Below are 51,234 nucleotides of genomic sequence, written 5' to 3'. Positions count from 1 at the left end.
GCCTGCGTCAGGTGATGTGCAGCGGCGAGGCCTTGCCGGGCAGCGTGGTGCGGCGCTTCAAACAGCAATTGCCGGGCAGCGCACTGCACAACCTCTACGGCCCGACCGAAGCGGCGGTGGACGTCACCGCCTGGAATTGCGCCGGCCCGCTTGCACAAACCCCGGACAACACGCCTATCGGCAAACCGATCGCCAACACCCGCCTGTACATCCTCGATGCGCAGCAGCAACCGGTGCCGCACGGCGTAGTCGGCGAGTTGTACATCGGCGGCGTGCAAGTGGCCCGTGGTTATCTGAACCGTCCGGAGCTGAACGCCGAACGCTTCCTTGACGATCCGTTCAGCGAACAACCGAACGCACGGATGTACCGCACCGGCGATGTCGCCCGCTATCTGCCGGACGGCAATATCGAATACCTCGGCCGCAACGACGATCAGGTGAAAATCCGTGGCCTGCGCATCGAACTCGGTGAAATCCAGGCGCGCCTGACCCAGATCGACGGGGTGCAGGAGGCCGCCGTGCTGGCCCGCGAAGACGTGCCGGGGGACAAGCGTCTGGTGGCGTACTACACCGGTGTGCGACTCGAAGTCGACGTTCTGCGCAGTCATCTGCTGGAGCATCTGCCGGACTACATGGTGCCCGCCGTGTTTATGCACCTCGATACGTTGCCGCTGAGCCCCAACGGCAAACTCGACCGCAAGGCGCTGCCGGCACCGGATCAGGCAACGCTGACCACGCGCGAGTACGAAGCCCCGGTCGGCGACGTCGAGATCCTCCTCGCACGGCTGTGGGCAGAGCTGCTGAATGTCGAGCGGGTAGGGCGCCACGATCATTTCTTTGAACTGGGTGGTCACTCATTGCTGGCGGTCAGTCTGATCGGCCGCTTGCGTCAGGAAGGCATGGAAGCCGATGTCAGGTCGTTGTTCGAACATCCGACCCTGGCCGGCTACGCCGCAATTACCGAACGAATGGAGATCGTCCTGTGAACGTGATCGAACTGTTGGCCACATTGAAGGCTAAAGATATCCAGCTGGCGGTCGCGGACGACCAATTGCGCGTCAACGGCAACAAGCAGGCGTTGAACGACCCGGCCTTGCTGGCGCTGTTGCGCGAACACAAACCGGCGCTGATCGAACTGATCAAGGCCGGGCAATACTCGGCCACCCGGCACGGGCAGGTCGAGGTGCCGGCCAACGGCATCGTCCCCGGGACGACGCGCATCACCCCGGCGATGCTGACCCTGGTCGAACTCGACCAGGCAACCATTGACCATCTCGTCGAGCAAGTGCCCGGCGGCGCGGCCAATGTGCAGGACATTTACCCGTTGGCGCCGCTGCAGGAAGGCATCCTCTATCACCACGCCAGTGGCGGTGAGGGCGATCCGTATGTCATGCAGTCGCACTTCGCTTTTGCCAGCCGCGAGCGATTTCAGGCGTTCGCCCAAGCGCTGCAAACCGTGATCGATCGGCATGACATCCTGCGCACCGCGGTGTTCTGGCAAGGGCTGGACGCACCGGTGCAGGTGGTCTGGCGTCGGGCCGAACTGCCGGTGGAAGAGGTGACGCTGCCAGACGCCGCCAGCGATGTTCTGGCGTATATGCACGAGCGCTTCGACGCCCGGCACTTCCGCCTCGACGTCACCCGCGCGCCGCTGATGCGCCTGGCTCACGCCTGGGATGAAGCCGGGCAACGGGTGGTCGCCACGCTGTTGTTCCATCACATGGCCCTCGACCACTCGGCCCTCGACGTGGTGCGCCATGAAATGCGTGCCTGCCTGACCGGGCAGAGTGAATTACTCGGGCGCCCGGTGCCGTTTCGCAACTACGTGGCCCAGGCGCGTCTGGGTGTCAGCGAAGCCGAGCACGAAGCGTTTTTCCGCGACATGCTCGGCGCCATCGACGAGCCGACGCTGCCCTACGGTCTGCAGGACGTGCAGGGTGACGGCAGCCACATCGTCGAGCTGAGCGTGCCGGTCGAAGCGCTGCTGGGCCAGCGTTTGCGGGCGCAGGCGCGGACGCTCGGCGTCAGTGTCGCGAGCCTGTTTCACCTCGGCTGGGCGCAGGTGCTGGCAGCCCTCACCGGCAAACAGCAGGTGGTGTTCGGCACCGTACTGATGGGGCGCATGCAGGGCGCCGAGGCGATCGATCGGGCGCTGGGGATTTTCATCAACACCTTGCCGCTGCGGGTGGATATCGACAACCAGCACGTGCGCGCGGCGGTCAACGCCACCCACGCACGGCTGACCACCCTGATGCGCCACGAACACGCGCCGCTGGCCCTGGCCCAGCGTTGCAGTCACGTGGTGGCGCCGACGCCGTTGTTCAGCACGCTGCTCAATTATCGCCACAGCCACAGCGTCGCCACGGCCAGCGCGCAAACCCTCGCGGCGTGGGACGGTATCGCCACGCTGCACTCCGAAGAACGCAGCAACTATCCGCTGACCCTGAGCGTCGATGACCTCGGTGACGCGTTCAGCCTGACCTTGCTGGCGAGCACGCAAACCGATCCGCAGCGCATCTGTGATTACATGCACTGCGCCCTGCAGAATCTTCTCCTCGCCCTGGAGCAGGCGCCGCAGACGCCGGTCAATCAACTGCCGATCCTGCCGCCGGCAGAGCTTGAGCAGGTGCTGGTCGGCTTCAATGCGACGCAGGTTGAATTCGCCAACACCCTGACCATTCACCAGCGTTTTGAAGCGCAGGTGGCCGAGCGGCCTGAGGCCGTGGCGGCGGTGTTTGCCGACACGCCGTTGACCTACGCCGAACTCAACCGTCAGGCCAACGCCCTCGCGCATCACCTGATCGAACGGGGAGTGAAACCTGACGACCGCGTCGCCATCCTCGCCCGCCGTGGGCTGGATACGCTGGTGGGACTGGTGGCGATCCTCAAGGCCGGCGCCGGTTATGTGCCGATTGACCCGGCGCACCCGGCCGAGCGTTTGCACTACCTGCTCGGTGACAGCGCACCGGTGGCGGTCCTGACCCAAAGCTCTCTGCGCGAGCGCTTGCCGGACCTCGCGGTACCGATTATCGAACTCGACCGCTGCACCTGGCCGCCGGGCGTTACCCATGACCCGCAAGTACAGGGTCTGAGCAGCGCACACCTGGCCTACGTGATCTACACCTCCGGTTCCACCGGCCTGCCCAAGGGCGTGATGGTCGAGCATCACACCTTGAGCAACCTGGTGGATTGGCACTGCACGGCGTTCGACCTGTGCGCCGGTCGGCACACCTCAAGCCTGGCCGGGTTCGGTTTCGATGCCATGGCCTGGGAGGTCTGGCCGGCGTTGTGCGCCGGCGCGACCCTGCATCTGGCACCGACCCACGAGGGCGGTGAAGACATCGATGCGCTGCTCGAATGGTGGCGCGCGCAGCCGCTGGACGTGAGTTTCCTGCCGACCCCGGTTGCCGAATACGCCTTCAGCCAGAACCTCGAACACCCGACCCTGCGCACGCTGCTGATCGGCGGCGACCGCTTGCGCCAGTTCAACCGCAACCAGCATTTTGACGTGATCAACAACTACGGCCCGACCGAAGCGACGGTGGTCGCCACCTCTGGGTTGGTGGAAAGCGGTGATGCGCTGCACATCGGTCAGCCGGTGAGCAACGCCATGGTGTACCTGCTCGACGAACAGCAACGCCCGGTGCCGATTGGCGTGGCCGGCGAGTTGTACGTCGGTGGTGCCGGGGTCGCCCGTGGCTACCTCAATCGCCCGGAGATGACCGCCGAACGCTTCCTGCGTGACCCGTTCAGCAGCGCACCCGACGCACGGATGTATCGCACCGGCGACCTCGCGCGCTGGCGTGAGGACGGCAACATCGAGTACCTGGGGCGCAATGACGATCAGGTGAAAATCCGTGGCGTGCGCATCGAGCTGGGGGAAATCGAAACCTGCCTCAACCAGTTGCCGGGGATTCAGGAGGCGGTGCTGCTGGCCCGCGAAGACCAACCCGGGCAGGTGCGACTGGTGGCCTATTTCACCGAACAGGCGCAGGTCGAGGCGCTGCCGGTGGGCGAGTTGCGCGCGCAATTGCTCAGCCGCTTGCCGGAATACATGGTGCCGACAGCGTTCGTCAAACTCGCCGCGCTGCCGCTGACCGCCAATGGCAAGGTCGACCGCAAGGCTCTGCCGGCGCCGGATCTGGCGGCGCTGTTCACCCGCGAATACATGGCGCCCGAAGGCGAGGTGGAAACCGCGCTGGCGCAGATCTGGGCCGATGTGCTGCAGGTTGAGCGGGTGGGGCGTCAGGATCACTTTTTCGAACTCGGCGGTCACTCGCTGCTGGCGATGCGCATGGTCTCGCAGGTGCGGCAACGGCTGGGCGTCGAGCTGGCGCTGGGGGATCTGTTTGCCAACGCCGAACTGGCGGCGGTCGCTTTAGTCCTGAGCGAAGCCGGACGCTGTGCGCAACCGCAGATCGTGCCGGTGCCACGTGAGGGTGCCTTGCCGCTGTCATTCGCCCAGCAACGGCTGTGGTTCCTCGCGCAGATGGAGGGTGCCAACACCGCCTATAACATTCCCGTGGCCCTGCGCCTGCGCGGCCGTCTCGATGATCAGGCGCTGCAACAGGCACTGGCGCGCATCGTCGCCCGCCACGAAACCCTGCGCAGCCGCTTCGCCCAATTCAACGACGCAGCCCAGGTGCTGATTGCCCCGGTGGACACCGGCCTGCTGCTGCGCGTCGAAGACCTGCGCCAGCACCCGCAACCCGAAGAAACCCTGCAAGCACTGATTCAGGGCGAAGCCTCGGCGCCGTTCGACTTGCAGGACGATCCATTGATTCGCGGACGCCTGGTGCGTCTGGCCGACGATCACCACGTGCTGTTGCTGACCCTGCACCACATCATCTCCGACGGCTGGTCGATGGGCGTGCTGACCCGCGAACTGATGGCGCTGTATCAGGCGTTCAGCCATGGCCAGCCCGATCCGCTGCCGCCACTGGCGCTGCAATACACCGACTACGCGGTGTGGCAGCGGCGCTGGCTCAGCGGCGAAGTGCTGCAACGCCAGAGCGAATACTGGCAGCAGACACTCGCGGGGGCGCCGGCGCTGTTGATGTTGCCCACCGACCGCCCGCGTCCGGCGCAGCAGGACTATGCCGGCAGCAGCGTTGCTGTGGTGCTCGACGAACGCCTGAGTGCCGGGCTCAAAGCCTTGGGCCAGCGGCACGGCGTGACCCTGTACATGACGCTGATGAGTGCCTGGGCGATGCTCCTCAGTCGCTTGTCCGGGCAGGCGGAAGTGGTGATCGGTTCGCCGGTGGCCAATCGCACTCGCGCCGAGATCGAAGGCCTGATCGGCATGTTCGTCAACACCCTGGCCTTGCGCATCGATACGGCGGGCGCGCTCAGCGTCGAAGCGCTGCTCGCCCGGGTCAAGGCGCAGACCCTGCAAGCGCAGGCGCATCAGGACCTGCCGTTCGAGCAGGTGGTGGAAGTCACCCGACCGGTACGCAGCCTGGCGCACAGCCCGTTGTTCCAGACCCTGCTGAGCTGGGACGGTCTCGAAAGCCCGACGCTGGTCCTCGGCGAGCTGACGCTGGAAGGCCTGGCCGAGCCGAGCCACTTTGCCAAGTTCGACCTGTCGCTGAACCTGAGCGAGTCCAACGGCGTGATCCGCGGCTCGCTGGAATACGCCACGGCGCTGTTCGACGAGACCACGGTCGAGCGCTTTGTCGGCTACTTCCAGCGCCTGTTGCAGGCGATGGTCGCCAACGATCAGGCAGTGCTGGAACATGCGCCGCTATTGGCGCAGGAAGAGCAGCAGCGGTTGCTGGTCGAATTCAATGCCACCGCCGTCGATTACGATCTTCAGCAGACGATTCATGGGCTGTTCGAGGCGCAGGTGCAGCGCTCGCCGCAGGCACCGGCGGTGGTCGCCGGTGAGCGGGCGCTGACCTATGCCGAGCTCAATGCCCGGGCCAATCAACTGGCGCATCACTTGCGTGGATTGGGTGTGCAGCCGGATTCGCGGGTCGGGATCTGCGTCGAGCGTGGTCTGGACATGGTGGTCGGGCTGCTGGCGATCCTCAAGGCCGGCGGCGGTTATGTGCCGCTGGACCCGGCGTATCCGCTGGAGCGTCTGGCCTACATGCTGCAAGACAGCGCGCCGCTGGCGGTGCTGGTGCAGGGTTCGACTCGCGCCTTGCTCGGTGAAGTGGCGGTGCCGTTGATCGATCTGGATCAGCCGCACTGGCAGTCGCTGCCGACGGATAATCTTGCGGTCGCTGAACTGACCCCGCAACACACCGCTTACGTGATCTACACCTCCGGATCGACCGGGCAACCGAAAGGCGTGATCAACGAACACAGCGGGGTGGTCAACCGCCTGCTGTGGATGCAGGACGCGTATCAGCTGACGGCAGCCGACACGGTGTTGCAGAAAACCCCGTTCAGCTTCGACGTCTCGGTGTGGGAATTCTTCTGGCCACTGATGACCGGCGCCCGATTGGTCATGGCCCGGCCCGAGGGGCACAAGGATCCGCTGTATCTCAGCGAAATCATCGAGCGCGAGCACATCACCACGCTGCACTTTGTGCCGTCGATGCTCGACGTATTCCTTGCCCACGCCGACACCGCACGCTGCGGCGGCCTGCGTCAGGTGATGTGCAGCGGCGAGGCCTTGCCGGGCAGCGTGGTGCGGCGCTTCAAACAGCAATTGCCGGGCAGCGCACTGCACAACCTCTACGGCCCGACCGAAGCGGCGGTGGACGTCACCGCCTGGAATTGCGCCGGGCCTCTGGAGTTGACCCCGGACAACACGCCTATCGGCAAACCGATCGCCAACACCCGCCTGTACATCCTCGATGCGCAGCAGCAACCGGTGCCGCACGGCGTGGTCGGCGAGTTGTACATCGGCGGCGTGCAAGTGGCCCGTGGTTATCTGAACCGTCCGGAGCTGAACGCCGAACGCTTCCTTGACGATCCGTTCAGCGAACAACCGAACGCGCGGATGTACCGCACTGGCGACGTCGCCCGCTATCTGCCGGACGGCAATATCGAATACCTCGGCCGCAACGACGATCAAGTGAAGATCCGTGGCCTGCGCATCGAACTCGGTGAAATCCAGGCGCGCCTGACCCAGATCGACGGGGTGCAGGAAGCCGCCGTACTGGCCCGCGAAGATGTGCCGGGGGACAAGCGTCTGGTGGCGTATTACACCGGAGAATCGCTGGAAACCGATGCGCTGCGCAGTCATCTGCTGGAGCATCTGCCGGACTACATGGTGCCCGCCGTGTTCATGCACCTCGACACGTTGCCGCTGAGCCCCAACGGCAAACTCGACCGCAAGGCCTTGCCGGCACCGGATCTGGCAGCGCTGACCACCCGTGAATACGAAGCGCCGCTCGGTGAAGTGGAAATTGCCCTGGCGAAACTCTGGGCCGACCTGCTCAACGTCGAACGGGTAGGGCGCCACGATCATTTCTTCGAACTGGGTGGGCACTCGCTGCTGGCGGTGAACCTGGTGGCGCGGATGCGCCGTGTCGGCCTCAGCGCCGACATTCGTGTGCTGTTCAACCAGCCGACGCTGGCCGCCCTGGCTGCTGCCGTCGGCGGTGAGCCCGAGGCCGAAGTCGCGGCCAACCTCATCCCGGCGGATTGCACACGCATCACCCCCGAGTTGCTGCCATTGGTGGCGCTCGACCAGCCGAGCATCGACCGCATCGTCGCGAGCATTCCCGGCGGCGTCGCCAATGTGCAGGACATCTACCCGCTGGCGCCGCTGCAGACCGGCATCCTCTTTCATCACCTGTCTGCCGTGCAGGGCGATCCGTACGTGTTGCAGGCGCAGTTTGCGTTTGCTGATGAACAGCGTCTGAACAGCTTCACCCAAGCCCTGCAAAGCGTGATCCAGCGCCATGACATCCTGCGCACCTCGCTGTTCTGGGACGGGCTGCAAGACCCGGTGCAAGTGGTCTGGCGCGAGGCGCCGCTGGCCTGCGAAAGCCTTGCGCTGGACCCGGCGCACGGCGATGTACTGGAGCAATTGCGCGCTCGGTTCGACGCCGGTCAGTACCGCATGGCGGTCAATCAGGCGCCGCTGATGCGTGTGGTGCACGCGTGGGACGCTGACTATCAGCGCGTGGTGGCATTGCTGCTGTTCCATCACCTGGTGATGGACCACGTGGCGCTGGAGGTGCTGCAACATGAAATGCAGGCCTTCCTGATCGGCCAGCCGCAACGTCTGGCCGCGCCGGTGCCGTATCGCAACTACGTGGCGCACACCCTGTCGGGGCTGACTGAGCAGCAGCACGAAAGCTTCTTCCGCGACATGCTCAGTGATGTCGGCGAGCCGAGTGTGCCGTATGGCCAGCACGGCATTGCTGAGGGCCACGCCGAAGAAGCACGGTGTTTGCTCGACCTTGATCTGAGTCAGCGCGTCCGGGCCAAGGCCCGGCGTCTGGGGATCAGCGCCGCGAGCCTGATGCATTTGGCCTGGGCGCAGGTGCTGGGGAAACTCTGCGGCCAGGACGCCGTCGTGTTCGGCACCGTGTTGCTGGGGCGGTTGCAGGCGGGCGAGGGCGCCGAGCGGGCGCTGGGGGTGTTCATCAACACCTTGCCGCTGCGCGTCGATCTGGGACAACGCTCGGTGAAGGATGCTGCCCTCGCCACTCACCAACAATTGAACGGGTTGCTGCAACACGAGCATGCGCAATTGGCGCTGGCCCAGCGTTGCAGTGCCATGCCCGCCGGTACGCCATTGTTCAGCACGCTGTTCAACTATCGCCACAGCGCCACTGCCGGCGCGTCCTCCAGGGAGGCCGCGAGCGCATGGCAAGGCATGCAGTTGCTCAATACCCAGGAGCACACCAACTACCTGCTGAGCGTGAGTGTCGATGATCTGGGCGAGGGGTTTGGTTTCACCGCACTGGCGGCCTCCGGTATGGATGCCGGACGCATCTGCGAGTATCTGCAACTGGCCGTGAGCAACCTGCTGCAGGCGCTGGAGCAGACACCGCAGCTGAGCATTGATCAGGTGTCGATCCTGGCGCAGGACGAACGCCAGCAATTGCTGGTCGAGTTCAATGCCACCGAGCGTGAATACCCGCGTGCGTTGACCGTGCAGGCGTTGTTCGAAAGGCAAGCGTCGGCAGATCCGCAGGCCATCGCTGTGGCACATGGCGAGCACACGGCGAGTTATGGCGAATTGAATGATCGGGCCAACCGGTTGGCCCACTACCTGATCGCTCAAGGCGTGCAGCCGGCCGACCACGTAGCGATCCTGTTGCCGCGCTCGCTGGAACTGCTGGTCGCGCAACTGGCGATTGCCAAGTGCGCGGCGGCCTATGTGCCGCTGGACATCAACGCGCCAAGCGAGCGCCAGGCGTTCATGGTCGAGGACTGCCGCGCCGTGGCGTTACTGACCCTGCGTGGAGAAAACATCGACTATCCGGTGCGACGCATCGATCTGGATGCCCTGGCGCTGAACGGCCAGCCGACGCACAACCCGAACCTGGCACAGTCCGCGGAAGCGCTGGCGTACATCATGTACACCTCCGGCTCTACCGGCACGCCGAAGGGCGTGATGATCCCGCACCGTGGCATCGGCCGGCTGGTGCTGAACAACGGTTACGCCGATTTCAATGCGCAAGACCGCGTGGTGTTCGCCTCCAACCCGGCGTTCGACGCCAGCACCATGGACATCTGGGGCCCGCTGCTCAACGGCGGGCGGGTGGTGGTGATCGATCACCAGACCTTGCTCGATCCACACGCGTTCGGCCGCGAATTGAGCGCCAGTGGGGCGACAATCCTGTTTGTCACCACGGCACTGTTCAACCAGTACGTGCAACTGATTCCGCAGGCGCTCAAGGGCTTGCGCATCCTGCTGTGTGGCGGTGAACGCGGCGATCCGGCGGCGTTCCGCACGTTGCTGGCAGTCGCCCCGCAATTGCGCATCGTGCATTGCTACGGCCCGACCGAAACCACCACGTACGCCACGACGTTTGAAGTGCACGAAGTGGCGGATAACGCCGAAAGCGTGCCGATTGGCGGACCGATCTCCAACACCCAGGTGTATGTGCTCGATGCGCATCAACAACCGGTGCCGATGGGCGTGACCGGCGAGTTGTACATCGGCGGGCAGGGTGTGGCCCTCGGTTACCTGAACCGGCCGGAGCTGACGGCCGAGAAGTTCCTGCGCGATCCATTCAGCGACCGGCCTGGCGCGTTGCTCTACCGTACCGGTGACCTTGTGCGCTGGCTGGCGCCGGGGCAACTCGACTGCATCGGGCGCAATGACGATCAGGTGAAGATCCGGGGGTTCCGCATCGAACTCGGCGAGATCGAAAATCGCCTGCTGGGCTACCCGGGGATCAAGGAAGCCGTGGTACTCGCCCGTCGCGATGGTCAGGAGCCGCTGCGGCTGGCGGCCTACTACACCGCGCACGACGGCGTGGTCGAACTCGCCGATCTGCGTGAACATGTGCAGACGCAGTTGCCGGAATACATGGTGCCGAGTGCCTGGGTGCAACTCGATGCCTTGCCGCTGAACAACAACGGCAAGGTTGATCGCAAAGCCTTGCCCGAACCGGATGCTGCGGCGTTGTTCAGCCGCGAATACGTTGCGCCACAGGGCGAACTGGAAATCGCGCTGGCGCAGATCTGGGCCGAGACCCTGCAGGTCGAGCAGATCGGACGCCATGACAACTTCTTCGAACTCGGCGGTCATTCGTTGCTGGCGATGCGCATGCTGTCGCAGGTGCGCCAGCGTCTGGGCGTCGAACTGCCCCTGAGCGAGCTGTTTGCCGATCCGCATCTCGGCGCGGTGGCCGCAGTGCTGAACCGTGCGGGGCGCAGCACCTTGCCGGAAATCGTACCGGCGGCGCGTGATCAAGCGCTGCCGCTGTCCTTTGCCCAGCAACGTCTGTGGTTCCTCGCGCAAATGGCCGGCGGCAACTCGGCGTACAACATTCCGATGGGGCTGCGCCTGCGCGGGCGCCTCGATAGCGAAGCGCTGCAACGCGCATTGGCTCATATCGTCGCGCGGCACGAAACCCTGCGCAGCCGTTTTCTCAGCATCGACGATCAGGCGCAGGTCACGATTGCCCCCGTCGATAGCGGTCTGCTGTTGCAGGTGGAAGACCTGTGCCAGGATCCACAGGCCGAAGCCAGCGTGCAGGCGCTGCTGGCGCAGGAAGCCACGACTGTCTTCGATCTGCAGCACGATCCGCTGATTCGCGGGCGACTGCTGCGTCTGGCCGACACGCACCATGTGCTGTTGCTGACCGTGCATCACATCGTCGCCGACGGCTGGTCGATGGGGGTACTGACCCGTGAACTGATGGCGCTGTATCAGGCCTTCAGCCACGGCCAGCCCGATCCGTTGCCGCCGCTGGCGCTGCAATATGGCGACTACGCCGTGTGGCAGCGGCGCTGGCTCAGCGGCGAGGTGCTGCAGCGCCAGAGCGAGTACTGGCAGCAGACCCTCGACGGCGCGCCCGCCTTGCTGACCCTGCCCACCGACCGTCCGCGTCCGGCGCAGCAGGATTTTGCCGGCAGCACAGTCGAGGTGCGCCTGGACGAGCGCCTGAGTGCCGGGCTCAAAGCCTTGAGTCAGCGTCACGGCGTGACCCTGTTCATGACCGTGATGAGTGCCTGGTCGCTGCTGCTCAGTCGGCTGTCCGGACAGACCGATGTGGTCATCGGCTCACCGGTGGCCAACCGCACCCGCGCTGAAATCGAAGGCCTGATCGGCATGTTCGTCAATACGCTGGCCTTGCGCATCGACACCTCGGGCGCGCCGAACGCGGCCGCGCTGCTGGCGCGGGTCAAGGCGCGCACGCTGGAGGCTCAGACGCATCAGGATCTGCCGTTCGAGCAGGTGGTGGAAATCGCCCGGCCGGTGCGCAGTCTGGCGCACAGTCCGTTGTTCCAGACCACCCTGAGCTGGGACAGCAACGTCGGGCCGAACCTCGCACTCGACGATTTGACCCTCGAAGGCGTGGCCGCGCCGGCACAGGTTGCCAAGTTCGATCTGACCCTGACCCTGGGCGAGGTCAACGGCGTGATTCGCGGTTCGCTGGAGTACGCCACGGCGTTGTTCGATCAGTCGACCGTCCAGCGTTATGTCGGCTACTTGCAGCGCCTGCTGGCGGCGATGGTCAGCGATGATCAAGCGGTGTTGGAGCAGGTGCCTTTGCTCGCCGAGGATGAGCGTCAGCGCTTGCTCTGCGGCTTTAATGCCACTGCGCGCGACTACCCGCAGGCGCTGACCGTGCACGGAATTTTTCAGCAGCAGGCAGCGGCGCATCCAAAGGCTGTGGCGGCAGTGCACGGCGAACATTCGCTGAGCTACTTTGAGCTGAATGCCCAGGCCAACCGCCTCGCGCATCACTTGATCGGCCAAGGCGTGCAGCCCGGCGACCACGTGGCGATCCTGTTGCCGCGCTCGCTGGAACTGCTGGTCGCGCAACTGGCGATTGCCAAGTGCGCGGCGGCCTATGTGCCGCTGGACATCCATGCCCCGAGCGAGCGTCAGGCATTCATGGTCGAGGACTGTCACGCCGCTGCATTGCTGACCCTCAGCGGCGAAGTGCTCGACTACGCCGGGCCGCGCATCGACCTGGACCGGCTCAACCTCAGCGCCCAGCCGACGCACAACCCGAACCTGCTGCAGTCCTCGGAAGCGCTGGCGTACATCATGTACACCTCCGGCTCCACCGGTACCCCGAAAGGCGTGATGGTTCCGCACCGGGCCATCGGCCGGCTGGTGCTGAACAACGGGTACGCCGATTTCAATGCGCAAGACCGTGTGGTGTTCGCCTCCAACCCGGCGTTCGACGCCAGCACCATGGACATCTGGGGCCCGCTGCTCAACGGCGGGCGGGTGGTGGTGATCGATCACCAGACCCTGCTTGATCCGCACGCGTTCGGCCGTGAATTGAGCGCCAGTGGGGCGACAATCCTGTTTGTCACCACGGCACTGTTCAACCAATACGTGCAACTGATTCCGCAGGCCCTCAAAGGCTTGCGCATCCTGCTGTGTGGCGGTGAACGCGGCGATCCGGCGGCGTTCCGCACGCTGCTGGCGGCTGCGCCGCAATTGCGCATCGTGCATTGCTACGGCCCGACCGAAACCACCACCTACGCCACGACCTTCGAAGTGCACCAAGTGGCGGATAACGCCGAAAGCGTGCCGATTGGCGGACCGATCTCCAACACCCAGGTGTATGTGCTCGATGCGCATCAACAACCGGTGCCGATGGGCGTGACCGGCGAGTTGTACATCGGCGGGCAGGGTGTTGCCCTCGGTTACCTGAACCGGCCGGAGCTGACAGCCGAGAAGTTCCTGCGCGATCCGTTCAGCGACCGGCCTGGCGCGTTGCTCTACCGTACCGGTGACCTTGTGCGCTGGCTGGCGCCGGGGCAACTCGATTGCATCGGGCGCAATGACGATCAGGTGAAGATCCGTGGTTTCCGCATCGAACTGGGGGAAATCGAGAGTCGCTTGCTCAACTGTGCCGGGGTCAAGGAAGCCGTGGTGCTGGCGCGCCGCGACGGTCAGGAAAGCACGCGTCTGGTGGCCTATTACACGGTCCACGAGCAGCCTCTGGACAGCGCCGACCTGCACGCGCAATTGCAGGCGCGGCTGCCGGAGTACATGGTGCCGAGTGCGTGGGTGCAACTCGATGCCTTGCCGCTGAACAACAACGGCAAGATCGACCGCAAGGCGTTGCCGGCACCGACTCAGGAGGCGCTGCTCAGCCGCGCTTACGAGGCACCGGCCAATGCGCTGGAAGCCAGTCTGGCGCAGATCTGGAGCGAGTTGTTGCAGGTTTCCCAGGTCGGGCGTCACGACAACTTCTTTGAACTGGGTGGGCATTCGCTGCTGGCCATGCGCATGCTGTCCCAGGTGCGCCAGCAACTGGGGATCGAGCTGGCGCTGGGTGAACTGTTCGCCAACCCGGAACTGGCCGCTGTGGCCGAGGTGCTCGGCCGCGCCGGGCGCAGCACGCTGCCGGACATCCTGCCGGCGCCGCGTGATCAAGTGCTGCCGCTGTCGTTCGCCCAGCAACGCCTGTGGTTCCTGGCGCAAATGGGCGGTGGCAACAGCGCTTACAACATCCCGGTCGGCCTGCGCTTGCGCGGTCGCCTCGATGAAGACGCACTGCAACGGGCGTTGGGGCGAATCGTTGCGCGCCACGAAAGCCTGCGCAGCCGGTTCCACCCGCTGGACGATGCGGCTCAGGTGCTGATCCTGCCTGCAGACACCGGCCTGCTGCTGCGGGTCGAAGACTTGCGGGGCTTGCCGCAGGCTGACGAAGCCCTGCGTCGGTTGGCCGAGGCCGAGGCCAGCGCGCCGTTCAACTTGCAGGACGATCCGCTGATTCGCGGTCGTCTGGTACGGCTGGCCGACGATCACCATGTGCTGTTGTTGACGATGCACCACATCGTCTCCGACGGTTGGTCGATGGGCGTGCTGACCCGTGAGCTGGCGGCGTTGTATCAGGCGTTCAGCCATGGCCAGCCCGACCCGTTGCCGCCGCTGGCGTTGCAATACACCGACTACGCGGTGTGGCAACGCCGTTGGCTGAGCGGCGAGGTGCTGCAACGCCAGAGCGATTTCTGGCAGCAGGCGCTGGCCGGCGCGCCGGCCTTGCTGACCCTGCCCACCGACCGTCCGCGCCCGACGCAACAGGACCACCGTGGCGCCGGCGTTGACATCCAGCTGGACGAGCAGATGAGTGCCGGGCTCAAGGCACTGTGTCAGCGTCGCGCGGTGACGCCGTACATGGTGATCATGAGCGCCTGGGCGATGACCCTCAGTCGCCTGTCCGGGCAGTCCGAGGTGGTGATCGGTTCGCCGGTGGCCAACCGTACTCGGGCCGAGATCGAAGGCCTGATCGGCATGTTCGTCAATACGCTGGCCCTGCGCATCGACACCTCGGACGAGCCGAGTGGTGAAGCGTTGCTGGCGCGAGTCAAGGCGCAAACCCTGCAAGCGCAGGCGCATCAGGACTTGCCGTTCGAACAGGTGGTGGAAATCTGCAAGCCGCTGCGCAGCCTGTCCCACAGCGCGCTGTTCCAGACCCTGCTCAGTTGGGACAACAACGACGGGCCGGCGCTGACCTTGGGCGATCTGACCCTCGAAGGCGTGGCCGGGCCGAGCCGTTTCGTCAAATTCGACCTGTCGCTGACCCTCGGTGAGCACCCGAGCGGCATTCGCGGGGCGCTGAATTACGCCACGGCGCTGTTCGACGAGGCGACTATTCGGCGCTTCGTCGGCTACTTCCAGCAGTTGCTGGCGGCGCTGGTCAACGATGATCAGGTGGTGCTGGCGCAGGTACCGTTGCTGGCGGCGGATGAGCGTCAGCGTTTGCTGGTGGACTGCAACGCGACGCAAGTCGATTGCCCTCTGGAGCAGCCGCTGCACGCCCTGTTCGAAGCCCAGTCACGGCGCAAACCGGACGCCGTCGCGCTACAGGCCGGTGAGCGCAGCCTGACTTATCGCGAACTCAACGAGCGCGCCAACCGCTTGGCCCATCATCTGCGCGAACTCGGTGTGCAGCCGGATGCGCGCGTAGCGATCTGCGTCGAGCGCGGTCTGGATCTGGTGATCGGTTTGCTCGGCATCCTCAAGGCGGGCGGCGCCTATGTGCCGCTGGACCCGAGCTATCCGGCAGAACGTCTGGCCTACATGCTCAAGGACAGCGCGCCAACGGCGGTGCTGGTGCAAACGGCCACTCGCGGGTTGTTCGATGCCTCTGCAGCGACATTGATCGACGTTGATCACAACACCTGGCAGCACTTGCCGGAGCATGACGTGCAGGTGCCGGGCCTCAGCGCCTCGAACCTCGCTTACATGATCTACACCTCGGGTTCTACCGGGTTGCCCAAAGGCGTGATGATCGAACACCGCAGCGCCTGCAACATGGTGCACTGGGGTTCGGAGATTTCCCCACCCACCGAGCACGGTGCGCTGCTGCAAAAAGCGCCGTTCAGCTTCGACAGTTCGGTGTGGGAGATCTTCTGGCCGCTGTGTTCCGGGATGCGGCTGGTGCTGGCGCGGCCGGATGGCAACCGTGATTCGGCGTACGTGGTGCAGACCATTCGCGAGCAGCAGGTGACGGTGGTCAAGTTCGTGCCGGCGCTGCTGCAGCAGTTCATCGAACAGGACGGTGTCGAGCAGTGCACCAGCCTGACTGATGTGCTCAACGGTGGCGGCGAACTCAGCGCCGCGCTGGCGCGGCAGGTGCGTGCGCGGCTGCCGTGGGTGCGTTTACACAACGTCTACGGCCCGACCGAAACCACGGTCGACAGCACCGGCTGGACGCTGGAACCGAACAGGCCGGTACCGGACAACGTGGTGCCGATCGGCAAGGCGTTGAGCAACACCCGTTTGTACGTGCTCGATGCCTACGATCAACCGGTGCCACAAGGTGTCAGCGGTCAGTTGCACATCGGCGGGGTCGGCGTGGCGCGGGGTTATTACGGCTTGCCCGAGATGCAGGCCGAGCGCTTCATCGACAGCCCGTTTGTGCCCGGTGATCGGCTGTACCGCACCGGCGATCTGGTGCGCTACAACAATGCCGGCGAACTGGAGTTCCTTGGCCGCAATGACTTCCAGATCAAGCTGCGCGGCTTGCGTCTGGAGCCGGGGGAAATCGAGGCGTGCCTGATCGAGCGTCCGGCGATTCGCGAAGCGGTGGTGATGGTTCGTGATGAGCGTCTGGTGGCCTGGTACACCGTGCGCTCCGGCGTCGACGCGCCAAGTCTGGAGACCTTGCGCGCGCATGTGCTGGAGCGTTTGCCGGAGTACATGGTGCCCGGGGCGTTTGTGCAACTCGACGCGTTGCCGCTGACGCCGAACGACAAGATCGACCGCAAGGCCCTGCCGGAACCGGGGGCGGACGCGGTGATCAACCGGCCTTATGTGGCGCCGCAAGGTGAAATCGAAACCACGCTGGCGCGGATCTGGGGTGAGGTGCTGGGCGTCGAGCAGGTCGGGCGTCACGACAACTTCTTCGAGCTCGGGGGCCATTCGTTGCTGGCGGTGCGGCTGGTCAATCTGATGCAACGGGCCGGGCTGACACTGTCGTTGGCCGAACTGTTCCAGCATCCGAGCGTCGAGTCTGCCGCCGCGCTGCTCAGTCAGGGCGCGGTGGGCGGGCAGCCGGACGGGCTGGTCGTGGTGCGTGCCGGGCGCCACGGTACGCCGTTGTTCCTGATGCACGAGTTCAGCGGCCGCGATGTGTATTTCCCGACGCTGGCCCGGCACATCGGCGGCGAATTCCCGATCTACGGCTTGCCCGGCGTGCCCCTTGGGCAAGCGCAACTGCGCACGCTCGAGTGCATGGCGCAGCGCATGGTCGGGATCATCCGTGCGGTGCAGCCGCACGGGCCGTATCGCCTGGCGGGCTGGTCGTTCGGCGGGGTGCTGGCACACGAGGTCGCGCAGCAATTGCTCGGCCTCGACGAGCCGGTGGAGTTCATCGGCATGCTCGACAGCTACGCGCCGAACCCGCTGGCCCAGGACAAGGTGATGTGGAGCGGCGAGGGCCTGGACAAGCGCCAGTTGCTCGGCCATTGCCGTGGGCGTTCGCTGATGCTCGGTGCCGAAGGCGAGGCGGCGCTGGTGGCGGTGCAGGCGCTGGAAGCTCAAGTCGAGCAGCTGGCTTTCCCTGAGCTGTTCCAGCGTTGCCAGGCACAACAACTGACCGACCCGGAACTGGCGACGGTCAGCGCGGCGGATGCCTGGCATTACTTCGATCGCGAAGCGGCGCATCGCCTGGCGCTGGCGCATTACCGGGTCAGCCCGGCGAGCCAGACGATCCACCTGTTCCGTGCCCAGGAATTGATGGACGGGCAGTCCATGCCGAGCCCGACCCGTGGCTGGGAAGAGCGCTTCGACAGCGGTTTGCTGTGCTGCATCGACATCCCCGGCGATCACCGGACCATGATGAAAGCGCCGCACATCCAGGCTCTCGGCCAGGCGCTGACGCAGGCACTGGACGCGGTGGTGGCGCCGACAGCGGCGCCGTATCAACCGCTGCTGACGATCCAGACCGGGCACGCCGGGCATGCGCCGATTTTCTGCGTGCCGGGGGCGGGTGACAGCGTCACTGGGTTCATTCACCTGACCGAGGCCATCGGTCCGGAATGGCCGATCATCGGCCTGCAACCCCGAGGGCTGGATGGCGTCAGTGTGCCGCACAGCGCGGTGGAGGCGGCGGCGACGTGCTACCTGCAGGCCATCGAGCAAATCTACCCGCAAGGGCCGGTGCACCTGATCGGCCATTCGTTCGGCGGCTGGGTGGCGCATGCGATGGCGGCGCAGTTGCAGGCGGCCGGCCGTGAAGTGGCGTCGCTGACCTTGATCGACAGCGAGGCACCGGGCGGCGATGGCACCGCGGGCAAGCCCTACACCGCCACCGCTGCGCTGCAACGGCTGATCGACACCCTGCAGTTGTCCTGTGGCAAGTCGCTGGGCATCGATCCGGAGGCCTTCGCCAACGCCGATGACCGCACGCAATTGCGTCTGCTGCACGACGGCATGGTGCGCGCCGGGGTGTTGTCGCAGCGGGCGGCGCCGGAGGCGATGCACGGTCCGGTGCGCACCTTCGCCACGGCGCTGCGCACGGTCTATCAACCGCGTCTGGCCTACACCGGGCCGGTGCGGCTGGTGCTGGTCGATGATCCGACGCTGGACGAGTGGGGCAATCAGCGCGAACAGGCGACGATGCTCGAAGGCTGGCAGCGGCAGGTCAACGATCTGGCGGTGTGGTACGGGCCGGGCAACCACTTCACGATTCTCAAGGCGCCCAACGTCTTCAGTTTCGCCGCGTGGTGGCATGACGGCCTGTCGCTGGCGGTCGACCAGGTGCTGTCCTGAGTGTGGATTTTCTATCAAGACCCGGCCGCTGGCCGGGTCCATCCCTGAACGAACTTGTGGTTATTTATGGAAAAGTCGAAGTTGCGCAAAGTCGGTATGGGGTTGGCGTTGGCGGCGGTGGCCGGGTTGGTGCTGTACACGGTGCAGGCACCCGCCGAAGCACCCAAATATCAGACGGCGCCGGTCGAACGCACGGACATCGAAAACACTGTGCTGGCTACCGGTTTGCTCGAGGGCATCAAGCAGGTGGACGTCGGCGCGCAGGTGTCGGGGCAGTTGAAGTCGCTCAAGGTCAAGGTCGGCGACAAGGTCAAGAAGGGCCAGTGGCTGGCGGAAATCGATCCGCTGGTGCTGCAGAACACCCTGCGTCAGGCCCAGGTCGACGAGGAAAACCTGCAAGCGCAAAAGCGTGCGACGCAAGCCCAGCTCAAGCAGACCAAGGCGATCTACGAGCGTTATCAGAACCTGCAGGAAGACGCGTCGATCTCGCGTCAGGATTTCGAAACCGCGCAATCGAACTACGAGGTGCAGCAGGCCAACCTGTTGTCGCTGGAGGCGCAGATCAAGAGTGCACACATCCAGATCGACACCGCCAAGGTCAACCTTGCGTATACGCGGATCATCGCGCCCATCGACGGTGACGTGGTCGGCATCGTCACCCAGGAAGGCCAGACCGTGATCGCTAACCAGTTGGCGCCGGTGCTGCTGAAATTGGCGGATCTCGACACCATGACCATCAAGGCCCAGGTCTCGGAGGCCGACGTGATCCACATCGCGCCGGGGCAGGCGGTGTATTTCACCATTCTCGGCGAGGACAAACGTTATTACGGCAAGCTGCGCGGCACTGAACCGGCGCCGCAGAATTTCCTCGAAACGCCGCCAGCCGGTACGCCGAAACAGAACACCGCGGTGTTCTACAACGCGCTGTTTGACGTGCCCAACCCCGATCATCGCTTGCGCATCTCGATGACCGCGCAGGTGCGTATCGTCCTCGACACCGCGCAATCGGTGCTGACCGTGCCGGTGGCCGCACTCGGGCCACGCAATGCCGATGGCAGTTTTCCGGTGCGGGTGCTGGATGCCAAAGGCCAGGCGCAGTCGCGCAACGTTCAGACCGGGATCAACAACAACGTCAAAGTGCAGATCAACCAGGGCCTGAGTGAAGGCGACCGGGTGGTGATCGGCGAGCCGTTGCCCGCCGTGGCGGGGGCCTGAGCATGACGCAAGCGCTGCTGCAACTGACCGGCATCACCCGCAGTTTCACCGCCGGCGACCGCGAGTTCCTGGCCCTGAACAACATCAACCTGACGATCCATGCCGGAGAAATGGTGGCGATCATCGGCGCCTCCGGTTCCGGTAAATCAACTCTGATGAACATCCTCGGCTGCCTCGATTACGCCACCGCCGGCAGCTACAAGATCAATGGCCAGGAAACCCGCGACCTCGATGATCAGGCGCTGGCCGAGCTGCGCCGCGATTACTTCGGCTTCATCTTCCAGCGTTATCACTTGCTGCCGCACCTGAATGCGATGCACAACGTCGAGATGCCGGCGATCTACGCTGGCATCCCCGCGCCGCAGCGTCACGCCCGGGCCCGCGAGTTGCTGGCGCGGCTAGGGCTGGACGGGCACCTGACCCACCGTCCAAGCCAGCTCTCCGGCGGCCAGCAACAACGGGTGAGTATCGCCCGCGCCCTGATGAATGGCGGTGAAGTGATCCTTGCCGACGAACCCACCGGCGCCCTCGACACCGCCAGCGGCAAGGAAGTGATGCGCATCCTGCTTGAGCTGCACGCCGCCGGGCACACGGTGATTCTGGTGACCCACGACCCGAAAGTCGCGGCCAACGCCGAACGCATCATTGAGGTCAGCGACGGTGAAATCCTCAGCGACCGCCTCAACGAGCGCGACAGCGGGCAACTGCCGAGTGAAGAGGACGTGGCGCCAAAACCCCCGGCAACCCGCCGACTGGTGGCCAGCCTGGGCCTGTTCAAAGAGGCGTTCAACATGGCCTGGGTGGCGCTGGTGTCACACCGCATGCGTACCTTGCTGACCATGCTCGGGATCGTCATCGGCATCACCTCGGTGGTGTCGATTTCGGCGATCGGCGAGGGCGCCAAGCGCTACGTGCTCAAGGACATCTCGGCAATCGGCAGCAACACCATCGATATCTATTCCGGCACCAGTTTCGGCGACAAGCGCGCCGCGTCCATCGAGACCCTGGTGCCGGCCGACGTCACCGCGCTGAATCAGCTCTACTACGTCGACAGCGCAACCCCGGTGGTCGGCCGCAGCATGCTCCTGCGTTACCGCAACATCGACCTCGACGCGCAGATCAACGGTGTCAGCGACCAGTATTTCCAGGTACGCGGGATCAAGCTGGAGGCGGGGATTGCCTTCAGCGAAAACGACGCCCGGCGTCAGGCGCAAGTGGTGGTGATCGACTACAACACCCGGCATCGGCTGTTTGCCGAGGGCGTTGATCCGCTGGGCCAGGTGATCCTGATCGGCAACCTGCCGTGCACGGTGATCGGCGTGGCGGCAGAGAACAAGAACCTGTTTGCCTCAGGCAAGACCCTCAACGTCTGGGTGCCCTACGAAACTGCCGCCGGCCGTCTGTTGGGCCAACGCTTCCTCGACAGCATCAGCGTGCGGATGAAGGACGGGCAGTCGAGCAAAGTGGTGGAGGAACACGTCAACCAGCTGATGCTGCAACGCCACGGAATCAAGGACTTCTACACCAACAACCTCGACAGCGTGCTGCAGACGGTGCAGAAAACCAGCCGCTCGCTGGCGCTGCTGCTGTCGCTGATCGCGGTGATTTCGCTGGTGGTCGGCGGCATCGGGGTGATGAACATCATGCTGGTGTCGGTCACCGAGCGCACGCGGGAGATCGGCATCCGCATGGCGGTCGGTGCGCGTCAGTCGGACATTCGTCAGCAGTTTCTGGTGGAGGCGGTGATGGTCTGTCTGCTCGGCGGGGCGATCGGGATTTCCCTGTCGTATGCCATCGGGCACTTGTTCTCGGTGTTCATCAAGGAATGGGAAATGGTCTTCTCGCTGGCCTCGGTGATCACCGCGGTGATCTGCTCGACGCTGATCGGCATCGTTTTCGGCTTCGTGCCGGCGCGCAACGCGTCGCGTCTGGACCCGATCGAGGCACTGGCGCGGGACTGAACAACGGCCAAAAAAAAACCGCCGTCCGGGAGGGCGGCGGTGTTTTTCGCGGGTGGTCCGGCTCAGGCCGCGCTGGTGGCGTGGCCGGTGTCGTCGGGTGAATACATCCAGCGCATCAACGAATGCCGGCCGCTGATGCCCAGTTTGATCGCGGCGCGCTTGAGGTAGCTTTCCACCGTGTTGACCTTCAACTGTAACTGCTCGGCCAGCTCCGGCGCGGTACGCCCGGCGAGCAGCCCGATGCACACCTCGGTTTCGCGATTGGACAGGCTCAGGCCCAGTTGCTGCAGCCGTTCGCCGAAACGCTGGCGCAGGTTGTCCAGTCCCGGTTGCGAGCCGTCGGCGTTGCGCGCCTGATCGTCAACGGTGGCCCTTGGCGGTTGCAGGGCGTGAATGTGTTTTTCCACCATCGGCAACAGCACCGGAGAAATATCCTGCAACAAACTTCGTTCCTGGGCCGAGAAACGTTGCGACTGATCGTTGCGATACACCGAGATCACATAGCGGTAGCCGTCCTTGCGCCGGGTCAGGTGCAGTTGTGAGGCATCAGTGCTGGCCGGGTGCGCGTCGACCGGCTCGGCACTGCGCGCGGCGCTGTGTTCGGAGAACACCGTTTCGGCCAGCAGGGCCGAGTCCTTGCCGGCGTCCGCCTGGATGCGGTGGGGGCGGCCCACCGGCTCGACGCGCATCTGGCAGATGTGCATGGCGTCCACCGCCAGTTGCGTCTGGATCAAGTCATGCAGCATCCGTGGAAAGTGCCGGCTGCCGGTGCTGGCAATGACTTTACCGATGTGGGGAAACAGGTGTGAGTTCATAAGCGTCATCCATGATTTACAGGTGAAACGATCCATTCCTGGCCGTGCGCCGAGCGTGTTCCCGGGCCAGCGCAACGCCAGCAATTGGATCCTATCCTAGTACAACGTTTGGAAGACGGCTTAATGAAGGTGTTATTAGCTCATAACCGCTTATTGTCCCTTTTGAGTTGACAGTGAAACGCTTTTCAACCGATTTATCCGCTCCGGTTGTGTCCGTAATCTGTGCCCATGTTCAACGCAACGCCAACTACCACAACCAAGAAAAGGGATTCAACCATGAGCACTGCAACCTACAACCGCCTCAACAAAGACGACGCCGTAGTTCTGCTGGTCGACCACCAGACCGGTCTGATTTCTCTGGTTCAGGACTTCTCGCCAAACGAGTTCAAGAACAACGTCCTGGCCCTGGCCGACCTGGCGAAATTCTTCAACCTGCCGACCATCCTCACCACCAGTTTCGAACAAGGCCCCAACGGCCCGCTGGTCCCGGAACTGAAAGAAATGTTCCCCGACGCGCCGTACATCGCCCGCCCAGGCCAGATCAACGCCTGGGACAACGAAGACTTCGTCAAGGCCATCAAGGCCACCGGACGCAAGCAGATCATCATTGCCGGTGTCGTGACCGACGTCTGCGTAGCGTTCCCGACCCTGTCGGCACTGGCCGAAGGCTTTGACGTGTTCGTCGTCACCGACGCCTCCGGCACCTTCAACACCACTGTCCAGCAAGCCGCCTGGAGCCGCATGACCCAGGCCGGCGCACAAATGATGAACTGGTTCTCGGTGGCCTGTGAGCTGCACCGCGACTGGCGCAACGACATCGAAGGGCTGGGTAACTTGCTGTCGCAGCGGATTCCCAACTATCGCAACTTGATGAACAGTTATTCGGCGTTGACCGCGCAGCAGAAATGACTGCAGCGTTGTAAAAGTGAAAGCCTGCCCTGAAAAGCAGGCTTTCTTCGTTTGCGCCGCTGAATTGACCCACGCTACCCGGCGCGGTGAGGTGAGCGCTGGCTTCTGTGGTTTTTTGATCAGCCTGTGCTGGGTATTCCCTGACGTTTGCGGCTAATCTGCGCATTCGCTGACGACAACAAGACAAAAACAGGAGTCACTGATGCAACCGATCCGTCTCGGTCTGGTGGGCTACGGCAAGATTGCCCAGGATCAACATGTGCCGGCGATCAACGCCAATCCCGGGTTTCACCTGGTGTCGGTCGCCACGCAAGGCAAACCCTGTGTCGGGGTGGAGAACTTTTACTCGTTGAGCGAGTTGCTGGAAAACGGCCCCCAGGTGGATGCGATTGCGTTTTGTACGCCGCCGCAAGGTCGGTTCGCACTGGTGCAGCAGGCGCTGGCTGCCGGCAAACATGTATTAGTGGAAAAACCGCCGTGCGCCACGCTGGGCGAGGCGATGGCCTTGATCAGCCAAGCGCAGCAGCAGGGTGTCAGTGCGTTGTTCGCCTGGCATTCGCGCTACGCCCCCGGGATAGAAGCCGCCCGCGACTGGCTCGCCAGCCGCACGCTGCAAAGTGTGCAGATCGACTGGAAGGAAGACGTGCGCAAGTGGCATCCCGGTCAGACGTGGATCTGGCAGCCCGGTGGTCTGGGCGTGTTCGATCCGGGCATCAATGCCTTGTCGATTGTCACCCGCTTGCTGGCGCAGCCATTGTTTGTCGAAGCCGCCGAACTGCGCGTACCGGACAACTGCCAGTCGCCGATTGCCGCGTCGATCAAGATGTCCGACGCGAACCGGCTCGACGTGCAGGCCGAGTTCGATTTCGACCACGGTCACGACGAACTCTGGAGCATCGAGATTCGCTGCGCCGAAGGGCTGCTGCGTCTGGATAACGGCGGGGCACTGCTGAGCATCGACGGCGTGCGCCAGGCGGTGTCTGAGGAGGGCGAGTACACGGCGGTGTATCGCCACTTCCGGCAACTGATTGGAGACCAGGCCAGCGACATGGATCTGCAGCCACTGCGGCTGGTGGCTGACAGTTTCTTTGTCGGCAGTCGGGTGGCGGTCGAGCCGTTTTATGACCCGGCCCGCTGATCAATTGAAGCGCTCCTTACCTCGATGACTGTCGAGACAGGTTGACGTTGCCACTAAGGTTTTTGCGCAAACAGTGAGTCAGACCGTAGGCAATATTCAAACAGGTCCGACTCCTGTTCATTACAGAGAGAGGCGAAGGTATCAACTAGCGCTTGATGTTCGGGTTTCGCGAATTGGCTGGGTGCGATGATGGTGAACGTGAGCGTCAGGCCTAAGCTAATGCAAAAAGGGTATTTGTTTGTCGTTTTTAAGATCGTTTAGTTTTGTCTCACGACGAATCAAACGCATCAAACCGATAGACCCCCGATTGCCATGACGGCACACGCTGAATCGATCAAAGGCTCTTCAGGTTTGATTCACACGGGAGTGAATCATGCCGCATACCCTGGATATCACCGCGCTGCCGACGCTGGACCTTTCGTTGTTCGAAGGTACCGCGCAACAGCGTTATGAATTTCTTGAAAACCTGCGTCACGCCGCGCGTGACGTCGGCTTTTTCTATCTCACCGGCCATGGCATCGACAGCGACCTGCTCAAGCAGGTGCAGAATCACGCCCGGCAGTTCTTCGCCTTGTCCGAGCACGAAAAGACTGCCGTCGGCATGATCAATTCGCCGCATTTTCGCGGGTACAACCGTGCCGCTTCCGAGATCACCCGTGGTCAACCCGACTGGCGTGAGCAGTTCGATCTCGGGGCCGAGCGCGAGGCGTTGCCGCTAGACGCGGACAGTCCATTCTGGGCACGGTTGCAGGGGCCCAACCAATGGCCGGCGGCGCTGCCTGAGCTCAAGCCTCTGCTGCTCGAATGGCAACAAGCGATGACGCACATGGCGTTGCGCCTGCTGCGCGCCTTCGCCCAAGCGCTGTCGCTGCGGGAGGACGCGTTCGATCAGTTGTACGGCGACAAGCCCAACGAACACATCAAATTGATGCGCTATCCAGGCCAGGCCGCCAACGCGAGCCAGCAGGGCGTCGGCGCGCACAAGGATTCCGGGTTCCTCAGCTTCCTGCTGCAGGACCAGCAGGCCGGTCTGCAGGTGGAGATCGAGGAGGGGCGCTGGATCGATGCACTGCCGCGTGAAAACACCTTGGTGGTGAACATCGGCGAACTGCTGGAACTGGCTACCAATGGTTACCTGCGCGCCACCGTGCACCGGGTGGTCTCGCCGCCGGCGGGCAGTGAACGTCTGTCGATCGCGTTTTTCCTCGGTGCGCAACTCGACGCCGTGGTGCCGCTGTATCCGCTGCCGACCGCACTGTTGCGTGAAGCCCGCGGGCCGGCCAGCGATCCGCTCAACCCACTGTTTCGCGACGTCGGCTGGAATTACCTCAAGGGGCGCCTGCGTTCGCATCCGGATGTCGCCCGCCGGTTCTATGCCGATGCACTGATTCCGCAAACCGCCTGACTCATCACTCGATCAAGGACCAAGACCATGTTGAAAAAAGCAGGTGTGACCCTGGCCGTCCTCGGCGCGCTGGTGACTTCGTTCGGCGTTCAGGCACTGGAGCCGTTGCGCGTGGCTGCCGACCCGGTGCCCCACGCGCAGATTCTCGCGTACATCCAGACCATCGATCCGCAACTCAACCTCAAGGTCATCGAGATCCCCAACGGCGTGAACTCCAACGAGTTGCTGGTGCACGGCGATGTCGATGCCAATTACTTTCAGCACCTGCCGTACCTGAAATCCCAGGAGCAAGCGCTCGGGCAGAAACTCGCAGTGGCCGCCACGGTGCATATCGAGCCGCTGGGGATTTACTCGCGCCGGCACAAAAGCTTCGCCGAGGTGCCGGAAAAAGGCACTGTCGCCGTGCCGAACAACGTCACCAACCTGAGCCGTGCGCTGTACCTGTTGCAGGACAATGGGCTGATCAGACTCAAGCCCGGTTTCAACGATCCGGCGGCTGATCAGGCCACGCCCAAGGACATTGCCGAGAACCCGAAACAGCTGAAAATCCTCGAAATCGAATCGCCGCAAATTCCCCGGGCGCTGGACGATGTCGACCTTGCGGTGATCAACGGCAACTACGCACTGGAAGCCGGGCTGGTGCCGGCCCGGGATGCACTAGGGCTGGAGAAGGCCGAGCACAATCCGTACGCCAACATTCTGGTGACCACGCCGAAACTGCAGAACGATCCACGCATCGCGCAACTGGCCAAGGACCTGACCTCGCCGCAAGTGGCGAAGTACATCACCGATAACTTCAAGGGTTCGGTGATTCCAGTGGTGGATGCCAAGCCATGATCGTCGTCGAGCAGTTGAGCAAAACGTATCCGTCGGCGGCCGCGCCGGCACTCGATCAGGTGTCGCTGAGCATTCCCGACGGCGCGGTCTACGGCATTCTCGGGCGTAGCGGTGCGGGCAAATCGACCCTGTTGCGTTGCCTCAACCTGCTCGAACGCCCGGACAGCGGGCGGATCCTGATCGACGGCGTAGACCTGCTGACGCTCTCTGCCAGCGACCTGCGCCGCCAGCGTCAGCGCATCGGCATGATTTTCCAGGGCTTCAATCTGCTGCATTCGCGCACCGTGTTCGACAACATCGCCGTGCCGCTGGAGATCGCCAACGTCGGCAAACCGTGGCGCCATGTGCGCGTGCGCGAACTGCTGGAACTGGTCGGTTTGAGTGACAAGGCGCAAGCCTTTCCCTCGCAGTTGTCCGGTGGCCAGAAACAACGGGTGGGGATTGCCCGCGCGCTGGCAGCCGAGCCGGCGTATCTGCTGTCGGACGAGGCCACCAGCGCGCTGGACCCGGAAACCACCGCGTCGATTCTCGAACTGCTGCGCGACATCAATCGGCAACTGGGCCTGACCATCGTGCTGATCACCCATGAGCTGGACGTGGTCAAGTCGATCTGTGATCACGCCGCCTCCATGGCCGGCGGGCGACTGGTCGAGGCCGGACCGGTGCCGCGCTTGCTCGCAGATCCGCAGTCGCTGCTCGGCGCCTCGCTGCGCCCGACCTGCGGCCTGCCACTGGGGCATGCGGCGCCGGGGCTGAGTTTCCTCAAGCAATACGGCGTACGGGCGGCTCAGTCATGAACCGCACGATCCACTGGGATGAAATCCTGCAACTGGTGTGCAACGCCACCGGCGAAACCCTGTACATGGTCCTGCTCGCAGGCTTGTTCACGCTGCTGATCGGTTTGCCGCTGGGGGTGTTGCTGTTCCTCAGTCGCCGTGACGGACTGTGGCCGATGCTACGGCTGAATGCCGCGCTGGGTTCGCTGGTCAATCTGGGGCGCTCGCTGCCGTTCGTGGTGATGCTGATCGCGCTGATTCCGCTGACCCGTCTGGTGGTCGGCACGACGCTCGGCAGCACGGCTGCGGTGGTGCCGATCACCATTGGCGCGTTTCCGTTTTTTGCGCGGATCGTCGAGAACGCGCTGGACGAAGTCGACAAGGGCCGGATCGAAGCGATCCTCGCCATGGGCGGCGATATCCGTCATGTGATTTTCAAAGTGCTGCTGCCCGAAGCGCTGCCGGCACTGCTCGCGGGAATCACCCTGACGCTGGTGATGCTGATCGGTTTTTCTTCCATGGCCGGGGTCATCGGCGGTGGCGGTCTGGGCGATCTGGCGATCCGTTACGGCTATCAGCGTTTCAACAATGAAGTGATGGTCGCCACCGTGGTAGTGCTGGTCATCCTCGTGCAAGGCGTGCAGAGCCTGGGTGACCGGCTGGTGCGTTCGCTGGCCCATCGTCGTTAAGGAATTTTATGAGTGTGGTCGTGGCCCGCGCGCCGCTGATTCAAGTGCGTGAACTGAGCAAAACCTTCGGCTCGAACCGCGCACTGGATGGCGTCAGCCTGCAGATTCATCCCGCCGAAGTGCTGGCCTTGCTCGGTGCCAACGGTGCCGGCAAGTCGACGCTGGTGAAAATTCTCGCCGGCAGCCAGCGCGCCGACGCCGGCGAAATTTTCGTCGATGGCGAGCCACGGCAGTTCAGTTCACCGCTGTCGGCTCGCCGGGTGGGGATTGTCGCCGTGCATCAGCAGATCAACGACGGCATCGCCCCGGGTTTGAGCGTGGCGGAGAACCTGCTGCTCGATGAACTGTGCCGGCCCGACGCGGACTTCTGGCTCAATCGCAAACGCCTGCTGGAGCGCGCTGCGAGCATCGCCGCCGGGCTCGGTCTGGTGTTGCCGCTGGAGCAACCGATTGAACACCTGGGCCAGGCCGAACGGCAACTGGTGGTGCTGGCCAGGGCCTTTGCCCTGCAACCACGGCTGCTTATTCTGGATGAGCCGACGGCCGCGTTGTCGGACGCCGAAGCGCAGCGCCTGTTCGGTTTGATCGACACCTTGCGCAGCCGTGGGGTGGCGATTGTCTACATCTCTCATCGCTTGTCCGATCTGCAACGGGTGGCGGATCGCGCCATCGTCCTGCGTGACGGGCGCCTGGCCGGGGAGTTCAGCGCGCGGCATTTGCCGGAGGCGGTGCACGCGATGCTCGGGCAGGCGCTCGACGGGCATGTCTACACGCCCGGCCTTGTCGGCCGAAACGTTCTCGGCGTGCGCGGTTTGCAGATTTTGCCGCGCTCGAAGCGTTTCGATTTCGACCTGCACCAAGGTGAAGTGGTAGTGCTGACCGGGCTGCTCGGCGCCGGCAAAAGCGAGATCGCCGAGGTGCTGTTCGGTCTCCGTCAAGCCGTGGCCGGCAGCCTGCAACTGGATGGCGAGGACTGGGTGCCGGGTTCGCCAAGGGCGGCGATTCGCAGCGGCGTGTTTCTCGCGGCGGAGGACCGCGCCAGCCAGTCGCTGGTGCCGGACTTTTCCCTGCGCCGCACCCTGACCCTGCCGTTTCTGGAGCGCTTCACCCGTGCCGGGTTCATTCGCAACCGCGCCGAAGCCGCAGCGGTGCAGGCGCAAGTCGCGGCGCTGGGGATCAAGACCGCTGGCATCGACGTGCCGATGAGCGCGTTGTCTGGCGGCAATCAGCAAAAGGTCGTGCTGGGCCGCTGGTTGCTCGGGGCCGGGCGGCTGTTGATCCTCGACGAACCGTTTCAGGGGGTCGACGTGCGTGCCCGCCGCGAGATCGGCCAGTTGCTGCGCGACAGTGCCGCTGGCCGCGCGACCCTGGTGATTTGTGCCGACGTCGACGAAGCCCTGGAAATCGCTGACCGGATCCTGTTGGTGCGCGATCACGCGGTGGTCGCGCAATACCCGCGTGCCGGTCTTGAGCGCGCGACCCTGGTCGCTGCGCTGGCGGGTAGCGACCTGATCGAACATCCCCTTCATGCCACGCCAAGGAGCAGAGCGAGTGCCTGATTCGAGTTCACTGTTGTCTTCCGCTACGGCACCCGCCGAGCGCCTGCTGCAAGCGCTGATCCGCTACGGCCTGTTGTGGCTCTTGGCGCTGATCGTGGTGTTTTTCAGCGTCGCGGAGCCGGCGTTTTTGCGCGTCGGCAATCTGTTCAGCATCTTGCAGTCGGTGTCGATCGTCGCGCTGCTGGCCCTTGGGGTGACCCTGACCATGGCCGTCGGCGGGCTCGATCTGTCGATTGGTGCGGTGGCGGCGATGAGCCTGATGATCGCCAGTTACGTGATGGTGGTGCTCGGCTGGGGCGCGGTGCCGGCGGTGCTGATCAGCCTGACCGGTGGCGCACTGGTCGGGCTGCTCAATGGCTGGCTGATCGTCAAGCTGCGGGTGCCGGACATTCTCGCGACGCTGGGCAGCATGTTTCTGGTGATTGGCGTGCAACTGATTCCCACCGGCGGCCGCTCGATTGCGGTGGGCATGACCTTGCCCAGCGGCGTGGAAACCGAAGGCGCGTTCAGTGCGGCGTTTCTTGCGCTGGGTCGCGGGCGGTTGTGGGACGTGGTGCCGGTCCCGGTGTTGATCACCGCGCTGGTGGCGCTGGCGGTGTGGCTGTTTCTCGAACGCACGCGCATCGGCCGGTTGTTTTATGCCATCGGTGGCAACGAGCAGGCGGCGCGACTGGCAGGGGCGCCGGTGCAGCGCTTCAAATTGCTCGCTTACGTGCTGTCGGCATTGCTCGCCTCACTCGGCGGTTTGCTATTGGCGGCGCGCCTGGGCCGCGGCGATGTCAGCTCCGGTAACGGTCTGGTACTGGACGCCCTCGGCGCGGCGCTGATCGGTTTTGCCGTGCTCGGGGCGAAGAAGCCCAACGCCTTCGGCACCTTGGTCGGTGCACTGCTGGTGGCTTCGCTGCTCAACGGTCTGACCATGCTCAACGCGCCGTACTACGCGCAGGATTTCGTCAAGGGACTGGTGCTGGTGCTGGCCCTGATGTTCACCTTCGGCCTCGCGCATCGGGCGCGCTGAGCCGACATCGTTCAAGGAAAGTCGTATGCAAGGTTCACTCAAACAGTTCGCGCGCCATTGCCTGGTCGGGGCGATGCTCTCGGCGCTGGCCGTGAGCGCGCAGGCCAAGGCCTTACCGGGGGCGCCAGCGCCGTTCGACAAGGGCCAGGTGCAGATCGCCTTGGTCGGCTATCTGTTTTCCGGGGACTTTCCCGAGGCGTATTTGCGCGGTGTGGAGAAACAGACCGAAGCGCTGGGCGCCAATCTGCGGGTGTTCGATGCCCGGCAGCAGGCAGCGAGTCAGGGCGAGATGATCGATCAGGCGATCGATCTGGGGGTGGACGGGATCATTGTCCAACTCGGCCTGGCGGAAACTCTTAAAGGCCCGATTGACCGGGCGATCGCCAAAGGCATCAAGGTGGTGGCGTTCGACGTTGACCTGAACAGCCCGCAGGTGACCCAGGTCGAGCAGGATCACCACGCGCTGGCGCGGCTGGCGCTGGATCAGGCGTTGAAGGACAACGGCACGCGGTTCGACGCCGGTTACGTGTACATCAGCGGCTTCACGCCGATGGAGCGTCGCGATGAGATCTGGAGTCAGGTGAAGCAGGCCAATCCGGGCATCATCGAAAAGGCGCGGTTCGGCACGCTCAACCCGCCAATTGCCAATTCGGTAGCGGATCAGGCCAGTGCGGTGCTGCGGGCCAATCCAGGGATCAGCGTGATCTTCGCGCCGTTCGACGAGTTTGCCAAAGGCGCAAAAATCGCTGTCGACGAGGCCGGGCTGGGGCGCAAGGTGAAGATCTACAGCGCCGACATTTCCACCGCCGACATCCAGATCATGAAAGAACCGGACAGCGCCTGGGCGGCCACGGCGGCGGTCAATCCGCAAGTGGCGGGGGCGATCAGCGTGCGTAGTCTGGCGATGTTGATTGCCGGCGAAAATCCGGGGCATCAGGTGCTGGTACCGCCGACCCTGATCACCCGTCAGCAGTTACTGGACCTGGACGTGAAAAACGTCCGTGACCTGGCCCAGAAACTCCCGGCCTTCGGTGATAGCGCCAACGTGGCGCGGGCGGAGTGGATACCGGTGGCTAACTGAAATCCCTGCAAGGTCGGCATTCAAGAAATGAGGTCAGTGTGAGCATGCACGACAAGGCAACGCGATTACGCAAAAGCCGTTCACCCACAGCAGATCCCGCATTCAGTGCACGGTTGCCTCCCGGCCAGGTATTGACCGAGCGCTTCCCGATCCTGCACGAAGGCAGCGTGCCGCAATACGATTTGCCGAACTGGTCGCTGCGTCTGTTTGGCACACTCGAACACCCGGTCGAACTGCGTTACGCAGACCTGCAAGCGCTGCCACAACGTCAGTTGCAATGCGACATCCACTGCGTGACACGCTGGTCGAAATTCGACACGCAGTGGAGCGGGGTGCATCTGCAGGATCTGTTGCAGGCCTTTGATATCCAGCCGCCAAGCGCCTACGTCATGGCCCACGCCGATCACGACTACCAGACCAACCTGTCACTCGACGACCTGCTGCATCCGGACAGCCTGCTGGCCACCCATTACGCCGGCCATCCCTTGACCGCCCAGCACGGCTGGCCGCTGCGGCTGGTGGTAGCGGGGCGGTATTTCTGGAAGAGCGCCAAATGGCTGCGCGGTCTCGAGTTTGTCGACCAGGAGAAACCCGGTTTCTGGGAGCGCAATGGCTTTCACCTGCACGCCGATCCGTTTGTGGAACAACGCTTCAGTGCTGACGCTTTGGACATTGCCGAAGATGCCTGGCTGGAAAAGGAGTTCGACTAATACAACCACCCTGTGGGAGCTGGCTTGCCAGCGATGGCGTCCATTCAGTCACTGTTTCTGTTGAATGACATACCGCTATCGCTGGCAAGCCAGCTCCCACAGGGATCTTTTTTGCAGTTGTAATCGTTGTTTGTTAGTTGCATGAACTGTTGGTCCAGCAACACTTGTGTTGAACTAAAAACAGTCTTTTAGAGCGATCTAACCTAAGTGTTATTGGTTCTTTTGCGAAACCTGTCCGCTCGTCTAGCATCGGTATTCAAGGGGAAACAACTAACTTTTGGGATCCTGCGCTTAATCAACTTAATACGTTCAACCAGCCTTCACTGCCTTCCTGATTTCTAAAACTACAGCAGACATTGCCGTGCATTGATTGCCGAACGCTTATTGTCGGCAACGGCCGGGTATTAGCTGCGATAAAGGAGCTGTCCCATGTATCAGCGTTCCCGTTCATTACTGGCCATCGCGGTTGTCGGTGCGATCTGGCAACTACCGGCGCAAGCCGAAGACACTTCCACGCGCGTTGACGATGACACACGGCTGGGTACCGTGCTGGTCACCGGCACCCGTGGTACCGCGCGCACGGTGCTGGACTCACCGGTGCCGGTGGACGTGTTGACCGCCGCCGACCTCAAGTCCACTGGCGCTGCCGACGGTGAACTGGGCCAGGCGCTGCAGACCTTGCTGCCATCGTTCAGCATGCCGCGCCAATCCAACTCCGGCGGTGCTGACCATGTGCGCGCCGCGCAGTTGCGCGGCATGAGTCCGGACCAGGTGCTGGTGCTGGTCAACGGCAAGCGCCGGCACACCTCGGCGGTGGTCAATGACTCCTCGAAAATCGGTCGCGGCACGGCACCGGTGGACTTCAACTCGATCCCCATCAGCGCAATCAAACGCATCGAAGTGCTGCGCGATGGCGCCGGGGCGCAGTACGGCTCCGATGCGATTGCCGGGGTGATCAACATCATCCTCGACGACGCGCCCGAGGGCGGCGAAGTGTCCACCAGCTACGGCGCGTTTCACACCCATCAGGACGCCATCGGCCGCACCACCACCGACGGCCAGAACAGCGTGACCACCGCCAAGATCGGCACGCGCCTGGGCGAAGAGGGCGGGTTCATTCGGGGCGGCACCGAGTACAAGAACCGCAATCCGACCAACCGCGCCGGTTTCGACGGATTCGCCGATACCCCCGAGCAGCGCAACTACGTGATGGGCGATGGCCTCGCGCGCGACGTCAACCTGTGGTTCAACAGCGAGCTGCCGCTGGCCGGCGGCAAGGCTTACAGCTTTGGCACCTACAACCAGCGCCACACCACCGGCGCCGAGTTCTATCGCTACCCCTACGAACAGCCGCAGTTCTATCCCAACGGCTACCTGCCACAGTCGCTGGGCGACAATAAGGACATCTCCGCCACCGCCGGTTTCAAAGGCATGATCGGCGAGGACTGGGACTTCGACAGCAGCGTCACCCACGGGCGTAACCGCTTTGACGGATCCACCCGACGCACCCTCAATGTCAGCCTGGGGGCCGATTCGCCAACCTCGTTCGACACTGGCGATTACGAGCTGCGCCAGACCACCACCAACCTCGATTTCAGCCGCGAACTGCGCCTCGGCGGACGTTCGTTTGTGCTGGCGCTGGGCGGCGAATACCGCTACGAAAACTACCTGACCTACGCCGGTGACGCGGCTTCGTACATCGGGTCTGGCGCTGACGGCGCCAATGGCTTGCGCCCCAGCGAAGAGTCGGACCTGGACCGCAACGTGTTCGCCACTTACGCCGAACTTTCGGGCGATCTCACCGACCGCTTCTTCGTCGACGCCGCCACCCGCTGGGAGCATTACGACGATGCCGGCAGCAAACTCACCGGCAAACTCAGCGGTCGCTACAAACTGACCGAGCAGTGGGCGTTGCGGGGTGCGGTGTCGAACAACTTCCGTGCGCCGTCGCTGGCCCAGAGCGGTTTTCAGAACACCACCAGCAACTTCGGCGAAGGCGGCACGCTCACCGATATCCGCGTGCTCTCGGTCAACGATCCGATCGCCCGCGCGCTGGGCGCCCAAAAGCTCGACCCGGAAACCTCGAAGAACTTCAGCCTCGGCCTGACCTTCCAGTTCAACGAACGCTTCGATGCCTCGCTCGATGTGTTCCGTATCGACGTCAAGGACCGCATCACCCTGTCGCAGCGCATCGGCAGCGACGCCATGGAGCAATACATCAACGACAACTTCGGCGTGGCCGGGGTCCATGACGTCAACTTCTTCACCAACGCCGCTGACACCAGCACCCACGGCGCCGAACTGGTGCTCAACTACCACCAGCCGCTGTATGACGGGACGTTGGGCCTGACCACCGCGTACACCTACAACCACACCAAAGTCACCAGCACCAAAGGCACGCCGTCGCAACTGACGGCGCTGGGTATCGGCAACGACGCGCTGGTCGGCGTCGAAGAAACCAACACCCTGACCGACGCCGCACCCAAGGATCGCTTCGTGTTCAGTGCCAACTGGGCCAGCGAACACTGGGGCCTGCTTGGCCGTCTGACCCGTCAGGGCGAGACCACCCGGGTGTTCGACTTCGGTGACTCGCAACCGGAGCAGACCTACGGCGCGGTGTGGCAACTGGACGCCGAGGTGACCTACAAATTCACCCCGAAATTCAGCGTGGCCCTGGGCGGCAACAACCTCACCGACAACTACCCGGAGCGCTCCGGCTCGGCGATCAACTACGGCGGCAACCTGCCGTATGACGTGCTGTCGCCGATCGGTACCAACGGCGCCTATTACTACGCCAGCGCCACCTACGGCTTCTGAGCCGAACCGCCACGGATGGCGGACCTTCTGCGGGACTCTCCATGAATCACTCGAACGGCCCCAGGCGCCATCTGCCGGTGGCGCAGGCGCTGTTGATCACGCTGGGCATGGTGATTACCACCGACATCCTCAAGACCGCGCCGACCGTGGCGCTGAACGTCGGGCCGGACTATTTCTACTGGGTCTGGGTGCTCGGCGGCCTGGCGTCGATGGCCGGGGCCTTGTGCTTCGCCGAAATGGCCACGGCGTTCCCGCATCCGGGCGGCGACTATCACTTTCTGCGCACGGCGTATGGCGAGCGCATGGGCTTCCTGTTCGCCTGGTCGCGCTTCTCGGTGATGCACACCGGCTGGATCGCCTTGTCGGCGTTCATGTTTGCCGATTACGTCAACGCCGTGGTGCCGCTCGGTCGATACGGCTCGGGGCTGTTTGCCGGCGGGGTGATCGCCGCGCTGGTGCTGCTCAATCTCAGCGGCAAGCACATCGGCTTCATCACCCAGACCTTGTTGGTGGGCCTGTTGGCCCTGGGCTTTTTGAGCATCGCCAGCGCCGGTGTGTGGCTGGCGTGGCAGGGGATCGAAGCGGCGCCGCCCAGCGTGTCGGTCACACCGCAGAACACCGGCATGACCGGATTTTCTGCGGCGATGATTTTCGTCTTTCTCGCGTTCGGCGGCTGGAGCGATGCGGCGACCTTGTCGGCGGAAGTGCGTGACGATCGACGCGGCATCTTCATCGCGATGCTCGGTGCGCTGACGCTGCTGATGGCGATCTACCTGGCGCTGAACTGGGCGTTTGTCCGTGGCCTGGGGTTCGCCGGACTGGCTGCGAGCAACGCTCCGGCCGTGGAGTTGCTGAACCGCGCGTTCGGCGCGCCGGGGGTGCTGCTGATTCTGCTGATGGTCGGCATCGCGGCCATCGCCACCATCAATTCGACCTTGCTGGTCGGCGCCCGCACCACCTACGCCGCCGCCCGCGACGTGCCGCAGTTGCGCCGCTTCGGCGAGTGGCACGAACGCGACGGCGTGCCGCGCAAGGCCTTGTTGGCGGAGGGCGCAGTGGCGTTGTTGCTGGTGCTGTTCGGCAGTTTCACCCAGAGCGGCTTCAACACCATGGTCGAATACTTGACCCCGGTGTACTGGTTGTTCCTGAGCTTCAGCAGCCTGGCGTTGATCATCCTGCGCCGACGCTTCCCCGAAGTGCCGAGACCGGTCCGGGTGCCGTTGTATCCGCTGTTGCCCCTGCTGTTTTTCGGCCTGTGCCTGTACATGCTGTATTCCAGCGTGACGGTGGTGGGGTGGGGCGCGTTTCTGGGGCTTGGGGTGTTGCTGGTGGGGGCGTTGCTGTTGGCGGGATTGAGCCGCCTGGCGTCGACGCCTCGGCAAGCTCTGGGGTCGATCACTGATTAGAAAGATACGTCGGCCGGTTGCGACAGACGCAGGACCGACAAGTCCCCGGTGATGCGCTTGTACGCCAGGCGAATTGCCTCGATGTTGCCGGCGTTCTGCGGGTTGTTCTCGTGCAGGATCACGATGACCTTGGTGCTCAACCGCTCCGGCTCCTTCGCCCCATGATCGCGCCACTGCCCATACGCATCGAGCACCGTGAAACCGTCGGGAAACCGCGACGTCACTTCCTTGTCGAGAAACTCGCGCCAGCGCGCGGGGCTGACCGCGCCTTCCTTGCCATCCACCGTGCCCACCGAGAAATACAACTCGGTGCGGATCCACTGCGCCTGCGCCGGACGCGTGGCGTCACCTTGCAGGGTCGAACTGGCGGGGTCTTTGGTGTGCACGGAAACGGCAGGAGGACTGGCGCACCCGGCTACAGCGACAAACAGTGCAGCCAGTAACAGGCGTCTTTGCATGGAACTTCCCTTTTTATGAGTGAGTGCAGACGCGTAATTATAGGGGGCGACTTTAATAGCGATAAAAGACTAAAAAATGGCTGTTTGTTCAGTTTCTGGAATAAGAAAATCAACCTTGCGCAGCTTGAAGGGTGATTTCCTCACCCATTGCGGCTGCCACAGGTCTTGTGGCACGCGAAAGTCTGATGAGCGACACGAACATTGTGCGAGCGAGCCTGCAGGATCACGGGCTCGAGGCCGGTTTTGCCAGCGCTATCCCCGCATCCCCCAGGCGCTTGAGAATCTCGAACAGCAGATCGCTCTTGGTCCCCCCAACGATCCGCGGGCTGCCGACATAACCCGTCACCGTCAGGGTGATGCCTTCCGGCGAGAGCTTGCTGAAGCGCACGTACGCGGCCGGTTTGTCGAGGATGTGCTCGTTCTCCAGGTAGGTATTGAGCAGCAGTTCCTTGACCTGTTCGGGGTCGATGTCCAGCGGGAACATCAGCTCCAGGCTTGCCACCCCCTGGGCACTGCCGCCCAGGGTGACGTTGCGCAGGTTCTGCGAGATCAGTTGCGAGTTGGGCACGATGACGATGGAGCGGTCGCTGAGCTGGATTTCCGTGGCGCGTACGTTGATCCGGCGGATGTCGCCCTCGACGCCGCTGATGCTGATCAGGTCGCCGACTTTCACCGGGCGCTCGGTGAGCAGAATCAGCCCGGAGACGAAGTTCTTGACGATCTCCTGCAGGCCGAAGCCGATCCCCACCGACAGGGCGCTGACGATCCACGCCAGGTTGGTCCAGCGCACGCCCAGTGACGACAGGGTCAGCAGGATGACCGCGGCATAACCGATGTTGGAAAACAGAGTGCTGAGCGATGCGCACATGCCCGGGTCCATGTCGGTCTTGGGCAGAAACTCGTTGTCGAGCCAGCGACGCAGGGCGCGGATCAGGTAGATGCCGATCAGCAAGGCGAGCACCGCGTTGAGCAAATGGGCGGGCACGATGTTCAGCTTGCGCAGTCCGGCGCCGCCGAGAATGCCCATGATGTTGGTGGCCAACTGGCCGAACGTGGTGCCGATGCCGCCGACGAACAGGGTGATCACCGCCAGCAACAACAGCCCGGCGCGGCTGGCGCCGGACAGCACCGTCGAGATTTGCTCCAGGCGTCGGTCGCCCATGCCCAGCGTCTGCTTGATGGTCTTGCCGGCCGGGTAGCGCGGCGAGAACAGGTGTTCGCAGGCGTCCTTGACCACCTCGATCAGCAAATAGAACCCCGACAGCACGATATACGCCCACACCAGTTCATAGGTGATGAACCGCGCCAGCGACACGTAACCGGTGAGCAGGGCCAGCGCCGAGAGACACATCGACACCGTGGCAACGCTGTAGATCACCCCGGCGAACGTACTGCCGGCCTCCGGGTCATTGGCGCTGAGCAACGCCTTGCGCACCTTGCCGGTGCGGATCAGCAACGGCACCAGAATCGCGATCACCACGATGGCGATCACCCCGCGCTGGGCGATCACGATCTGGCTGCTCATGCCGGTGGCGTTGCAGACTTGCACCAGCGTCACCAGCACCAGCAGGGTGGCCGCGAGAATCCGCGGATAGGGTTTCAGCGCCAGTGCCACGGCATCGGCAATCGCCGGCAGCCGCCACGACGGATGTTGCGTCGACAGCAGCGCGCGGCTCAGGGCGGTGATCAGGGCGCAGGCGTAGACGGCTTTTTCGAACTCCTCGGAGAATGTCGACAGCATCGGGGGCAATGGCGCGTGGCGGGTGCACGCATAGAACAGCAGGTGCAAGGCGATGGCGGTGGTGCCCAACGTCGCCAGTGCCGAGGCGAACGCCAGCGCGCTGCGACGCAGACGGCCCTCCGGCATGCGGTGGATGCACAGCCAGGTCAGTGCGCGTTCGGCGAGACGTCGTCCGAGGGTCCAGAACAGCAGCGCCAACAGCACCAGCACGCAGGTGAAGAACCGCTGCCCGGGTGCCCAGACCGTGGCCCAGGTGTTGTTGACCTGACCGATGAAAAAAGTCAGCCGCTGGCGGTCGTCGGGCGCCGGCGAAACCAGGGGCGACCAGAAATCCGGACTGAGAATGCTGTCGGTGCGCAGCGTCAGTTCGCTTTCGAGCAGCGTGCGGCGAATACCGGCAATTTGCGTGATCAGGTCGGCGGCGCTTTGCTTGAGCGCGGCCAGACTTTTCAGCGTGGCGTCGACCTTGTTCTTTTGCTCGCTGAGTGTCGCCCGTTGCGCGGCGATATCGGCTTGTTCAGCGGCAATTTGCGTATCCGGCGCCGCGCCGAGCACACCCAGTTGCACCGCCAGTTGCGCCTGCTGCGGCAACAACGACGCCGACAAGCGATCGACATCCAGGATGAACGCCTGCACCCGGTCCTGCGGGCCTTCGAGCTGGTTGTAGTTGTTGGCGGCGGAAATCTGCTGCTTCAACCCGTCGAGGCGCATCTGCAGCGCTTGCAGATCGCTTTGCGAGACCTCCAGCAGCGGCACCGTGGTGGTCGCCGACGGCGCCGGCAAGTCCGCCGCCCACAGCGCCGAACCACCCGGCGCGAGCAGAATCAGCGTCACAAACAACAATGACTTCAAGGCGTTGCGCATGGGCGGGACCGGTTCTCGTTGAGCACACAATCTATGAGGTTAGGTGATCGAACCGCACGCCGAGAAAAATTTCCGGGGAGCGGGGCGGGCAGGGGCCGTTGCCAGGCTGACCTGACATTGCGCTAGGGTGGGTAATCGGCAGTTGTAGATTCGTAGCGGACAATCGAACCTCAGGACATGCGATCAAGAGAAACAGGAGATGGCTATCGAAACAACAGTTTCGACCCGCATTCCTTGCAGGAATGCGCCTTATGAAATTAATCCATTTTTCTTCGCGCATTCCCCGGCGTAGCGTGCTCCAACGACAAGGAGAATCGCCGTGACTTCATACTCGACCCACCCCGCAGAAAAATTCGACACCGCTCGCGCCAACGAGTATGGCAAACAAAGCCGCATCGCACTGGCAGGTTACGACGCTTGTCACGATCTGGCGGCGTGCATGTTGGCCGCTACGCTCGGCCCGTCACGCCCGGCCAATGTGCTGGTGGTTGGGGTGGGGGGAACGGCGCAGGAAATTATCGCGATGGCTGCACTGGAGCCGGGCTGGCGCTTCACCGCGGTCGATCCTTCGGTGCCCATGCTCGAAGCCGCGACGCAGCAATTACAGGCCAATGGATTACTGCCTAGAACAGCGTTGCATCTGGGGCATGTCGAGGATTTGCCGGCCGAAACCGACTTCGATGCGGCGACCTTGATAGGTGTGCTCCATCACCTCAATGGCGATGAACCCAAGCGACAGATCTTGAAGTCGATCCAGCAACGGCTGAAACCGGGGGCGCCGCTGATTGTGGCGGGTAATCATTACGCCTATGCCAGCCAACCGTTATTGCTGCAGGCGTGGGGGCAGAGATGGCGGCAGCAGGGCGCAAATTCCGACGAGGTGGCGGCCAAGCTGGGGAAGATTCTGCAAGGCGCGGATCCGCCGCATTCCGAGGCGGCGGTTCACGCGTTATTACTTGAGGCGGGATTTGGCGAGGCTACGCGTTTTTTCAGCAGTCTTTTCTGGGGCGCGTGGCTGGCGTGTCGGCTGCCTGTTTCCGCCGACTGAGGCCCAGCATGCTTGAAAGGCTGGATCAGCTCTCGGTGCTTTCGACCGGTTCCGCCGCTGCCTCAGCGGCCATTTTCAGGCGGTCAGCCTTGCTGATGTACTTGGGCTTTTTCGGCGCCAGTTTGGCACTGGCCTTCTTGGCCTTTTCCTTGAACAACTGCTGCAGTTTCTTTTGACGGTTCATGTTTACTACTCAACTTGAAAGTATTTGGATGAGGGCGGCAGTCTGAGTGCTAAGCCTGAGGCGCGAGATAGGGCTTCACAGCGTCTTCGAGAATATCTACCAGTTCGGGATCCATGAAACGGTAGTCATCGGGAATATCCAGGGTGTGGATGGGCTTGTGCTCAAGCAGGCGGGCGTATTCAGCCTGCAGACGATTGAGGTGCTTGCGCTCCATGACAAAAATCACATCGGCCCAGCGGATATCCGCCGGGCCGATGGGTTTGCGCGCGTTGGGGCTGGTGCCCGCCGAGCGGGCTTCGAAGCCGGGCCGGCGGCGCCAGATCGCTTCCGCCGTCGGGCTGCGCCATTGGTTACGGCTGCAAACGAACAGGAGATTGGTCACACTTGATCCAGCAGTTGGCGGGTGGTGCGGGTGGGATAGCTCATGCCCAGTTGGCGTGCCCTGGCCAGTTTTTCGGCGCGGGTATACATCAGCTTCCAGTTCTTTTGCGGTTTGAACTTCAGCGGATCAGCCGCTTTGCCGTTGCCGCGTTTACGGGCCTGATGACGTCTCCAGGCGCGGGTTCTTTCCATGGTTCATTTCCTCGTGAGTACCGGGTTCAGCAGCCGCGGTAATACGAGTTGTGGGTATGGTAAGCGTGAATTGAGCCAGTGGCTAGGTGGCTGAGCAGGCGTTAGCGCCTATAGAAACGGGCTTTTTGGCAACCTCTCAGATTCATCACGCCCAAGGGGATAGTCTTCAGGCGCGAACCGCTCGGACGCATCCATCCGAACCCCGCGCAAATCCGCAGTTTCCTGCTGCGTCGCATACAACGCCTGCGCGCAATAGCTGATCAGCATGGAGCGCCGGACGCGCCGCGCATTTGAAATGCCCGCCGCACCCCGCTAGAGTCGCGCCCCTTGTCCGGCCAGCAGTGCCGGCGGTGGTTGGGGAAGAGGGCGGCAGTTGAACGAACACACTTTGTCCATGCGCCTGGAGCGCGTGGCGGCGCAGGTGCCGGCGGGCGCGCGGTTGGCGGATATCGGCTCGGATCACGGTTATCTGCCGGTGGCGCTGATGCGCCGTGGCGTCATAGTGGCGGCGGTGGCCGGCGAGGTGGCGTTGACGCCGTTCCACGCAGCGGTGCGCACGGTGCGCGACAACGATCTGCAAGCGCACATCACCGTGCGGCATGCCAGTGGTCTGGCGGCGATCGAGCCGGGCGACGCAATCACCGCGATCAGCCTGTGCGGCATGGGCGGGGAGACCATCCGCGACATCCTGGACAGCGGCAAGGCGCGCTTGAGCGGGCACGAGCGGCTGATCTTGCAACCCAACGGTGGCGAGCAGCCGCTGCGTCAATGGCTGATGGAAAATGGCTACTGCATCGTTGTCGAGGACGTGCTGCAGGAAAACCGGTTTTTCTACGAAATCATCGTCGCTGAGCGCTCCGGGCCGGTGGCGTACAGCGCCGCACAACTGTACTTCGGCCCGCTGCAGATGCAGGCGCGCAGCCCGGCCTTTCTCGCCAAATGGCAGCGCTTGTTGCGCAAAAAGCAGAAAACCCTGACCGGCTTCACCCAGGCGCGCCAGGCCGTGCCCGAAGAAAAGTTGCAGGAAACGGCGCAGCAGATCCAGTGGATTACCGAGTTGCTGGCGTGAGCTGAGCGCCACGGTCGACTGTGGCTTGCTGCGCCGCGATCCGAAGATTGATCCACGCTCGGCTGTGCGCCAGCACCCGCTCGGCCATCGCCGTCGGGAAGTGAATAAACCCATGGGCGCAAGCGGGCAGCAGGTGTGCTTCAACCGCTGCCGATGCGTTCCAGCGTGCGGCCAGCTCGAGGGTGTCGTCGCGCAACGGGTCCAGCTCGCCGGCGAACATCAGCGCAGGGGGCATGCCGGTAAAGTCGCCGTACAGCGGTGACAGCGGCGGTTGCTGGCGTTGCGCGTCGCTGCGGTCCGGGGTCAACAGGCGTAGCGCTTCAACCATGCCCGGGCCGTCCAGCACCAGCGTGTCGGCAGTCGCCGCGCGGACGCTGGCAGTTCCAGTCAGGTCATAGACGCCGTAATAGAGCAGCGCCCCGTGAATGCGCTTCAACAGTTCGGGCGAAGATTGCAGCCCCAATAATGTCGCGGCCGCGAGATGCCCACCCGCCGATTCCCCGACGACGATCACCGGCAGATCCGCGAATTCCTTGCAGCCGAGCAACCAGCGAGCGGCAGCCAGACAATCTGCCAGCAACCCCTCGACCGGCGTGTTGATCGCCAACCGATAATCCACCGAGACCACCGCCACGTTGCACGCATTGACCATGCCCGCGTTCAGTTCGTCGTTCATCTGCGGGTTGCCGATGACCCAGCCACCGCCATGAAAATCCAGCACCACGCCCCGTGCTTTGCCTTTGGGTCGGATAATCCGCAACGGCAGTGGGAGGCCGTTTGCATCAATCACGGTGTTTTCGGCTTCGAGGCCATGTTTGCGCAGTTTGTCCGCGCCGGCCTTTTGGCTGACGCGCAGCAAGGTCTGGATCAGACGCGGCGTGAGGCGATTGCGGACGCGAAACCGAGGCAGCCAGGCGAGGGTCTTGTTGAAACGCTGCATTTGCGCGACGTCGTTCGCGCCGAATTCGAGTTTTTCGGTGTCCATGCTGGCCCTCTATGACGTTCGCTGCGGCATGCCGACACCGCTGAGCACTTGTGCAATCCGACAGATTGCCGGCAAGCACGTTCACTCTTGGCAGATTGCGGGGTTAGCGATCAATCCATCGATAAATTCAGCTATTTGCCGCCGGCCTCGCAGGTGGACCACAGGAATGTCCGGGCCGATGGCCAGGCGCACCTTTTCAATCCCCGGTCGGTAGGCGCGGTCAAAGGTCCAGACGAACTTCAGAAATTGCACAAAAGCCCGGTCAAGCTTCTCTTCACAACCCGTTGGCTGGTCAGTTCGAGGGCGCTTCATCACGCTTCGCTGTATGACTCGCGTGAAACAGGTGAGGCGGGGGGTATCGAGCCAAATGATCAGGTCGGCGCGCGGCAGGCGCAGGTCGAAGGTTCGCCTTGCGTAGTTGCCTTCACACACCCAGGCATCGGCTGCCACCGCTGCGCTGACCCGGGCGCGAAACTGCTCGGCGTCCGGTTCGGTCCAGCCGGGCTCCCAGAACAAGGTGTCGAGGTGGATGACCGCCAGGTTCAGGCGCTGACCCAGGGCGCGGGCCAGGGTGGACTTGCCGCTACCGGCGTTGCCGAGAATCACAATCCGTTGCAAGGGGGGGACTTCCTGTCGAGAAAAAGCCGGCCATTGTGCCGATTCCGAAGGAACAATCAATGCCAGAAAACCACCCGAGGCGGACCCTCTGCCGAGGGCCCGCCAACGTCAGGCGATCAATTGGGCATCAGCACCGTGTCGACCACGTGAATCACGCCATTGGATTGCATGACGTCAGCAATGGTAATGGCCGACTTGCCTCCTTTGGCGTCCTCCAGCGACAACTTGCCATCGTGCAGCATCACGGTCAGCGATTCGCCCTGGACGGTTTTCAGCATCACTTTGCCGCCGTGCATTTTCGTCTGGTCCATCAACTGTTTGGCGGTGTGTGTACCGGCCACCACGTGGTAGGTCAGGATCTTGGTCAGGTCGGCTTTGTGTTCGGGCTTGACCAAGGTATCAACAGTGCCGGCGGGCAATTTTGCGAACGCCTCATTGGTGGGGGCGAAGACCGTGAACGGTCCCTTGCTGTTGAGCGTATCCACTAGCCCGGCGGCTTTGACCGCTGCGACGAGCGTCGTGTGATCCTTGGAGTTGACCGCGTTTTCGACGATGGTTTTGGTTGGATACATGGCCGCGCCACCGACCATCACGGTATCGGCAGCGAAGCTGGATCCAGCTCCAAGAGCAAGCAGGGTGAAACAAGCGACAGCAAGGCGTTTGATGAGCGAGTGCATGGTGCGTCTCCTTGATTCTTCGACCCTTCGAATGAGGGTGATGAATGTACGCAGCAGCGCCGGAAACGGATGCAGCGCCGGGCGAAATACTTTTTTGGGCTGGCCGGTTATTCGCGCAGGATGGCTTCACCGGTGCGCGGATGGGTGAGCGTCACACGCTCCAGCGCCCCGATGCGCCAAGCCCCGTTGTGTTGGCTCGGCACCGTGAGAATCAGCGTATCCACTGACCGGGGACGTCTTCCGGGCGGTTCATTTGAGTCACTGCTGAGCGCTCGCAGGGTTAGAATGCGGCTTTGACCATAAGTAACTCCAGCATGGACGTCCAAAGGAGAAACCCATGACCACAGGGCAGTGTCTTTGCAGCGCAGTACGCTTCAGTCTTTCGGTTAAACCACGCTTTTTCTACCGCTGCCACTGCTCATTGTGCCGCAGGCAAACCGGTGTCGGTCACAACCTCGCCACGCTGGTCGGCGTCGACGATTTCCGCTGGGAAGCAGGGCAGGATTCGATCAGCAGCTGGGTTAAGCCTAGCGGTTACAGAAACGACTTCTGTGCCGATTGTGGTTCGACCGTGCCCAACCCGCTGCGCGGATCGCCTTATGTGTGGGTTCCGCTCGGCCTGTTTGATAACGATCTGAGCCTGGAGTGCGCGGGCGATTTCTGCGTTGACGATGCCATGTCATGGGATGCGCAGCGTTCGGCCAATAATCATCACGGTAGCGTGGAGTCCTTGGCGTTTCTTGTGCGGGAACTGCGGGTCGACGCTGATTGAACGGTCAACCTCGCCTTGGGATAAAAGGGGCGGCGAGGTTCGCAGTCGCCGGGCGACCCTGGCCAATCTGATGCGGTCTTTTATCGTTGATCTGAGTCTTTCTTATGACGGCGGCACTGCCTTATAAAGAGTGCTCGGGGTGCGGTTGGACTGTGCCCGGCCGCTCACTTTTCCAGACGCTATGACGAACGGATAGTCTCGGCAGTCCTCAGGAACCACATGAATACCCCCTGCACGAGCTATCACGGCGTGGGTCTTCCCGAGTCGCAACGTGACATTCTTGGCATGATCGCGACCAATCAGCAATTGGACGAGATTCTTGCCGCCATCTGTTCAATGCTCGACGCGCAAGACCCTGACACCCTTTGTTCGATATTGCTCACCGATACGCAGGGCAAGCACCTGCTTAGTGGTGCTGCACCCGGGCTGCCGCCTGAATACAGTCAGGCCATCCATGGCATGCCCATCGGTCCGCAGGAAGGAACCTGCGGTACAGCGGCCTTTCGGCGTGAGCTGGTGGTCACCGAGGACATTGCCCGGGATCCGAGCTGGGAGCGGTTTCGGAACCTGGCGCTTGGATACAATCTGCGGGCCTGCTGGTCGCTGCCATTGTTCTCGCATCAGGGGCGCGTGGTAGGGACGTTTGCGCTGTACCAGAATCGAGTCAACGGGCCAAGTGAGGCGCAGATTCAACGGCTGACCAGCGCGGCCCAATTGGCGGCGATTGCAATCCGTCATGAGCGTGATGGTCAGTGTCTGGAAGAAAGCGAACAACGTTTTCGTTCTTTGTTCACCTACAACCCCAACCCGGTTTTCGCCCTCGATCTGGCCGGTAACATTCAGAGTGTGAATACCGCAGGCCTGAAGCTGAAACCGGACACGGCAAGCGATTTCATAGGTCATCACTTTTCGCGCCTGGTGCTCGAAGAAGACCTGCAACGGGTCAGTCGGCATTTTGCTGCCGCACGCGCGGGAGAGCCTCAACGATTCGAAGCACGGGTTCTCGACGAGAACGGGAAACTGTTGACCATGGACATTTCCAACCTGCCGATCATGGTCAACGGGGCGATTGTCGGTGTATTTGGCATTGCCCGCGACGTCAGCGAGCAGAAGCATTACGAGCGCCAGTTGAGCTTCAACGCCTGCCATGACGGGCTGACCGGCTTGCTCAACCGTGCGTCCCTTGAAGGCCGGCTTATTCTGGATTGTCACATCAGTCATCGTCGCAAGCGCCGACTGGCGGTGATGTGCATCGATCTGGATGGATTCAAATCCATCAACGACTCGATCGGGCATTATTTCGGCGATCAGGTGCTGATCGAGGTGGCGCAGCGCATGACACAGCAGGTGCGTCCCGGCGATACCATCGTGCGCATGGGGGGCGACGAGTTTATCGTTCTGCTGCCGGACCTGCTTCGTGACGAGGACGTGGTGCCAGTGGCTGAACGCCTGATGGCCAGCATTGCCAGACCCTACTGCATCCAGGGCATTGACCTGCACGTGAGCGCGAGTATCGGTATCACCCTGAGCGACGGTCACATCGAGCAGCCTATGCAATTGATCCAGCAGGCGGACATGGCCATGTACAAGGCCAAGCAGCAGGGGCGCAACAATTTCCAGTGGTACACCAGCGATCTCAACCAGCGGGTCTGCGAGCACGCGAGCCTGCGCAATGACCTGCAAAAGGCGATCGAAACGCAATCGCTTCAGTTGCATTATCAACCGCAGATGGACGCGCGAACGGGGCGGGTGGTCGGCATCGAAGCCTTGTTGCGCTGGGAGCATCCGGAAAAGGGATTCATCTCTCCGGCGGTATTTGTGCCGGTGGCTGAAGAAAGCGGGCAAATCATCCCGCTGAGCCGCTGGGTACTCGACAAGGCCTGCGCACAGTTACGTCAACTCGTTGATCAGGGCCTTGGAGACATCGTCATGGCCGTGAACATTTCGCCGATGCATTTCCAGCGTGGCCAGTTCGTTGAGTCTATCCAGGCAGTGCTCAGCTTGTACGGACTCAGCCCCGGGCAGTTGGAGCTGGAGATTACCGAGTCACTCCTGCTGCATAACGTTGAACAGGCAATCGATACGCTACACCGGCTCAAGGCCCTGGGTGTACGCATTGCGCTCGATGATTTTGGCACCGGTTTTTCCAGCCTCAGCTACCTCAAGCGATTGCCCATCGACAAAATCAAAGTTGACCGCTCGTTCATCGAGGACATCGCCACCGATCATCACGACGCAGCAATCACTCAAGGCATTATTTCCATGGCCCACCACCTCAGCCTGTCGGTGGTCGCAGAAGGCGTGGAAACGGCGTCTCAGGTAAATTTTCTCAAGGGCAGCCGCTGCGATATTTTCCAGGGCTATTACTTTGCCAAACCGATGCCGTTCGCCGCACTCGAGATGTTCCTGGCCACCGAGACGCTTGGTGCTTGAAGGGATGCGCTATTCAACCTGGCTCAAATATGCAGCCAGGCCAGCGAACCCAACATGACTCCCGCGCCCGCAGCTCCGAACGAGACGCGCCTGAGCCACTCCTTGCGCGTCAGCAAGGTGATGGCCGCCAGTGAAATGGCGATCTGGATCGCGGTCATCGCCTGGGCCCAGCGGTGATGCTGGTGCAGCGCCTGCTCTGACTTCTCGTCCCACTCGTGCGCCTGCTGTTCAAGTGCTTCAGCCTTCTTGCGCGCCTCCTCCTTCTGCTCGCCGTAGCGCCGCGCCTCGGCAGCGTAATGGGCGGAGTCCAGCCCCGGCAGGTGGCTGGCCAGGTCCGACAGATTCTGTCGACTGGACTTGGCCTGGTAGTAGTTCCATTCGTTGGCGGCTTCGGTCTTCTGGATGGCCGCGTTGTTTTTGTCCATGGCCGCCTCGCTTTCCGTCGAGCCGGCCTGATAGCTCATCAGTGCGCCGACCGTCGCCATGATCGCGGTCATTACCGCAATCTTGCTGGCGAAGCGATCGCCTTGCGCGTGGGCGTGATGGGTGGTGTGCTCGATATGTTGCTCGTGGGGGCTGGGGACTTCGAACTCTTCAGGCATGGCTGGCGAACTTGGATGGGTGAGTAGGGAAGGGCGGCATTATGAGTGGCGGCGGTTTTTTTAGACACCGGTGCCTGGCGGTTTCTGCCGCAACGACAGTCGCGCAGATTTCTTCTTTCACTGGGGAAGGGCGCTGGTCGCGGCCTGACGGACATCGTTGATCAAGTACAGCCAACGCACGCGACCTCTGCAATAATGACGGCCACCCAGGCACGGCAGCGGATCGACTGCTCGTGCCAGCACCTGGCATTCGCTTCTGGAGGACATCATGCGTGACATTATCGACGGCTTTCTGCGCTTTCAGCGCGAGGTTTACCCGCAACGCGTCGAGCTGTTCAAGCAACTTGCAACGGCACAAAATCCGAAGGCGTTGTTCGTCACCTGCTCGGACAGCCGTGTCGTGCCCGAACTCCTGACGCAGCGTGAACCTGGCGAACTGTTCGTGATTCGCAACGCCGGCAACATTGTGCCGTCGTACGGCCCTGAACCGGGCGGTGTCTCGGCCACCGTCGAATATGCGGTCGCCGTGCTCGGCGTACAGGACATCGTGATCTGCGGTCACTCGGACTGCGGGGCGATGGGCGCGATTTCACGCTGCACCTGCCTGGATCACCTTCCGGCGGTCGCCAACTGGCTGCGTCACTCGGACGCCGCGAAAGCGATTAACGCCGCCCACGAGTTCGACACGCCCCGCGCGAAGCTCGATGGCCTGGTACGCGAAAACGTAATCGCCCAACTGGCGAACCTGCGAACGCATCCCTCCGTGGCCCTCGCTCTCGAGCAAGGGCGCCTGAATCTGCACGGTTGGGTCTACGACATCGAGGCGGGGTGCATCGACGCACTGGATGGCGCAACCCGACGCTTCGTTCCCCTGGCTGAATCGCCGGCCACCGTGGCGATTGCTGCGCGTGACGGCAAACAGTTGTAAGGCGCGGAACAGGCCGGAAATAGCCATTTTTTGACGGCCGCTTCCGGCCCAAAAAGCGGCCATTCGTCTTGACGTCGCCCAAGGCAGGAAGCCTGGGCCGACAAGACCTCATTGAACAAGCCACTTCTGGAAATGTTCGTGATCGTCCTGATGATGGCGACGAAGATGAAAATCGGGACAATGGTGCGCAATGCTGTTGTAGCCCGGCGCTCACAGCTGCGCTTTCAGAAAGCGGCGTTCGTGATCGGGATCGGGTAACAGGCAGGTGTCGTACTTGCCGAAGATCCGGTAGCGATTCAGCGCCACGCGGTCGTAGGCCCAATCCCTAAGTGTCCGTGGGAAGATGCGTAGAAGCCTGAACGGCCACCAGCGGTCAGGCAATAGTGCGATGACTTCGAAGACCGCATCCGAGCGCACCCAATAATGCCGGTCGCGTATCACCGCCATGCTGTCGAACTGATCCATCGGCAGACCGGCCCATGCCAGCAGTGCCTGGCCCTCTGGCGATTGCACTGAAGCCAGACGCATTCGGTGCTGGCGGTCGTGGCGAATCAGAAATCGTGCCCAGCCGTTGCACAGCTTGCAGACGCCATCGAACAGAACCACAGTCTCACCAGGATTGAGCAATGGCGCGGGAGTTGGGCGAATCCGGAAGGCAGGCATGGGGTGGGTCCGATGGAGTGGTCGGGTTTGATCATACCTGTGCGCGATCAGTGAAATCTGTTGCAGACGATGGTCGTTGGCGATGGCCCCATTAATAACAGCCATAAATGAAGCGTCTGTTGATGGAGCACGCCTTCAAGGCGTACGACACCGTCTGCCTCCAGGGCTGATGGGCATTTTCGCAAGACGCAGCCTGACACAGGTGCCTTGAGGCCTGCCTTAGATCCGACGCTTACGGCGGCGTCATTAGTAGTAGCGGGTTTAGTTGTTTGTTTTGAAAAGAATTTTCTGGAAGGGGTTGACCGGTAAATTCAGTCCTGTATTATTCGCCTCCCGCTGACGAGAGATCGGAAGCGCAAGTGGTTGAAGTTGTTGAAGAAATCTTCGAAAGCTTCTGAAAATAATCACTTGACAGCAAATGAGGCTGCTGTAGAATGCGCGCCTCGGTTGA

The 51,234-nt window shown here is 62.9% G+C and carries 32 protein-coding genes; 21 read left to right on the top strand and 11 right to left on the bottom strand.

Going from position 1 to position 51,234, the window contains the following annotated elements:
• From HBN98_RS27580 to HBN98_RS27565, 4 genes are all read left to right on the top strand, one after another.
• On the top strand, positions 1 to 986 hold a 986-nt coding region (locus tag HBN98_RS27580; RefSeq protein WP_169844087.1), incomplete at its 5' end, for an AMP-binding protein.
• The gene (locus tag HBN98_RS27575; protein ID WP_083369341.1) at positions 983 to 18,832 is read left to right on the top strand and encodes a non-ribosomal peptide synthase/polyketide synthase; all 17,850 of its coding nucleotides are present in this window, start codon (positions 983 to 985) and stop codon (positions 18,830 to 18,832) included. The genes HBN98_RS27580 and HBN98_RS27575, both read left to right, overlap by 4 nt.
• Before the next feature lie 66 nt (positions 18,833 to 18,898).
• A complete protein-coding gene (macA, locus tag HBN98_RS27570) occupies positions 18,899 to 20,047 on the top strand; it encodes a macrolide transporter subunit MacA (protein ID WP_064587244.1) in 1,149 nt (382 codons plus the stop codon).
• A 2-nt stretch (positions 20,048 to 20,049) separates the two neighbouring features.
• On the top strand, positions 20,050 to 22,008 hold the full coding sequence (locus HBN98_RS27565) for a MacB family efflux pump subunit (RefSeq protein WP_083369340.1): 1,959 nt from the start codon (positions 20,050 to 20,052) through the stop codon (positions 22,006 to 22,008).
• A gap of 62 nt (positions 22,009 to 22,070) precedes the next feature.
• Here HBN98_RS27565 and HBN98_RS27560 read toward each other — a convergent pair whose 3' ends face one another.
• Positions 22,071 to 22,823, bottom strand: a complete 753-nt coding sequence (locus HBN98_RS27560) for a helix-turn-helix transcriptional regulator (protein WP_083369339.1) — start codon at positions 22,821 to 22,823, stop codon at positions 22,071 to 22,073.
• Positions 22,824 to 23,099: 276 nt separating this feature from the next.
• On the opposite strand from HBN98_RS27560, the gene ycaC reads away from it, so the two are divergent.
• The 12 genes from ycaC (at position 23,100) to HBN98_RS27500 (ending at position 37,168) form a co-directional block, all read left to right on the top strand.
• Positions 23,100 to 23,732 (top strand): isochorismate family cysteine hydrolase YcaC, encoded by a 633-nt coding sequence (gene ycaC / locus HBN98_RS27555; RefSeq protein WP_007966399.1) that lies wholly within the window; start codon positions 23,100 to 23,102, stop codon positions 23,730 to 23,732.
• Between the two features lie 202 nt (positions 23,733 to 23,934).
• Complete coding sequence (locus HBN98_RS27550; protein ID WP_083369338.1) at positions 23,935 to 24,870, top strand: Gfo/Idh/MocA family protein; 936 nt, start codon at positions 23,935 to 23,937, stop codon at positions 24,868 to 24,870.
• Positions 24,871 to 25,243: 373 nt separating this feature from the next.
• Positions 25,244 to 26,275: an isopenicillin N synthase family dioxygenase gene (locus HBN98_RS27545; RefSeq protein WP_083369337.1), complete on the top strand. Its 1,032-nt coding sequence runs from the start codon at positions 25,244 to 25,246 to the stop codon at positions 26,273 to 26,275.
• 27 nt (positions 26,276 to 26,302) lie between these two features.
• Positions 26,303 to 27,112: a MetQ/NlpA family ABC transporter substrate-binding protein gene (locus tag HBN98_RS27540; RefSeq protein ID WP_083369336.1), complete on the top strand. Its 810-nt coding sequence runs from the start codon at positions 26,303 to 26,305 to the stop codon at positions 27,110 to 27,112.
• On the top strand, positions 27,109 to 27,909 hold the full coding sequence (locus HBN98_RS27535) for a methionine ABC transporter ATP-binding protein (RefSeq protein ID WP_082920304.1): 801 nt from the start codon (positions 27,109 to 27,111) through the stop codon (positions 27,907 to 27,909). The genes HBN98_RS27540 and HBN98_RS27535 overlap by 4 nt, the downstream gene beginning before the upstream one ends.
• Complete coding sequence (locus tag HBN98_RS27530; protein WP_083369335.1) at positions 27,906 to 28,577, top strand: methionine ABC transporter permease; 672 nt, start codon at positions 27,906 to 27,908, stop codon at positions 28,575 to 28,577. Before HBN98_RS27535 ends, HBN98_RS27530 begins: the two co-directional genes overlap by 4 nt.
• 8 nt (positions 28,578 to 28,585) lie before the next feature.
• Positions 28,586 to 30,136, top strand: coding sequence for a sugar ABC transporter ATP-binding protein (locus tag HBN98_RS27525; protein ID WP_083369334.1), 1,551 nt, complete (start codon positions 28,586 to 28,588; stop codon positions 30,134 to 30,136).
• Positions 30,129 to 31,154, top strand: a complete 1,026-nt coding sequence (locus HBN98_RS27520; RefSeq protein ID WP_083369333.1) for an ABC transporter permease — start codon at positions 30,129 to 30,131, stop codon at positions 31,152 to 31,154. Before HBN98_RS27525 ends, HBN98_RS27520 begins: the two co-directional genes overlap by 8 nt.
• Positions 31,155 to 31,179: 25 nt before the next feature.
• Positions 31,180 to 32,235 (top strand): substrate-binding domain-containing protein, encoded by a 1,056-nt coding sequence (locus HBN98_RS27515; RefSeq protein ID WP_083369332.1) that lies wholly within the window; start codon positions 31,180 to 31,182, stop codon positions 32,233 to 32,235.
• A 44-nt stretch (positions 32,236 to 32,279) separates the two neighbouring features.
• Positions 32,280 to 32,945 carry a sulfite oxidase-like oxidoreductase gene (locus HBN98_RS27510; RefSeq protein WP_083369331.1) on the top strand — a complete coding sequence of 222 codons (666 nt, stop codon included), beginning with the start codon at positions 32,280 to 32,282 and terminating at the stop codon, positions 32,943 to 32,945.
• 429 nt (positions 32,946 to 33,374) lie between these two features.
• On the top strand, positions 33,375 to 35,762 hold the full coding sequence (locus HBN98_RS27505) for a TonB-dependent receptor plug domain-containing protein (protein WP_083369330.1): 2,388 nt from the start codon (positions 33,375 to 33,377) through the stop codon (positions 35,760 to 35,762).
• A gap of 41 nt (positions 35,763 to 35,803) precedes the next feature.
• A complete protein-coding gene (locus HBN98_RS27500; protein WP_083369329.1) occupies positions 35,804 to 37,168 on the top strand; it encodes an APC family permease in 1,365 nt (454 codons plus the stop codon).
• Here the strand turns inward: HBN98_RS27500 and HBN98_RS27495 are convergent.
• Positions 37,165 to 37,626, bottom strand: a complete 462-nt coding sequence (locus HBN98_RS27495) for a DUF3574 domain-containing protein (protein ID WP_083369328.1) — start codon at positions 37,624 to 37,626, stop codon at positions 37,165 to 37,167. The genes HBN98_RS27500 and HBN98_RS27495 overlap by 4 nt on opposite strands.
• 223 nt (positions 37,627 to 37,849) lie before the next feature.
• Positions 37,850 to 40,231 (bottom strand): DUF3772 domain-containing protein, encoded by a 2,382-nt coding sequence (locus tag HBN98_RS27490; RefSeq protein ID WP_083369327.1) that lies wholly within the window; start codon positions 40,229 to 40,231, stop codon positions 37,850 to 37,852.
• Between the two features lie 319 nt (positions 40,232 to 40,550).
• Between HBN98_RS27490 and HBN98_RS27485 the strand changes: the two genes are divergently transcribed.
• Positions 40,551 to 41,279 (top strand): class I SAM-dependent methyltransferase, encoded by a 729-nt coding sequence (locus HBN98_RS27485; protein WP_083369326.1) that lies wholly within the window; start codon positions 40,551 to 40,553, stop codon positions 41,277 to 41,279.
• 25 nt (positions 41,280 to 41,304) lie between these two features.
• Here the strand turns inward: HBN98_RS27485 and HBN98_RS27480 are convergent, their stop codons facing one another.
• The 3 genes from HBN98_RS27480 to HBN98_RS27470 are packed head-to-tail and all read right to left on the bottom strand — an operon-like array spanning position 41,305 to position 42,036.
• The gene (locus tag HBN98_RS27480) at positions 41,305 to 41,463 is read right to left on the bottom strand and encodes a DUF2986 domain-containing protein (RefSeq protein ID WP_064587265.1); all 159 of its coding nucleotides are present in this window, start codon (positions 41,461 to 41,463) and stop codon (positions 41,305 to 41,307) included.
• 49 nt (positions 41,464 to 41,512) lie between these two features.
• Entirely contained in the window at positions 41,513 to 41,845 is a 333-nt protein-coding gene (locus HBN98_RS27475; protein ID WP_064587266.1) for a low molecular weight protein tyrosine phosphatase family protein, read from the bottom strand.
• Positions 41,842 to 42,036, bottom strand: coding sequence for a hypothetical protein (locus HBN98_RS27470; protein WP_083369325.1), 195 nt, complete (start codon positions 42,034 to 42,036; stop codon positions 41,842 to 41,844). Before HBN98_RS27470 ends, HBN98_RS27475 begins: the two co-directional genes overlap by 4 nt.
• A 373-nt stretch (positions 42,037 to 42,409) precedes the next feature.
• Between HBN98_RS27470 and HBN98_RS27465 the strand changes: the two genes are divergently transcribed.
• Positions 42,410 to 43,105: a tRNA (adenine(22)-N(1))-methyltransferase gene (locus HBN98_RS27465; RefSeq protein ID WP_083369324.1), complete on the top strand. Its 696-nt coding sequence runs from the start codon at positions 42,410 to 42,412 to the stop codon at positions 43,103 to 43,105.
• On the opposite strand, the gene HBN98_RS27460 is transcribed toward HBN98_RS27465, so the two are convergent.
• The 3 genes from HBN98_RS27460 to HBN98_RS27450 form a co-directional block, all read right to left on the bottom strand.
• Positions 43,086 to 44,090: an alpha/beta hydrolase gene (locus tag HBN98_RS27460; RefSeq protein ID WP_083369323.1), complete on the bottom strand. Its 1,005-nt coding sequence runs from the start codon at positions 44,088 to 44,090 to the stop codon at positions 43,086 to 43,088. The genes HBN98_RS27465 and HBN98_RS27460 overlap by 20 nt on opposite strands.
• An 81-nt stretch (positions 44,091 to 44,171) precedes the next feature.
• Positions 44,172 to 44,708 carry a P-loop NTPase family protein gene (locus tag HBN98_RS27455; protein WP_083369322.1) on the bottom strand — a complete coding sequence of 179 codons (537 nt, stop codon included), beginning with the start codon at positions 44,706 to 44,708 and terminating at the stop codon, positions 44,172 to 44,174.
• Positions 44,709 to 44,824: 116 nt separating this feature from the next.
• Positions 44,825 to 45,385, bottom strand: a complete 561-nt coding sequence (locus HBN98_RS27450) for a fasciclin domain-containing protein (protein ID WP_083369321.1) — start codon at positions 45,383 to 45,385, stop codon at positions 44,825 to 44,827.
• A 337-nt stretch (positions 45,386 to 45,722) separates the two neighbouring features.
• Between HBN98_RS27450 and HBN98_RS27440 the strand changes: the two genes are divergently transcribed.
• Complete coding sequence (locus HBN98_RS27440; protein WP_083369320.1) at positions 45,723 to 46,157, top strand: GFA family protein; 435 nt, start codon at positions 45,723 to 45,725, stop codon at positions 46,155 to 46,157.
• 219 nt (positions 46,158 to 46,376) lie between these two features.
• Entirely contained in the window at positions 46,377 to 48,590 is a 2,214-nt protein-coding gene (locus HBN98_RS27435) for a putative bifunctional diguanylate cyclase/phosphodiesterase (RefSeq protein WP_083369319.1), read from the top strand.
• Positions 48,591 to 48,613: 23 nt separating this feature from the next.
• Here HBN98_RS27435 and HBN98_RS27430 read toward each other — a convergent pair whose 3' ends face one another.
• On the bottom strand, positions 48,614 to 49,192 hold the full coding sequence (locus HBN98_RS27430; protein WP_064587273.1) for a DUF4337 domain-containing protein: 579 nt from the start codon (positions 49,190 to 49,192) through the stop codon (positions 48,614 to 48,616).
• A gap of 268 nt (positions 49,193 to 49,460) precedes the next feature.
• Here HBN98_RS27430 and HBN98_RS27425 point away from each other — a divergent pair, with 268 nt between their 5' ends.
• Entirely contained in the window at positions 49,461 to 50,120 is a 660-nt protein-coding gene (locus HBN98_RS27425; protein WP_064587274.1) for a carbonic anhydrase, read from the top strand.
• Positions 50,121 to 50,330: 210 nt separating this feature from the next.
• Here HBN98_RS27425 and HBN98_RS27420 read toward each other — a convergent pair whose 3' ends face one another.
• Entirely contained in the window at positions 50,331 to 50,783 is a 453-nt protein-coding gene (locus HBN98_RS27420; protein WP_083369454.1) for a thiol-disulfide oxidoreductase DCC family protein, read from the bottom strand.
• Positions 50,784 to 51,234 lie beyond the last annotated feature (451 nt).

Source organism: Pseudomonas koreensis, assembly GCF_012986595.1.
Taxonomy (GTDB): Bacteria; Pseudomonadota; Gammaproteobacteria; order Pseudomonadales; family Pseudomonadaceae; genus Aquipseudomonas; species Aquipseudomonas koreensis.
Note: the sequence above shows the minus strand (reverse complement) of the source record. Positions and strands in the feature narration are given on the sequence as shown.

Bases quoted from the DNA above. Each gene is read 5' to 3' on its own strand.
- macA (WP_064587244.1), top strand. From the start codon at position 18,899: ATGGAAAAGTCGAAGTTGCGCAAAGTCGGTATGGGGTTGGCGTTGGCG.
- HBN98_RS27565 (WP_083369340.1), top strand. From the start codon at position 20,050: ATGACGCAAGCGCTGCTGCAACTGACCGGCATCACCCGCAGTTTCACC.
- HBN98_RS27560 (WP_083369339.1), bottom strand. From the start codon at position 22,823: ATGAACTCACACCTGTTTCCCCACATCGGTAAAGTCATTGCCAGCACC.
- ycaC (WP_007966399.1), top strand. From the start codon at position 23,100: ATGAGCACTGCAACCTACAACCGCCTCAACAAAGACGACGCCGTAGTT.
- HBN98_RS27550 (WP_083369338.1), top strand. From the start codon at position 23,935: ATGCAACCGATCCGTCTCGGTCTGGTGGGCTACGGCAAGATTGCCCAG.
- HBN98_RS27545 (WP_083369337.1), top strand. From the start codon at position 25,244: ATGCCGCATACCCTGGATATCACCGCGCTGCCGACGCTGGACCTTTCG.
- HBN98_RS27540 (WP_083369336.1), top strand. From the start codon at position 26,303: ATGTTGAAAAAAGCAGGTGTGACCCTGGCCGTCCTCGGCGCGCTGGTG.
- HBN98_RS27535 (WP_082920304.1), top strand. From the start codon at position 27,109: ATGATCGTCGTCGAGCAGTTGAGCAAAACGTATCCGTCGGCGGCCGCG.
- HBN98_RS27530 (WP_083369335.1), top strand. From the start codon at position 27,906: ATGAACCGCACGATCCACTGGGATGAAATCCTGCAACTGGTGTGCAAC.
- HBN98_RS27525 (WP_083369334.1), top strand. From the start codon at position 28,586: ATGAGTGTGGTCGTGGCCCGCGCGCCGCTGATTCAAGTGCGTGAACTG.
- HBN98_RS27515 (WP_083369332.1), top strand. From the start codon at position 31,180: ATGCAAGGTTCACTCAAACAGTTCGCGCGCCATTGCCTGGTCGGGGCG.
- HBN98_RS27510 (WP_083369331.1), top strand. From the start codon at position 32,280: ATGCACGACAAGGCAACGCGATTACGCAAAAGCCGTTCACCCACAGCA.
- HBN98_RS27505 (WP_083369330.1), top strand. From the start codon at position 33,375: ATGTATCAGCGTTCCCGTTCATTACTGGCCATCGCGGTTGTCGGTGCG.
- HBN98_RS27500 (WP_083369329.1), top strand. From the start codon at position 35,804: ATGAATCACTCGAACGGCCCCAGGCGCCATCTGCCGGTGGCGCAGGCG.
- HBN98_RS27495 (WP_083369328.1), bottom strand. From the start codon at position 37,626: ATGCAAAGACGCCTGTTACTGGCTGCACTGTTTGTCGCTGTAGCCGGG.
- HBN98_RS27490 (WP_083369327.1), bottom strand. From the start codon at position 40,231: ATGCGCAACGCCTTGAAGTCATTGTTGTTTGTGACGCTGATTCTGCTC.
- HBN98_RS27480 (WP_064587265.1), bottom strand. From the start codon at position 41,463: ATGAACCGTCAAAAGAAACTGCAGCAGTTGTTCAAGGAAAAGGCCAAG.
- HBN98_RS27470 (WP_083369325.1), bottom strand. From the start codon at position 42,036: ATGGAAAGAACCCGCGCCTGGAGACGTCATCAGGCCCGTAAACGCGGC.
- HBN98_RS27460 (WP_083369323.1), bottom strand. From the start codon at position 44,090: ATGGACACCGAAAAACTCGAATTCGGCGCGAACGACGTCGCGCAAATG.
- HBN98_RS27450 (WP_083369321.1), bottom strand. From the start codon at position 45,385: ATGCACTCGCTCATCAAACGCCTTGCTGTCGCTTGTTTCACCCTGCTT.
- HBN98_RS27440 (WP_083369320.1), top strand. From the start codon at position 45,723: ATGACCACAGGGCAGTGTCTTTGCAGCGCAGTACGCTTCAGTCTTTCG.
- HBN98_RS27435 (WP_083369319.1), top strand. From the start codon at position 46,377: ATGAATACCCCCTGCACGAGCTATCACGGCGTGGGTCTTCCCGAGTCG.
- HBN98_RS27430 (WP_064587273.1), bottom strand. From the start codon at position 49,192: ATGCCTGAAGAGTTCGAAGTCCCCAGCCCCCACGAGCAACATATCGAG.
- HBN98_RS27425 (WP_064587274.1), top strand. From the start codon at position 49,461: ATGCGTGACATTATCGACGGCTTTCTGCGCTTTCAGCGCGAGGTTTAC.
- HBN98_RS27420 (WP_083369454.1), bottom strand. From the start codon at position 50,783: ATGCCTGCCTTCCGGATTCGCCCAACTCCCGCGCCATTGCTCAATCCT.